The 53,993-nt window shown below is 72.8% G+C and carries 54 protein-coding genes and 1 pseudogene (2 of these 55 only partly in view); 27 read left to right on the plus strand and 28 right to left on the minus strand.

The genetic code is table 11. The annotated features are described in order from the left end of the window. The 3 genes from AC5JJ1_RS02930 to AC5JJ1_RS02940 form a co-directional block, all read left to right on the plus strand. Window positions 1-1,515: the 3' portion of a molybdopterin biosynthesis protein gene (locus tag AC5JJ1_RS02930; RefSeq protein WP_495783621.1), read on the plus strand. The gene continues 447 nt to the left of window position 1, outside the view; the window shows 1,515 of its 1,962 coding nt (coding positions 448-1,962); the start codon falls outside the window, past its left edge; its stop codon occupies window positions 1,513-1,515. Between the two features lie 90 nt (window positions 1,516-1,605). Further along, entirely contained in the window at window positions 1,606-2,658 is a 1,053-nt protein-coding gene (locus tag AC5JJ1_RS02935) for a catalase family peroxidase (RefSeq protein ID WP_495783622.1), read from the plus strand. Beyond that, window positions 2,655-3,197, plus strand: a complete 543-nt coding sequence (locus AC5JJ1_RS02940; protein WP_495783623.1) for a cytochrome b — start codon at window positions 2,655-2,657, stop codon at window positions 3,195-3,197. The genes AC5JJ1_RS02935 and AC5JJ1_RS02940 overlap by 4 nt, the downstream gene beginning before the upstream one ends. 7 nt (window positions 3,198-3,204) lie before the next feature. On the opposite strand, the gene AC5JJ1_RS02945 is transcribed toward AC5JJ1_RS02940, so the two are convergent. From AC5JJ1_RS02945 to AC5JJ1_RS02955, 3 genes are read right to left on the minus strand one after another with little or no spacing between them, the layout of a single operon-like run. Beyond that, window positions 3,205-3,765 carry a cob(I)yrinic acid a,c-diamide adenosyltransferase gene (locus tag AC5JJ1_RS02945; protein WP_495783624.1) on the minus strand — a complete coding sequence of 187 codons (561 nt, stop codon included), beginning with the start codon at window positions 3,763-3,765 and terminating at the stop codon, window positions 3,205-3,207. Window positions 3,766-3,776: 11 nt separating this feature from the next. Then, window positions 3,777-4,727: an energy transducer TonB gene (locus tag AC5JJ1_RS02950; RefSeq protein ID WP_495783625.1), complete on the minus strand. Its 951-nt coding sequence runs from the start codon at window positions 4,725-4,727 to the stop codon at window positions 3,777-3,779. Further along, a complete protein-coding gene (locus AC5JJ1_RS02955) occupies window positions 4,724-5,611 on the minus strand; it encodes a cation diffusion facilitator family transporter (RefSeq protein WP_495783626.1) in 888 nt (295 codons plus the stop codon). Before AC5JJ1_RS02955 ends, AC5JJ1_RS02950 begins: the two co-directional genes overlap by 4 nt. Before the next feature lie 185 nt (window positions 5,612-5,796). Here AC5JJ1_RS02955 and AC5JJ1_RS02960 point away from each other — a divergent pair, with 185 nt between their 5' ends. Beyond that, entirely contained in the window at window positions 5,797-6,390 is a 594-nt protein-coding gene (locus AC5JJ1_RS02960; protein WP_495783627.1) for a DUF2889 domain-containing protein, read from the plus strand. Window positions 6,391-6,531: 141 nt separating this feature from the next. Further along, a complete protein-coding gene (locus AC5JJ1_RS02965) occupies window positions 6,532-7,398 on the plus strand; it encodes a DMT family transporter (RefSeq protein WP_495783628.1) in 867 nt (288 codons plus the stop codon). Between the two features lie 368 nt (window positions 7,399-7,766). On the opposite strand, the gene AC5JJ1_RS02970 is transcribed toward AC5JJ1_RS02965, so the two are convergent. Next, window positions 7,767-8,072, minus strand: a complete 306-nt coding sequence (locus AC5JJ1_RS02970; RefSeq protein ID WP_495783629.1) for a hypothetical protein — start codon at window positions 8,070-8,072, stop codon at window positions 7,767-7,769. Window positions 8,073-8,232: 160 nt separating this feature from the next. Beyond that, entirely contained in the window at window positions 8,233-9,378 is a 1,146-nt protein-coding gene (locus tag AC5JJ1_RS02975) for an anhydro-N-acetylmuramic acid kinase (protein WP_495783693.1), read from the minus strand. Between the two features lie 48 nt (window positions 9,379-9,426). On the opposite strand from AC5JJ1_RS02975, the gene tyrS reads away from it, so the two are divergent. Next, window positions 9,427-10,677, plus strand: a complete 1,251-nt coding sequence (tyrS, locus tag AC5JJ1_RS02980) for a tyrosine--tRNA ligase (protein WP_495783630.1) — start codon at window positions 9,427-9,429, stop codon at window positions 10,675-10,677. Window positions 10,678-10,754: 77 nt separating this feature from the next. Next, window positions 10,755-12,296: a sensor domain-containing diguanylate cyclase gene (locus AC5JJ1_RS02985; RefSeq protein ID WP_495783631.1), complete on the plus strand. Its 1,542-nt coding sequence runs from the start codon at window positions 10,755-10,757 to the stop codon at window positions 12,294-12,296. Here AC5JJ1_RS02985 and AC5JJ1_RS02990 read toward each other — a convergent pair whose 3' ends face one another. After that, window positions 12,297-16,007, minus strand: a complete 3,711-nt coding sequence (locus AC5JJ1_RS02990) for a YhdP family protein (protein ID WP_495783632.1) — start codon at window positions 16,005-16,007, stop codon at window positions 12,297-12,299. A gap of 26 nt (window positions 16,008-16,033) precedes the next feature. Between AC5JJ1_RS02990 and AC5JJ1_RS02995 the strand changes: the two genes are divergently transcribed. Beyond that, on the plus strand, window positions 16,034-18,967 hold the full coding sequence (locus tag AC5JJ1_RS02995) for a bifunctional [glutamine synthetase] adenylyltransferase/[glutamine synthetase]-adenylyl-L-tyrosine phosphorylase (protein WP_495783633.1): 2,934 nt from the start codon (window positions 16,034-16,036) through the stop codon (window positions 18,965-18,967). Then, the gene (bcp, locus tag AC5JJ1_RS03000; protein ID WP_495783634.1) at window positions 18,964-19,437 is read left to right on the plus strand and encodes a thioredoxin-dependent thiol peroxidase; all 474 of its coding nucleotides are present in this window, start codon (window positions 18,964-18,966) and stop codon (window positions 19,435-19,437) included. Before AC5JJ1_RS02995 ends, bcp begins: the two co-directional genes overlap by 4 nt. Here the strand turns inward: bcp and AC5JJ1_RS03005 are convergent, their stop codons facing one another. The 3 genes from AC5JJ1_RS03005 to AC5JJ1_RS03015 are packed head-to-tail and all read right to left on the minus strand — an operon-like array spanning window position 19,438 to window position 20,298. Beyond that, the gene (locus tag AC5JJ1_RS03005; protein WP_495783635.1) at window positions 19,438-19,704 is read right to left on the minus strand and encodes a hypothetical protein; all 267 of its coding nucleotides are present in this window, start codon (window positions 19,702-19,704) and stop codon (window positions 19,438-19,440) included. It abuts the gene before it with no gap. A gap of 31 nt (window positions 19,705-19,735) precedes the next feature. After that, window positions 19,736-19,954: a DUF3126 family protein gene (locus AC5JJ1_RS03010; RefSeq protein WP_495783636.1), complete on the minus strand. Its 219-nt coding sequence runs from the start codon at window positions 19,952-19,954 to the stop codon at window positions 19,736-19,738. A gap of 59 nt (window positions 19,955-20,013) precedes the next feature. After that, the gene (locus AC5JJ1_RS03015) at window positions 20,014-20,298 is read right to left on the minus strand and encodes a BolA family protein (RefSeq protein ID WP_495783637.1); all 285 of its coding nucleotides are present in this window, start codon (window positions 20,296-20,298) and stop codon (window positions 20,014-20,016) included. Between the two features lie 86 nt (window positions 20,299-20,384). On the opposite strand from AC5JJ1_RS03015, the gene AC5JJ1_RS03020 reads away from it, so the two are divergent. The 4 genes from AC5JJ1_RS03020 (at window position 20,385) to AC5JJ1_RS03035 (ending at window position 25,082) form a co-directional block, all read left to right on the plus strand. Then, window positions 20,385-20,984, plus strand: a complete 600-nt coding sequence (locus AC5JJ1_RS03020; RefSeq protein ID WP_495783638.1) for a J domain-containing protein — start codon at window positions 20,385-20,387, stop codon at window positions 20,982-20,984. 141 nt (window positions 20,985-21,125) lie between these two features. Continuing rightward, the gene (cobS, locus tag AC5JJ1_RS03025) at window positions 21,126-22,136 is read left to right on the plus strand and encodes a cobaltochelatase subunit CobS (protein ID WP_495783694.1); all 1,011 of its coding nucleotides are present in this window, start codon (window positions 21,126-21,128) and stop codon (window positions 22,134-22,136) included. 53 nt (window positions 22,137-22,189) lie between these two features. Beyond that, complete coding sequence (gene cobT, locus AC5JJ1_RS03030) at window positions 22,190-24,058, plus strand: cobaltochelatase subunit CobT (protein WP_495783639.1); 1,869 nt, start codon at window positions 22,190-22,192, stop codon at window positions 24,056-24,058. A gap of 67 nt (window positions 24,059-24,125) precedes the next feature. Continuing rightward, window positions 24,126-25,082: an esterase-like activity of phytase family protein gene (locus AC5JJ1_RS03035; protein ID WP_495783640.1), complete on the plus strand. Its 957-nt coding sequence runs from the start codon at window positions 24,126-24,128 to the stop codon at window positions 25,080-25,082. 4 nt (window positions 25,083-25,086) lie between these two features. On the opposite strand, the gene AC5JJ1_RS03040 is transcribed toward AC5JJ1_RS03035, so the two are convergent. Next, window positions 25,087-26,277 (minus strand): BaiN/RdsA family NAD(P)/FAD-dependent oxidoreductase, encoded by a 1,191-nt coding sequence (locus tag AC5JJ1_RS03040; RefSeq protein ID WP_495783641.1) that lies wholly within the window; start codon window positions 26,275-26,277, stop codon window positions 25,087-25,089. 84 nt (window positions 26,278-26,361) lie between these two features. On the opposite strand from AC5JJ1_RS03040, the gene AC5JJ1_RS03045 reads away from it, so the two are divergent. The 3 genes from AC5JJ1_RS03045 to AC5JJ1_RS03055 all read left to right on the plus strand — a co-directional run bounded on the left by AC5JJ1_RS03045 (window position 26,362) and on the right by AC5JJ1_RS03055 (window position 29,609). Next, window positions 26,362-26,733 (plus strand): hypothetical protein, encoded by a 372-nt coding sequence (locus AC5JJ1_RS03045; protein ID WP_495783642.1) that lies wholly within the window; start codon window positions 26,362-26,364, stop codon window positions 26,731-26,733. Window positions 26,734-26,851: 118 nt separating this feature from the next. Beyond that, entirely contained in the window at window positions 26,852-29,035 is a 2,184-nt protein-coding gene (gene uvrB, locus AC5JJ1_RS03050; RefSeq protein ID WP_495783695.1) for an excinuclease ABC subunit UvrB, read from the plus strand. A 58-nt stretch (window positions 29,036-29,093) separates the two neighbouring features. Continuing rightward, window positions 29,094-29,609, plus strand: a complete 516-nt coding sequence (locus AC5JJ1_RS03055; RefSeq protein ID WP_495783643.1) for an SRPBCC family protein — start codon at window positions 29,094-29,096, stop codon at window positions 29,607-29,609. 179 nt (window positions 29,610-29,788) lie between these two features. Here AC5JJ1_RS03055 and AC5JJ1_RS03060 read toward each other — a convergent pair whose 3' ends face one another. From AC5JJ1_RS03060 to AC5JJ1_RS03075, 4 genes are all read right to left on the minus strand, one after another. After that, the gene (locus tag AC5JJ1_RS03060; RefSeq protein WP_495783644.1) at window positions 29,789-30,229 is read right to left on the minus strand and encodes a response regulator; all 441 of its coding nucleotides are present in this window, start codon (window positions 30,227-30,229) and stop codon (window positions 29,789-29,791) included. Window positions 30,230-30,317: 88 nt separating this feature from the next. Further along, window positions 30,318-31,037, minus strand: coding sequence for a Crp/Fnr family transcriptional regulator (locus AC5JJ1_RS03065; protein ID WP_495783645.1), 720 nt, complete (start codon window positions 31,035-31,037; stop codon window positions 30,318-30,320). A 131-nt stretch (window positions 31,038-31,168) separates the two neighbouring features. Beyond that, window positions 31,169-32,572: an ATP-binding protein gene (locus AC5JJ1_RS03070; RefSeq protein ID WP_495783646.1), complete on the minus strand. Its 1,404-nt coding sequence runs from the start codon at window positions 32,570-32,572 to the stop codon at window positions 31,169-31,171. Between the two features lie 6 nt (window positions 32,573-32,578). Next, entirely contained in the window at window positions 32,579-33,721 is a 1,143-nt protein-coding gene (locus AC5JJ1_RS03075) for a penicillin-binding protein activator (RefSeq protein ID WP_495783647.1), read from the minus strand. Here AC5JJ1_RS03075 and rsmI point away from each other — a divergent pair. Further along, window positions 33,706-34,608, plus strand: a complete 903-nt coding sequence (gene rsmI / locus AC5JJ1_RS03080) for a 16S rRNA (cytidine(1402)-2'-O)-methyltransferase (RefSeq protein WP_495783648.1) — start codon at window positions 33,706-33,708, stop codon at window positions 34,606-34,608. The genes AC5JJ1_RS03075 and rsmI overlap by 16 nt on opposite strands. Then, window positions 34,595-35,449: a hypothetical protein gene (locus AC5JJ1_RS03085; RefSeq protein ID WP_495783649.1), complete on the plus strand. Its 855-nt coding sequence runs from the start codon at window positions 34,595-34,597 to the stop codon at window positions 35,447-35,449. Before rsmI ends, AC5JJ1_RS03085 begins: the two co-directional genes overlap by 14 nt. A gap of 100 nt (window positions 35,450-35,549) precedes the next feature. On the opposite strand, the gene hemW is transcribed toward AC5JJ1_RS03085, so the two are convergent. Further along, on the minus strand, window positions 35,550-36,701 hold the full coding sequence (gene hemW, locus AC5JJ1_RS03090) for a radical SAM family heme chaperone HemW (RefSeq protein ID WP_495783696.1): 1,152 nt from the start codon (window positions 36,699-36,701) through the stop codon (window positions 35,550-35,552). Between the two features lie 65 nt (window positions 36,702-36,766). On the opposite strand from hemW, the gene AC5JJ1_RS03095 reads away from it, so the two are divergent. Genes AC5JJ1_RS03095 through AC5JJ1_RS03105 form a run of 3 tightly spaced genes read left to right on the plus strand, consistent with a single transcriptional unit; the run spans window position 36,767 to window position 38,522 of the window. Continuing rightward, complete coding sequence (locus AC5JJ1_RS03095; RefSeq protein WP_495783650.1) at window positions 36,767-37,174, plus strand: MAPEG family protein; 408 nt, start codon at window positions 36,767-36,769, stop codon at window positions 37,172-37,174. Window positions 37,175-37,204: 30 nt separating this feature from the next. Continuing rightward, a complete protein-coding gene (locus AC5JJ1_RS03100) occupies window positions 37,205-37,582 on the plus strand; it encodes a rhodanese-like domain-containing protein (protein WP_495783651.1) in 378 nt (125 codons plus the stop codon). A 4-nt stretch (window positions 37,583-37,586) separates the two neighbouring features. After that, the gene (locus AC5JJ1_RS03105; RefSeq protein ID WP_495783652.1) at window positions 37,587-38,522 is read left to right on the plus strand and encodes a 3-hydroxyacyl-CoA dehydrogenase NAD-binding domain-containing protein; all 936 of its coding nucleotides are present in this window, start codon (window positions 37,587-37,589) and stop codon (window positions 38,520-38,522) included. Here the strand turns inward: AC5JJ1_RS03105 and AC5JJ1_RS03110 are convergent. The 5 genes from AC5JJ1_RS03110 to AC5JJ1_RS03130 form a co-directional block, all read right to left on the minus strand. Next, a complete protein-coding gene (locus AC5JJ1_RS03110) occupies window positions 38,497-38,652 on the minus strand; it encodes a DUF3309 domain-containing protein (protein WP_043340543.1) in 156 nt (51 codons plus the stop codon). The two genes, AC5JJ1_RS03105 and AC5JJ1_RS03110, sit on opposite strands and share 26 nt — an antisense overlap. A gap of 71 nt (window positions 38,653-38,723) precedes the next feature. After that, on the minus strand, window positions 38,724-40,043 hold the full coding sequence (locus AC5JJ1_RS03115) for a TRAP transporter large permease (RefSeq protein ID WP_495783653.1): 1,320 nt from the start codon (window positions 40,041-40,043) through the stop codon (window positions 38,724-38,726). Beyond that, on the minus strand, window positions 40,043-40,564 hold the full coding sequence (locus AC5JJ1_RS03120) for a TRAP transporter small permease (RefSeq protein WP_495783654.1): 522 nt from the start codon (window positions 40,562-40,564) through the stop codon (window positions 40,043-40,045). Before AC5JJ1_RS03120 ends, AC5JJ1_RS03115 begins: the two co-directional genes overlap by 1 nt. Window positions 40,565-40,569: 5 nt before the next feature. After that, a complete protein-coding gene (locus tag AC5JJ1_RS03125) occupies window positions 40,570-41,562 on the minus strand; it encodes a TRAP transporter substrate-binding protein (RefSeq protein WP_495783655.1) in 993 nt (330 codons plus the stop codon). Between the two features lie 89 nt (window positions 41,563-41,651). Further along, the gene (locus AC5JJ1_RS03130; protein ID WP_495783656.1) at window positions 41,652-42,317 is read right to left on the minus strand and encodes a dienelactone hydrolase family protein; all 666 of its coding nucleotides are present in this window, start codon (window positions 42,315-42,317) and stop codon (window positions 41,652-41,654) included. Between the two features lie 44 nt (window positions 42,318-42,361). On the opposite strand from AC5JJ1_RS03130, the gene AC5JJ1_RS03135 reads away from it, so the two are divergent. Next, complete coding sequence (locus AC5JJ1_RS03135; protein WP_495783657.1) at window positions 42,362-42,556, plus strand: DUF4169 family protein; 195 nt, start codon at window positions 42,362-42,364, stop codon at window positions 42,554-42,556. A gap of 38 nt (window positions 42,557-42,594) precedes the next feature. Further along, window positions 42,595-43,032, plus strand: coding sequence for a hypothetical protein (locus AC5JJ1_RS03140; protein ID WP_495783658.1), 438 nt, complete (start codon window positions 42,595-42,597; stop codon window positions 43,030-43,032). A 12-nt stretch (window positions 43,033-43,044) separates the two neighbouring features. On the opposite strand, the gene ychF is transcribed toward AC5JJ1_RS03140, so the two are convergent. From ychF to AC5JJ1_RS03165, 5 genes are all read right to left on the minus strand, one after another. Next, window positions 43,045-44,139, minus strand: coding sequence for a redox-regulated ATPase YchF (gene ychF / locus AC5JJ1_RS03145; RefSeq protein ID WP_495783659.1), 1,095 nt, complete (start codon window positions 44,137-44,139; stop codon window positions 43,045-43,047). 9 nt (window positions 44,140-44,148) lie between these two features. Further along, window positions 44,149-44,598 carry a hypothetical protein gene (locus AC5JJ1_RS03150; RefSeq protein ID WP_495783660.1) on the minus strand — a complete coding sequence of 150 codons (450 nt, stop codon included), beginning with the start codon at window positions 44,596-44,598 and terminating at the stop codon, window positions 44,149-44,151. Then, a complete protein-coding gene (gene pth, locus AC5JJ1_RS03155; protein WP_495783661.1) occupies window positions 44,598-45,173 on the minus strand; it encodes an aminoacyl-tRNA hydrolase in 576 nt (191 codons plus the stop codon). The genes AC5JJ1_RS03150 and pth overlap by 1 nt, the downstream gene beginning before the upstream one ends. A 12-nt stretch (window positions 45,174-45,185) precedes the next feature. Continuing rightward, window positions 45,186-45,872 (minus strand): 50S ribosomal protein L25/general stress protein Ctc, encoded by a 687-nt coding sequence (locus tag AC5JJ1_RS03160; RefSeq protein ID WP_495783662.1) that lies wholly within the window; start codon window positions 45,870-45,872, stop codon window positions 45,186-45,188. A gap of 134 nt (window positions 45,873-46,006) precedes the next feature. Further along, window positions 46,007-46,492: a cupin domain-containing protein gene (locus tag AC5JJ1_RS03165; protein ID WP_495783663.1), complete on the minus strand. Its 486-nt coding sequence runs from the start codon at window positions 46,490-46,492 to the stop codon at window positions 46,007-46,009. 100 nt (window positions 46,493-46,592) lie between these two features. Between AC5JJ1_RS03165 and AC5JJ1_RS03170 the strand changes: the two genes are divergently transcribed. Further along, the gene (locus AC5JJ1_RS03170; RefSeq protein ID WP_495783664.1) at window positions 46,593-49,226 is read left to right on the plus strand and encodes a DUF2339 domain-containing protein; all 2,634 of its coding nucleotides are present in this window, start codon (window positions 46,593-46,595) and stop codon (window positions 49,224-49,226) included. Between the two features lie 135 nt (window positions 49,227-49,361). Here AC5JJ1_RS03170 and AC5JJ1_RS03175 read toward each other — a convergent pair whose 3' ends face one another. Both AC5JJ1_RS03175 and AC5JJ1_RS03180 read right to left on the minus strand, forming a co-directional pair. Then, the gene (locus tag AC5JJ1_RS03175; RefSeq protein WP_495783665.1) at window positions 49,362-49,955 is read right to left on the minus strand and encodes a histidine phosphatase family protein; all 594 of its coding nucleotides are present in this window, start codon (window positions 49,953-49,955) and stop codon (window positions 49,362-49,364) included. Window positions 49,956-49,957: 2 nt separating this feature from the next. Continuing rightward, entirely contained in the window at window positions 49,958-50,575 is a 618-nt protein-coding gene (locus tag AC5JJ1_RS03180; protein WP_495783666.1) for a glutathione S-transferase family protein, read from the minus strand. 141 nt (window positions 50,576-50,716) lie between these two features. On the opposite strand from AC5JJ1_RS03180, the gene AC5JJ1_RS03185 reads away from it, so the two are divergent. Both AC5JJ1_RS03185 and AC5JJ1_RS03190 read left to right on the plus strand, forming a co-directional pair. Beyond that, the gene (locus AC5JJ1_RS03185; RefSeq protein ID WP_495783667.1) at window positions 50,717-51,820 is read left to right on the plus strand and encodes a branched-chain amino acid aminotransferase; all 1,104 of its coding nucleotides are present in this window, start codon (window positions 50,717-50,719) and stop codon (window positions 51,818-51,820) included. 273 nt (window positions 51,821-52,093) lie between these two features. Further along, window positions 52,094-52,354: a hypothetical protein gene (locus AC5JJ1_RS03190; protein WP_495783668.1), complete on the plus strand. Its 261-nt coding sequence runs from the start codon at window positions 52,094-52,096 to the stop codon at window positions 52,352-52,354. A gap of 72 nt (window positions 52,355-52,426) precedes the next feature. Here the strand turns inward: AC5JJ1_RS03190 and AC5JJ1_RS03195 are convergent, their stop codons facing one another. Further along, a complete protein-coding gene (locus AC5JJ1_RS03195; RefSeq protein WP_495783697.1) occupies window positions 52,427-53,359 on the minus strand; it encodes a ribose-phosphate pyrophosphokinase in 933 nt (310 codons plus the stop codon). Window positions 53,360-53,712: 353 nt separating this feature from the next. Here AC5JJ1_RS03195 and fliF point away from each other — a divergent pair. Further along, window positions 53,713-53,993, plus strand: a pseudogene (fliF, locus tag AC5JJ1_RS03200) (flagellar basal-body MS-ring/collar protein FliF); it runs 1,212 nt beyond the window's last position.

Here is a 53,993-nt window from a genome sequence, read left to right on the forward strand (position 1 = left end):
CTCATCCGCAGGCCGGCGGTGTCGGGGCAGGCGATCGCCTTCGCGGGCAGCGACATCGCGCGCGGCGAGACGGTGCTGCGGGCCGGTGTCGCCATCACCAGCCGGGAGATCGGGGTGCTGGCGGCGGCCGGGCTCGCCACGGTGCCGGTGGTGCGGCGGCCGCGGGTCGCCATCCTCTCGACGGGGGATGAGCTGGTGGCGCCGGGGGAGGCGCTGCCGCCGGGCGGGATCTACGACAGCAACGCCGCGATCCTGGCCGCGGCGGTGGCCGAGAATGGCGGCGAGCCGGTGCCGCTCGGCATCTTCCGCGACGAGGAGCCAGAGCTGGAGGCGGCGGTGCGGCGGGCACTCGACCTTGCCGACATGGTGGTGATGTCGGGCGGGACCTCGAAGGGCGCGGGGGACGTGTCGCACCGCATCCTGGCGCGGCTGCCGGCGCCGGGCGTCCTTGTGCATGGGGTGGCGCTGAAGCCGGGGAAGCCGCTCTGCCTCGGCGCCGTCGGCGCCAAGCCGGTGGTGGTGCTGCCGGGCTTCCCGACGAGCGCGGTCTTCACCTTCCAGGAATTCGCCGTGCCGGTGATCCGGGCGATGGCGGGGCTGCCGCCCCGGGCCGAGGCGGTGGTAGAGGCCTCGCTCGCCGTCCGGATGCCGAGCGAGGCGGGGCGGGTCGAGTATGTGATGGCCTCGCTCGGCGAGGATCCGCACGGCCGGCTGCTGGCCTGGCCGCTGGGGAAGGGCTCGGGGAGCGTCACCGCCTTCTCGCAGGCGGATGGGTTCTTCGCCATCCCGGCGGAGGAGCAGGGGGCGGCGGCGGGGACGGTGCAGCGGGTGCGGCTGATCGGCGGCGCGCATCCGCTGCCCGACCTCGCCATCATCGGCAGCCATTGCACGGGGCTGGATGCGATCCTCGACCTGCTGGCGGCGAAGGGCATCCGGGGACGCAGCCTCGCCGTCGGCAGCCTCGGCGGGCTGGCGGCGGCGAGGCGCGCGGAGTGCGACCTGGCGCCGGCGCATCTGCTGGATGCGGCGACAGGGACCTACAACACGTCGTTCCTCGTCGAGGGGCTGCGGCTGGTGCCGGGCTGGCGGCGAGTTCAGGGGGTGGTCCACCGGCGCGGGGATGAGCGGTTCGAGGGGCTGGACGGGCCGGCGGCGGTCCGGCGCGGGGCGGGGGAGCCCGGGCTGCTGCTGGTCAACCGGAATGCGGGATCGGGGACGCGGATGCTGCTCGACGGGCAGCTCGGCGGGGCGCGGCCGGCGGGTTATGCCAACCAGCCGAGGTCGCACAATGCCGTCGCCGCGGCGGTGGCGCAGGGCCGGGCGGATTGGGGGGTGGCCATCCGCAGCGTCGCCGAGGCCTATGGGCTGGGCTTCGCGCCGCTCGCCGACGAGCATTATGACTTCTTCCTGCCCGAGGCGCGGGCGGGGCGGCGGGCGGTCGGGGCCTTCCTCGAGGTGCTGGGGAGCGAGGCGGGGCGGGCGCGGCTCCGGGCGCTGGGGTTCGAGCCGGGGTGACGCCCGCCGCGGGCGGGCCTTCCGGCCAGCCGTCGTTTCTGTGATCCTGCCGGGCAGCAACGGTTCCCGCCGCTACCGGAGGAGGTCAGGATGCAGCCACCGCATGGGCAGCGCGTCCCCTTGGGTGCCTTCGTCATCATAGCCGCCGTGCTGGGCGGGGGCGCGGCCGCCTTCGCCTATACCGCCGGCTGGCTCTCGCCGGAGCGGCTGTCGCGCGAGCGGGTGGTGGGCGCGCTGAGCCCGCCGGGGGGGCCGGCGCTCGGCCACCGGCGCAACCATGCAAAGGGCCTCTGCTTCACCGGCAGCTTCCAGGCGAACGGCGCCGGCGCCGCCCTCTCCCGCGCGCCGGTGCTGGCGGCGGGCGCCTATCCGGTGATCGGCCGCTTCAACCTAGCCTCCACCGAGCTGGCGGAGCCGGACGGCAAGGCGCGGGTGCGGGCCCTCAGCCTGCTCATTACTGGGCCGGACGGGTCGGAATGGCGGATGGGCATGCTCAGCGCGCCCTTCTTCCCGGTCGCCACGCCGGAGGAGTTCTACGCCATGCTCCGCGCGCTGGGGAGCAAGGAGCCGGGGGCGGTGCCGGCCTTCGCCGCCGCCCACCCGACCTTCGCCGCCTTCGGCGCCTGGGCGGGCCGCGCGCCTTGGACCGGCAGCTATGCGGAGGAGAGCTACCACGCGCTCAACGCCTTTCTCTTCACCGATGCCGAGGGCCAGGATCATGCGGTGCGCTGGTCGATGCTGCCGGAGGCGAAGCCGGTGCCGGTGCCGCCGGAACAGCTCGCCGGCCGGCCGCCGGACTTCCTCACCGACGAGATCAGGGCCCGCCTCGCCGCGGGGCCGGTGCGCTGGACCATGGCGGTGACGGTGGCCGAGCCGGGCGACCCGGTCGCCGACCCGACCAAGGCCTGGCCGGCGGAGCGCCGCACGGTCGAGGTCGGCACGCTGACCGTCCAGGCGCTGCAGGAGGAGCGGGACGGGCCCTGCCGCGACGTGGTCTACGACCCGACGGTGCTGCCGCCCGGCATGCGCGTCTCGGCCGATCCCTTCCCCGCCGCGCGCGCCTCCGCCTATGCGCTCTCCTATGAACGCCGCGCCGCCGAGGCCGCCCAGTACCCCCGCACCGCCCAGGGAGGCCGCCCATGAGCGCCACGCGCTTCAGCCCGCTGCAGCGGCTGCTCCACTGGGCGATGGCCGTCTGCATCCTGGCGATGCTGTTCATCGGCGTCGGCATGGTCTCGACGATCTCGACCCGCTACCTGGCGCTGGTCTCCATCCACAAGCCGCTCGGCATCGCCATCCTGTTGCTGGCGGTGCTGCGGCTGGCGCTCCGGCTCAGGCGAGGCGCGCCGCCGCTGCCGGCCGACCTGCCGGAGCCGATGCGGCTGGCGGCGCATCTCTCCCATGTCGGGCTCTATGCGCTGATGATCGCCATGCCGCTGCTGGGCTGGGGGATGCTCTCGGCCGAGGGCTACCCGGTCGTGCTGTGGGAGGGGCTGCGGCTGCCGCCGATCCTGCCGCAGGACCTCGGCCTCTATGCGCTGCTGCGGCAGGCGCATCGGGTTCTCGGCTACGCCTTCTTCGCGGTGATCCTGCTGCATGTCGGCGGCGCGCTCTTCCACGCGCTGGTGCGGCGCGACCGGGTGTTCGAGGCGATGGCGCCGCTGCCGGGCAAGGCGGAGTAGGGCTCGCTCAGCGCGTCGCGCCGGGGGCCCAGAGCACGTCGCCGGCCCCGTTGCCGTTCAGGCGGCGGGAGATGATGAAGAGCAGGTCGGAAAGGCGGTTGAGGTAGCGGATCGCCTCTGGGTTCACGGCCTCGGCCGTGGCGAGGGCAACGGTGACGCGCTCGGCGCGGCGGCTGACCGTGCGGGCGAGATGGGCCGCCGCGGCGCCCGGGGTGCCGCCAGGCAGGACGAAGCTCGTCAGCGGCGGGAGGAGGGCGTTCAGCGCCGCGGCCTCCTGCTCCAGCCGGGCGGTCTGCGCGGCGGCGAGGCGGAGGCGGCTGCCGGCCTCGCCGGGAACGCAGAGATCGGCGCCGAGGTCGAACAGGTCGTTCTGGATGCGGGCGAGGACCGGGTCGATCTCGCCATCGCCCGCGGTGTGGAGGCGGAGCAGGCCGAGCGTCGCATTCGTCTCGTCGACCGTGCCGATCGCCGCGATGCGGAGCGCATCCTTGCGGAGGCGGGTGCCGTCGCCGAGCGAGGTCTCGCCCAGATCGCCGCCGCGGGTGGTGATGACGTCGAGCTTGACCATGGCGGCGTTCCTCAGCGGTTCAGTTGGAAGTGGATGGCGGTGCGGATGCTGCCCGAGATGGGGATGCCGTCGCGCATCGCCGGGCGGAAGCGCCAGCGGCGCACGGCGCGCCTGGCGGAGTCGTCGAGGGCGGGGAAGCCCGAGCTGGCGGCGACCTGGACATCCTCGACGGTGCCGTTCGGCGTCACCCGGATGACGAGGCCGACGACGCCCTGCTCGCCGCGCTGGCGGGCTTCGTAGGGGTAATCGGGATCGGGGTTGCGGATGCCCTCGGCGAGGCCGGGGGGCGTGATGGCGCCGAGGGCGGGGGCGGCGCCGGTGGTCAGCGGCTGCGGGCTCGCCGGGCCGGCGGGCGGCGGGGCGACGGCCGAGGCGGCCGGGGCAAGTGCGGCCTGGCGCGATGGGGGGCTCGGGCGGGGGCGTGGCGCGGGCGGGGGCGGCGGCTCCGGCGGGGGCATGGGCAGGGGCTCAGCCTCGGCCTGCGGTTGCGGGGCGTCGGGCGGTGCCGGTGGGGGGTCTGCTCTTACCTCGGCCGGCGGCGGGGGCGGCGCGGGCGGGGATATGGCGGGGGCGGGCGGAGGGTGATCCTCGGGCGGCGGCGGGAGGGTGACGGCATCCGGCGTAGCAGCGGGGGGCAGCAGGGCGGCCAGCGGCGGCGGCGGGGGCGCGAGGCTCGGCGGCGGCGGGATGGCGGCGGCGGGCGGGGGCGGGGGTGGCGGCTCCGGCTGGGCGGGCGTGGCGGGCGGGGCAGGCTCGCCCTCCGCCGTGCCGGTCTGCTCCTGCCATACGACCTCGACCGACTGCTCGGCGGGTGCGCCGGGATGCTTCGGGCGGTTGAGGAGAAGGAGGATGGCCGCCAGCGCCGCGGCATGCAGCGCGAGGGAGGTCGCCGCCGCCCGGGGCAGGCCAGAAGACAGGCCAGAGGACAGGTCAGAAGGAGGGAGGCGGGCGGCCGCGCTCACAGCACCAGGACGCCGTGGTGCTTGGCCTTCCCCTCCGGCTCGACATGGATGGTGATGGTGGCGCCGTCGATCTCCGCCTTCAGCGCCGCCTCGATGCGATCGCAGATGGCATGCGCCGCATCGACGCTCATCGACCCGGGGACGACCAGGTGGAATTCGATGAAGGTCAGGCGGCCGGCGCTGCGGGTGCGGAGGTCATGCGCCTCGATCGCGCCCTCGGCATGGGTCGAGACGGCGCCGCGGATGCGGGCGAGGAGGCCGGGCTCCACCGCCTCGTCCATCAGCCCGCTGACGCTCTCGCGCACTAGGCGGCCGCCGGACCAGAGGATGTTGAGCGCGGTCAGCGCGGCGAGCAGCGGGTCGAGCCAGAGGATGCCGGTGACCGCCACCAGGGCGACACCCGCTAGGACGCCGAGAGAGGTGACGACATCGGCGACCAGGTGCCGGGCATCGGCGAGCAGCGCCGGCGAGCGGACCCGGCGGCCCTGGCGGAAGAGCAGGCTGGCCCAGCCGGCATTGATCGCGGTCGCCAGCGCCGAGACGGGGAGGCCGAGGCCGGGCTGCTCCGGCACGATGGGGCTGCGCCAGGCGCCCCAGGCCTCGTGCAGGATGGCGACGGCAGCGATGACGATCAGTGCGCCCTCGAGCACGGCGGAGAAATACTCTGCCTTGGTATGACCGTAGGGGTGGTTGGCATCCGCCGGCATCGACGCGTAATGGACGGCGACGAGCGCGGCGGTCGCGGCGGCGACGTTCACCACGCTCTCCAGCGCGTCGGCCAGCAGGGCGACGCTGCCGGTCAGCGCCCAGGCGCCGAGCTTCAGCGCCAGCACCAGGGCGGCGACGGCGACGCTGCCGATGGCGAAGCGGAGGGTGCGGCTCATCACGGGCAGGGTGGGCACCTATGGGCGGGGCTCTGGATCACGCGGGGCTCCGGGGTGGCCGGTGTTGTGGACCGCGGGGCGGCGGCGGGGCAAGGGGGTGCGGCGGGGCTTCCCCGAGCCGGCTCGCTTCTCCGGCCCGGCCGCTTCATGGCATGATGCCGCGCTGCACAACGGAACCGGTGCCCATGCCCCTCCCCTCCCCTGCTCCGCGCGAGCCGCTGCACCGGCGCGCGATCGACATCCGCGGCTACCGGCGGGAGGACGGGCTGTTCGACATCGAGGCGCATCTGGTCGACACGAAATCCTACCCCTTCCTCAACGACGACCGCGGCACGATCGAGCCGGGCGAGGCGCTGCACGGCATGTGGCTGCGGCTGACGGTGCGGGAGGACATGGAGATCGTCGCCTGCGAGGCGGCCTCCGACTTCACGCCCTACGCGGTCTGCCCGCAGGCGGCGCCGAATTTCGCCCGGCTGGCGGGGCTGCGGATCGGGCCGGGCTTCAACCGGGCGGTGAACGAGCAGGTCGGCGGCGTCGCGGGCTGCACCCATCTGCGGGAGCTGCTCGGGCAGATGGCGACGGTCGCCTTCCAGACGCTCTATCCGATCAGGGCCCGGCGCGAGCGGGAGGAGGCGGCGCGGATCCTGGCCGAGGGAGGCGCGGCGGGGCGGAAGCGGCCAGCGATGCTCGGGAGCTGCCTCGCCTATGCGCCGGACAGCCCGGTGGCGCTGGCGCGCTGGCCATGGCTGAAGGAGGAGGCGGGGCAAGGGCAGGACTGACCCGCCCAGGCCAGCGAGGGGCTTTGCAGCGGCGCGCCCCGTGGCTACTTGCTGCGGGGCGGCCCCGCCAAGCCGGGATGAACGGGCCGCGAGGGGTGGACCATCGCCATAACCGGATTCCTGCGCCTGGGCGCCGCGCCCGTGGGCGCCACCGGCGGCATCGCCATGATGCTGCTGGGCGTGCTGCTCTTCGCCGTCAACGACACGCTCGGCAAGTGGCTGGTCGGTGCCTATACGGTCGGGCAGCTCTTCCTCGTCCGCAGCATCGCCGGGCTCTGCTTCATGGCGCCCTTCATCTGGCGGACCGGGGCCGAGGCCTTCCTGCGGCCGCAGCGGCCCGGGCTGCAGCTGCTGCGCATCGCCTTCTCGACGCTCGAGGGCTCGCTCTTCTTCTGGGCGCTGACGGAGCTGCCGCTGGCGGAGGTCATGACCTACTACATGGCCGGGCCGATCTACGTCACCGCGCTGTCGCCCTTCCTGCTCGGCGAGCGGGTGGGCTGGCGGCGCTGGACGGCGGTTGCGGTCGGCTTCGGCGGGGTGGTGCTGGCGCTCGGGCCCTCGCCCGGCTCCTTCTCGGCCGGGGCCGCCTGCGCGCTGGTGGGCAGCTTCAGCTATGCCTGCTTCATGGTCGCCACGCGCAAGCTGGCGGGCACGCCGGGGACGGTGCTGATGACGGCGCAGCTGCTGGCGGCGCTGGCCTTCGGCGCGGTGCTGGTGCTGGTGCAGGGCTGGACGCCGCCCGGGGCGCTCGACCTCGTGCTGATGCTCTGCCTCGGGCTCGGCTCGCTGAGCGGCAATCTCTGCGTGAACCAGGCGCTGCGGATGGCGCCGGCCTCGGTGGTGGTACCCTACCAGTACACGCTGATCCTCTGGGGGATGCTGTTCGGCTACCTCTTCTTCGGCGAGGTGATCGGGCCGATGACCATGGCGGGGGCGGCGGTCATCATCGGGGCGGGGTTGTTCATCTTCATGCGGGAGCAGCAGTTGCGGGGGCGGACGGGGCTTTAGGACGCGCCCTGGACGGGACGCACCATGCGCGGGGAGAAAAGCAGAATTCGCAGTGGCTCCGGAACGGCTGCAATGGGCGGGAAGCGGCCATCCAGCCCATGCGGGCATCGCCCGATGCGCGGCCCGCCCGGGGGCCGGCACCCAGGCGGCAGGTCGCTTGCTCCGGTGTCGGCGCTGGCCGAGCAGCGTCCGGTCTTCGGGGCGGCGCTGGGATGCGTTCCTGCTCCGTCTCGGGCTTGTGCCCCTCCGCAGCGCGCTGCGCGGCGCGGAGTCTCCCCGCAGGGCCGCGGTCCGTCGCCTGCGGCGCAGGCTGAAGGACCGCTTCGGACCGCCTGCCGCGGCAGGCCCCTGGCAGGGCGGTGAGATGCCTATCCTGTGCCTTGCGCCTTGCGCACCGCGTCAAGCACCGCCTCATGCGTCGCCAGTATCCGCCGCAGCGTGGGCTTCCCCTTGTCGCTCGCCTCGGCGATGCCCTCATGCATCTCCTCGATGCCCGCCGTCATCTGCTCGGCCAGGCCGGATAGCCGCTCCTGTAGCTGCTCGCCGTCGTCCTTGAGCTCGGCCGTCCAGATCGCCAGGACGCGAGAGAATTCGGCGGCGGCGCGGGCGGGTGGGACGCCCGCTTGCAGAAGTTTGATGAGCGGGGCCAGGTCGGCATTGGGGGAGCGGGGCATGGTCGGGAAGGTAGGGAAGCGGACCCTGGGTGGCTAGACGATGAGGGTTGCTCTGGGTCGGCAACGGCCATCCCGGCATCCCCCAAAGCGACTCCCAGGTCACGCGATCGGATTCCAGGCGAAAGACGCTTCCGCGAGCCCAGCCATGCGGGAACCGCCTTCAAGGCTCCACCACCTTCCCTCCCGCCATCGGCCCCGCCACCCCCGTGGTGCCGGGGAAAGTGATCGGCAGGCCGCGCCGCACCCGCGCCGCGAGCACTCCGAAGGCTTGGGCCTCCAGCGCGTCGCCGTTCCAGCCGGCGACCTCGACGGGGCGGACCGGGACATCAAGCGCGCCTGAGAGCGCCCGCATGATCGCCGGGTTGCGCCGCCCGCCGCCGCCGACCAGCCACTGCAGCGGCGGCGCCGGGAAGTGGCGGCCGGCCGCGGTAACGCAGAGGGCGCAGAAGGTGGCGAGCGTCGAGGCGCCGTCCTGCGGCGAGAGGCGGTCGGCGCCGGCCTCCTGCAGGGCGCGGCTGAAATCGAGCCGGTCGAGCGACTTGGGCGGCGGCGCTTCCAGGTAGGGATGCGCCATGAGGCGGCCGAGGACGGCGGCGTCGGGCTCGCCGGCCAGCGCCAAGCGGCCGTCCTGGTCGTAGTCGCTGCCCGTGGACTTGCGGGCCCAGTCGTCAAGCGGGCCGTTGGCGGGGCCGGTGTCGAAGGCGATCAGCGCGCCATCCTCCCCGATCCAGGTGACGTTGCCGACGCCGCCCAGGTTCAGCACGGCGAGCGGCTTGGGGAGAGCGGCGGCCATCGCCGCATGAAAGACGGGGACGAGGGGCGCGCCCTGGCCGCCGGCGGCGACATCGGCGGAGCGGAAGTCATGGGCGACGGGGAGGTTGGTCAGGCGCGCGAGCAGCGCGGCATCGCCGACCTGCCAGGTGAAGCCGGGCTCGCGCAGCGCCTCGGCCGCGGTCGCGGCGTTGCGGCCGGGGCGGCTGGCGGGCGGGCGGTGCAGGATGGTCTGGCCGTGGAAGCCGATCAGGTCGGCGCCCTCGCGGAAGCTCTCCCAGGCGAGCTCGCGGATGCGCTCGACGGCATCGGCATGACGGTCGGTCAGGCGGCGGATGCAGTCGGCGAGGAAGGGGTCGTCCGGCGGCAGGGTCGGGGCGAGGTCGAGCAGGCGGCGGAGGTCGCGGCGGAGTGCGGGCTCGTAGGGGAGCGTGACGGTGGGGCCGATGCGGCCGATCGCCTCGCCATCCGTCTCCACCCAGGCGGCGTCCACGCCGTCGAGGGAGGTGCCGCTCATCAGCCCGATCGTTCTCAGCATCCGGATCGTGTGCTACGGGGGCGGCCCCCTCCACAAGACCAGAATATGACGCAAAGCCTCATGACCGGCCCAGACAGCGACTTCCTCCACGAGGCGCGCGAGCGCGGCTTCATCCACCAGGTGACCGATGCGGACGCGCTCTCGGCGCGGCTGCGGGCGGGGGTGGTCTCGGGCTATATCGGCTTCGACTGCACCGCCGACAGCCTGCATGTCGGCAGCCTGATGCAGATCATGCTGCTGCGGCTGATGCAGCGCTCGGGCCACCGGCCGGTGGTGCTGATGGGCGGCGGGACCACCAAGGTGGGCGACCCCTCCTTCCGCGACGAGGCGCGGCCGCTGCTGGACGACGCGGCGATCGAGCGGAACAAGGCGGGCATCCGCCGCGTCTTCGACAGGTTCCTCCGCTTCGGCGATGGGCCGGCGGATGCGGTGATGCTCGACAATGCCGAATGGCTCGACGGGCTGCGCTACATCCCCTTCCTGCGCGAGGTCGGTCGGCATTTCAGCGTCAACCGGATGCTGACCATGGACAGCGTGCGGCTGCGGCTGGACCGGGAGCAGAACCTCAGCTTCCTCGAGTTCAACTACATGCTGCTGCAGAGCTACGACTTCGCCGAGCTCCGGCGGCGGCATGGCGTTACCGTGCAGATGGGCGGCTCCGACCAGTGGGGCAACATCGTCATGGGGGTGGAGCTCTGCCGGCGGATGGATGGCGCGGAAGCCTTCGGGGTGACGACGCCGCTGCTGACGACCTCCTCCGGCGCCAAGATGGGCAAGACTGCCGCCGGCGCCGTCTGGCTGAATGCGGAGCGGGTTTCGCCTTACGACTATTGGCAGTTCTGGCGGAACACCGAGGATGCGGATGTCGGGCGCTTCCTCGCCCTCTTCACCGAGCTGCCGATGGCGGAGGTGCGGCGGCTCGGGGCGCTGGCGGGCGCCGAGGTGAACGAGGCGAAGAAGATGCTGGCGACCGAGGCCTGCGCCCTGCTGCATGGGCGGGAGGCGGCGGAGGCGGCGGCGGAGACCGCCCGCCGCGCCTTCGAGCAGGGCGAGGCGGCGGAGACGCTGCCCTCCGTCACCGCCGCGTTGCCGGCGGGGCTGCTCGACCTGCTGCTGGCGGCCGACTTCGTGAAGAGCAGGGGCGAGGGGCGGCGGCTCGTCGCCCAGGCGGGCATCCGGCTGAACGATTCCGTGGTCGAGGACCCGCTGCTCGTGGTGACGCCAGGGGACCTGCGCGAAGGGACGGCGAAGCTCTCGCTCGGGCGGAAGCGGCACGTCCTGGTGCGGCCCGGCTGAGCCATTCGCTTGAGCGGCAGCGGCGTTTGCCGTAACCTCACATTGGTGTGATCCCTGGTGGTGGTGCGGCAGCGTCGATGTCCCTCGCTCAATCTGCTGCGGCTCCCGGCTATGGCGTGCCGGCCGAGGAGAAGGCTGCCTCCAATCCCTGGCTCCTGCCCTGGCTGGCGCGGGGCGGGGCGGGGCGGTGGGCCGTCGGGAACCTCATCGTGGCCTTGCTCTATGCCGGGCTCGGCACCGTGGTCGGGCGGTTCTTCGGGGCCTATGGGCTGTTCCCGGCGCCGATCTGGCTGCCGGCGGGCCTCGCCTGCGTCGCCGCCATGGTCGGCGGACCGGGGCTGCTGCCGGGCATCTTTCTCGGCTCCTGCCTGGTCAACGGCCTGGTCTTCGGCACCGGGGCGTGGCTGACGCTCGCCGTCTCGGCGGGGAACACGCTCGGGCCCTGGGCGGGGATGCTGCTGACGCGGGCGATGCGGCCGGCGACCGGGCTCTTCACCCGCTTCGTCGGCGTGCTCGGCTTCATCCTCGGGGGCGTGCTGCTGCATGCGGCGGTGACCGCGGCCATCGGCACGCTGGCGCTCTCGCTGGTTGGGCCGATGTCGGCGGCGAAGGCCTATGCCGTCTTCTCCGCCTGGTGGCTCTGCGACAGCGGCGGGACCTTCTTCTTCGCGCCCGCCCTGCTGCTCTGGCTCGGGGCGGAGCGGCGGGCGGCGCCGACGGACCGGCCGCCGGGGCTGGTGGACCAGCTCGTCCTCGCCGGGACGGTGGGGGCGGTGGCGGCGCTCTTCGCGGTGCCGGGGGTCGGGCTGCTGGTGCGGCCCGATGCGGTCTTCCTGCTGACGGTGCCGCTGTCCTGGATCACGCTGCGGATCTCGCTGCGCGCGGCCTATACCTTGCTGACGGCGATCTGCATCGCGGCCACGGTCGGCACGGTGATAGGCCAGGGGCCCTTCCAGGGCCATGGCGTCGCCAACCCGCTGCAATCGGTCGGGCTGATGACGGTGCTTTTCGCCATGGATGCGCTGACCCTGATCGCGCTGACCAGCGAGGGGCGGGAGGCGCGGGCGCGGCTGGCCGAGGCGCGGGGGACGCTGGCGCGCAGCATGGCGCGGACCGAGACCCTGGCGCGCGAGGCGCTGACCGACCCGCTGACCGGCGCCGGCAACCGGCGGCATTTCGACCATGCGGGCGGCGCGGCGCTCTTCCGGGCACGGCAGCGGGGGGAGGCCTTCTCCATGGTCCTTCTCGACCTCGACCATTTCAAGGCGCTGAACGACCGCGCCGGCCATGAGGCGGGGGATGCGGCGCTGCGCGGCGTCGTCCGCGCCTGTCGGGCGGCGCTGCCGGGGGCGCCGCTCCTCTTCCGCATGGGAGGCGAGGAGTTCGCCGTGCTGCTGCCGGGGGTGGCGCTGGCCGAGGCAGCGGCGGTGGCGGAGCGGCTGCGGCTCGCCATCCGCGACATGCCCTGGGATGGCGGGGCGACCCGGCTGAGCGCCAGCTTCGGCGTGGCCGAGGCGGGGCTGGCCGACCGCTCGCTCGAGGCGCTGATGCGGCGGGCGGATGCCGCGGTCTATGCGGCGAAGGAGCGGGGGCGGGACCGGGTCGAGCTCGCCGCCTGATCACCGCGGCGGCGGGCCGCGGCCGTCCCAGGGCGGCTCCGGCGGGGCGCCGCCGTTGCGGGTGGTCTCCTCCCGGCCGTACTCGAAGAGGCCGAAGAGGCCGCGGAGGAAGCCCGGCGTCAGCGCCGCCAGCGGATTCACCGTGACCGCGGGGTCGGTCAACGGGCCCTGGATGCGGTAGGTCGCGGCGAAGACCCCTCCCCCGGCCTCGGGGCTGAACAGCCGGCCGACCAGGGGGATGTTGCCGAGCAGCGTGTTGAAGACATAGGCCGGGACGATGGTGCCCTCGATCTCGGCCACCGCGCGCTCGCGGAGGATGCGGCCCTTGGCGGTGACGCCGAGCGAGGCGGAGAAGGCGCGGGCATCGGTGAGCACCAGCGCCTCGGGCGTCAGGGTGAAGGGGGCGACGAGGCGGCTGAAGACCAGCCCGCCATTGCCGCGGGCCGCATCCACCACGCCGTAGAGCGTCATCGCCTGGAGGAGCTTCGCCGCGGCCGGCGCGTCGCGCAGGACGAAGCCGGTGAGCTCCGCCGTGCCTATGAGCGGGGCGCTGGGGCGCGCCTCCGGATAGAGGCCGGTGACGGCAAGGCGGCCGCCCTGGATCTCGTTCACCAGGTCGAGGGCGTTGAGCAGCCCGCCGCCATCCTCGGCGGTGAGGCTGAGCAGGCGCTGCCCGCCGCGCGGGGTGAGCGAGGCCTCGAAGGCGCCGGGCTGGGCGCGGCCCGCGGTGGGGCCGAGGCCGCGCGGGGCGGTGCGGCCGCTGGCGCGGGCCTCGCGGACCACGCCGCGGGAATCGGTGCGGGCGCGGGCCTGGACGCCGAGCAGGTTGCGGCCCTCGCCCATCGTCACCCGGTCGAAGCGGAGGTCGAGCAGGAGGGGCGGGCCGGCCGCCTCGTCCGCGGGCTGGGCCGGATGGGCGGCGGGGTCGGGCGGGCCGAGCACGGTGCGGAGGTCGAGCACCGGGCCGCGCAGCGCGATGGTCCAGGGGTCCCCGTTCCGTTCGGGCGGCAGCACCTCGCCGGTGAGGCGGGAGCCGGTGAAGAGGCTCTCGGTGATCTCCACCCGCTGCAGGCGGGACTGGGCGGCGAAGCGAACGGCGCCGCGAAGCGAGAGGCCCCTCGTCTCGACGCGGAAGCTGTCGACGGCAGCGAGCGAGTCGCCTTGGAGGCGGAGCGTGGCATCCGCCGTGCCGGGGGTGCCGGGGGGCTTGGCCCAGTTCAGCGCCTCGATGCCGAGGCGGGCCTCGGCGAGGTCGCCATGCACCACCGCCTGGCCCTGGCCGTTGCGGCGGCGCTCGGTGCGGGCCTCGAGGGCGACGGGGCCGGTGAGGATGGGGATGGCGTCGAAGCCGAGGGTGGCGATCTGCCGGGCGTCCAGCCGGCCCGTCAGCGTCGCGCGTTCCGTCACCCCGGTCGGCGGGCCGCGGCGGAAGTCGAGCTCGGCCGAGACCTTCACCGGCGCGCCGAGCAGGCTGCCCTGGCCGCTGGCGCGGAGGCCGTCGGTGTCGACGGCGATCTCGATCGTGGCGCGGTCGAGGTCCTGGTCGAGGATCAGGCCGGGCAGGCGCGCATCGGTGATGCGGGCAGTGGCCTTGATCTTCAGCATGTCGACGGGGAGGTCGTCGAGCAGGGGAAAGGCGATGTCCACCCGGGCCTCGGCGGTGCCGCCGGCGACCTGGAGCTTGAGGGGCTGGCGCTCGAAGAGCTTGAGGCGAGGGTGCTTCAGCAGCACCAGCGCATCGGCAAGGCTGCCCGCGACCTGGAGGCCGATCTCGGCATTGCCCGGCTCGGTGTCGAGGTTGAGGAAGCGGACGGTGCCGCCGCGGAGGTCGAGGCCGGCGCGGCTGCCCTCGGCGATGCCCTGGCGGCCGGCGCGGGCGCGCAGCGTGATCTCGCTGAGCGAGAATTCGGCGGTGCCGGCCACGCCCGTCGCGGGCGGGATCGGGCGGAGCCAGTGGACGGTGGCGTCGCTCGCCTCCGCCGTGCCGGAGAGGGCGGTGATGCGGAGGTCGTCCGGCGCGCCGGCCGGGGCCTCGGCCTCGACATGCCAGTGGCCGTTGCGGACCTCGCCGGCGGTGATGTTCTGGGTGATCCAGTCGCGCTCGCCGCCCTTCGGGCTGCCGAGGCCGCGCGGCCAGTAGCCGGGAAGGTCGGCGAAGGCGAGGCGGTCGAGGGCGAGGTCGAGGGCGCCGCGCCAGAGGCCGGCGGCGCGGGTGGCGGCGCCGCTCGCCTGCAAGACCGGCGCCGGGCCGCCGCGCGGCAGGCGGGGCAGGCGCAGCCTGGCGCGGTCGAGGCGGAGATGGTCGGGGGAGCCGGAAAGGGCGACCTCGGCGGCCTCCGCGCTGATGCGGCGGCCGCGGCCGAGATCGACGACGGCATTGCTGATGGCCAGCGCCAGCTGGGCATCCTCCAGCATCAGGTCGTCCATCGCCTCGGGGAGGCGGAAGCGGGCCTGCAGGCGGGCCTCGTGCAGCAGGCCGGCGGGGAGGGCGGCGAGGGTCGCGGCGCGGGCCTCGGGCGAGAGGCCGGCGGGCCAGTAGCGTGGCAGGTCGGCCGCCTGGATCGGCTCGGCGGCGAGGTCGAGCGCCGCGTTCCAGGCGCCGTCGCGGTTCAGCAGCTCGCCGCGGGCGGAGAGCGAGGGGCCGGAGCGGCCGGGGGCGGGGCCCGGCAGCGTCAGGCGGGCGGTCTCGAGGCGGAGGGCACGGCCGGTGCCGCCGGCCGCCACGGCGAGGCCGGCGAAGGGCAGGCGGCGGGGCGTGCCGTCCGGGCCGGGGCCAAAGTCGAAGGCGCCGGCGCCGGCGCCGAGGGCCGCGCGCAGGCGCTGCGGCCTGCCCTCGGCGTCGAATTCGGCATGGGCGGTGAGGCTGACCAGGGCATCGACCAGGCCGAGCGGGGCCAGCGGCGGCCAGAGGCCGGCCAGCGCGGCGGGGTGGAGGGCGGGCAGGCTGATGCCGGCGCTGAGCCGCATCGGCTCGCCCTCGGCGCGGGCCTCGAGGCGGACCTGGACGGAGGCGCCGCCGGATTCGAGGCGGGCGGCCCCCTCCCCGGCCAGGCCGCCGGCGACACCGCGGCGGAGGTCGAGCTGCGGGTTGGCCAGGGTCCAGCGGCGGCCGCTGGCGGGGTCGCGCAGGGAGAGGCTGCCGCCATGGATGCGCAGCCGCCGGACCGAGGCCATGGCGCTGCGGTCGGAGGCCGGGCGCATCAGGCCGCGCAGCGGGGCGAGCGGGTCGCCGCCGGCCGCCCCCGCCTCGCCGGGCGGGCCGATGGCGATGCTGCCGTCGGGGGCGAGGGTGGCCTCCAGCCGCGGGTTCAGCAGGGTGATGCTGGCGGGGGCGAGGACGCCGTGGAGCAGGGCGCGAAGGGACAGGGTGGCGGCGGCATCCGGCAGCTCGACGACGGGGGCGCCGGCGTGGCCGTGCAGGCGGACATCGGCGAGGCGGAAGTCGAGCGGGGCGGAGAAGCCGTTGCGGAAGCCCTCCCAGGCGATGGCGGCGCGGCCGATCTCGAGGCGGAGGCCATCGCTGCGGTCATTGACGCTGTCCTCGATCTGGCGGGCGAGGAAGGGAATCTCGAGCGGCCGCTCGCCGAGGCGCCAGGCGAGCACGCCGAGGGCAAGGGCCAGCAGCAGGACGGCGGCGAGCACGAGGTTGCAGGCGGGGCCGAGCCAGCGCCAGCCGATGCGACGCGGCGCTTGACCTGCGGGGGCGCTCACGCCTTCCCTCGGGGGTGATGCTGCAGATGGATCGCCTCCCCCGTCCCTTCGACCCCGAGGCCGCCGCGCGGCTGGCGGAACGCTTCGGCGAGCGGGACGCCGCCTGCCGGGCCTTCGCCGCCGGCGCCGAGGGGGCGGCGCTGCTGGCCGCGCTCGGCGGGCACAGCCCCTATCTCTCCGACCTCGCGGTCCGGGAGGCCCCTGCCCTGCTGCGGCTGGTCGAGCGCGGGGCGGACGAGGCCTTCGCCCTTGCCCTCGACCCGCTGGGCCGGGCCGACCCTGCGGCGGCGCGGGAGGCGGTCGGCGTGCTGCTGCGCCAGGTGAAGCGGCAGGCGGCGCTGATCGCGGCGGCGGCCGACATCGGGGGCCTCTGGACGCTCGACCAGGTGACCGGGGCGCTCTCCACCGTCGCCGAGCAGGTGATCGACTTCGCCTGCACCCACCTGCTGCTGGCCGCGGCCGGGCGGGGGGAGCTGCGCATCGCGGGCAAGAACCCGGCCTCGGGCAGCGGCCTCATCCTGCTCGGCATGGGGAAGCTCGGCGGGCGGGAGCTGAACTACTCCTCTGATGTCGACCTCATGGTGCTCTATGACCCGGAGGCGGCAGCCTATCACAGCGATCGGGCCAGCGCCTCCTACGTCCGGCTGGCGCGCGACCTGGTGCGGCTGCTCGAGGACCGGACGGCGGAGGGCTACGTCTTCCGCACCGACCTGCGGCTCCGGCCCGACCCAGCGGCGACGCCGCTCGCCGTCTCGCTCGAGGCGGCCATTACTTATTACGAGAGCATGGGCCAGAACTGGGAGCGGGCGGCCATGATCAAGGCCCGGCCGGTCGCCGGGGACCGGGCGCTCGGTGAGCAGTTCCTGCGCGAGATCAGGCCTTTCGTCTGGCGGCGGCACCTCGACTTCGCCGCCGTCGCCGACATCCACTCGATCAAGCGGCAGATCCATGCCCACAAGGCGTCGAAGGGGGCGGGGGCGACCATTGCCCTCGCCGGCCATGACGTGAAGCTCGGGCGGGGCGGCATCCGCGAGATCGAGTTCACCGCGCAGGTGCTGCAGCTGATCTGGGGCGGGCGCGACCCGGGGCTGCGCGACCCGACGACGCTCGGGGCGCTGGCGGCGCTGGCCGGGGCCGGGCGGATCGACCGGCGGGCGGCCGCCGACCTCGCCGATGCCTATGTCTTCCTGCGCAATCTCGAGCACAGGTTGCAGATGGTGGCGGACCGGCAGACTCACAGGTTGCCGGAGGACGAGGCGGGCCTCGCCCGCATCGCCTCCTTCATGGGCTATCCGTCGCTGGCCGAGTTCTCGGCGGCCTTCATGGGTCATCTGGAGCGGGTCGAGCGGCACTACGGCAATTTCTTCGAGACCACCCCGTCCGTCTCGCTCCCCGGCGGGGAGGCGCAGCAGGGCGACCTGGTCTTCACCGGGGTGGAGGACGACCCGCGGACGGCGGCCACGCTGAAGCGGATGGGGTTCGGCGACCCGGCCTCGGTCTCGGCCATGATCCGGGCCTGGCACCATGGCCGGCCGCGGGCGACGCGGAGCGAGCGGGCGCGGGAGCTGCTGACCGAGCTGATGCCGGCGCTGCTCACGGCCTTCGCCAGGCAGTCGCATCCCGACCAGGCGCTGGCACGGTTCGACCGGGTCCTGGCGCGGCTGCCGGCGGGGGTGCAGGTGCTGAGCCTGTTCCGGCGCAATCCGGCGCTGCTGGATCGGGTGGCGGGTTTGCTCGGCGCGGCGCCACAGCTGGCGGATCATCTGGCCCACAACGCGGCGGCGCTGGATGGGCTGCTGGCGGGCAGCCTCTCGCCGGCCGGAGCGGATCCGGCGGCCAGCCTGCCGGCGCTGGTCAAGGATGCGCGGCACCTCGAGGAGGCGCTGGAGGCGGCGCGGCGGCTGGCGACGGAGCGGAAATTCGAGATCGATGCGGCGGAGCTCGAAGGGCAGCTCTCGGCCGATGCGGCGGGGGAGCTGCGGGCGGACCTGGCGGATTCGGCCATCTCGGCGCTGCTGCCGCGGGTCTCGGCCGATTTCGCCGAGCGCTACGGGCGGGTGCCGGGCGGGGCGCTGGCGGTCGTCGCCTTCGGCAAGCTCGGAGGGCGGGAGATGCTGCCGGGCTCCGACCTCGACCTGGTGCTGCTCTACGACCATGACGCGGAGGCGAGCGAGAGCATCGGCGGGCGCAAGGCGCTGGCGCCCTCGGAGTACTTCATCCGCCTCGCGCCGCAGGTGGTCGGCGCCATCACCGCGCCGGGGGCCGAGGGGCGGCTCTGGGAGGTCGACATGCGGCTGCGGCCCTCCGGCAACAAGGGGCCGGTGGCGATCCGGCTGGTGGGGCTCGAGCATTATCACCGGGAGAATGCCTGGACCTGGGAGCGGATGGCGCTGACCCGGGCGCGGCCGGTGGCGGGGCCGCCGGCGCTCAAGCGGCGCATCCACGAGGTGCTGCGGGCGGCGATGATGAAGCCGGGTGCGGCGGAAGTGGCGCTGGCGGATGCGACGGCGATGCGGGCGCGGCTGCTGCGCGAGCTGCCAGCGGAGGGGCCATGGGACGTGAAGGCGATGCCGGGGGGCTTGATCGAGGTGGAATTCATCGCCCAGGCCCTGCAGCTCGCCCATGCGCCGGTCGAGCCGCGGGTGCTGGCGACGACGACGCGGACGGCGCTCGCCCGGCTCGGCCAGCATGGGGTGCTGCCGGCGGCGGAGGCCGAGTTGCTGATCGCGGCGGACCGGCTGTGGCGGACCGTGCTCGGGCTGGTGCGGCTGACCATCGGCAAGTCGCGCGAGGTAGCGCTGCCGGCGCCGGCGGAAGCGGCGCTGCTGCGGGCGGTGGGGCCGCTGCTCGATCCACGGCCGGTTGACCTTGCCGCGCTCCGCGCTCAGATGCAGGACATGGCCGGAACGGTCCGCTCGATCTTCGAGCGGCGGGTCGGCAAGCTGGAGAATGCGGGATGAGCGAGGCGGGACCGGTGGAGGGGCAGGCGGCCCCGGATTTCAGCATGCCGGCGAGCGGGGGTCGGACGGTCAGCCTAGAGGGGCTGAAGGGCGAGCCCTTCCTGCTCTACTTCTACCCGAAGGCGGATACGCCGGGCTGCACCAAGCAGGCCTGCGGCATCCAGGAGGCGCTGCCGCAGCTCGGCAGGATCGGGCTGACGGTGATCGGGGTGAGCCCGGACAAGCTCTCGCCCATCGAGAAATTTGCGAAAAAGTTCGGCCTCGAATTTCCGCTGGCCTCGGACGAGGACCACAAGGTGGCCGAGGCCTACGGGACCTGGGTCGAGAAGTCCATGTACGGCAAGACCTACATGGGGATGGAGCGGAGCAGCTTCCTCGTCGGCGCCGACGGCAAGGTCGCCCGCGTGTGGCGGAAGGTGAAGCCGGAGGCGCATGCGGCGGAGGTGCTGAAGGCCGCCGCCGCGCTCTGACTACATCTGCTTGTAGTCCTCGGTCGCCACATCGGTGCCGAACTGGCCGCGGTCCTCGGGCAGGGGGCCGGGCTCGGCGGCATGGCCGGTGTCCATCGGCGCGCCGAGCATCGGGCCGCCCTCGCCGAGGGGGAGGGCGCGCTCGGCCGTGCAGGAGCAGACCGTGCTGCCGTCGGCGAGGAGGTTCGGCATCGTCACCTCCTCGCAATGCGGGCATTGCACGGCGTCGAGCCGCGGGGAGGCGGGCGGGGGTGCGCTGTCGCTCATGGCCCCCTCAATGCGCGAGGCGGGGCGGGGTTCAGTTGATCTGGGAGAGGTCCTCGGCGAGGACGACGATCTGGATGGCGTAGGAGACCTCGCCATCCTCCATGTCGCGGTGGACGGTGCCGACGAATTCCGAGCCGACGAAGAGCTCCACCGAGGCGTTCTTGCGCTGCGGAGTGGTGAGCTTGATGCGGTCGTTGCCCAGCAGCCGGCGGAGATGCGCCTGCACCGCGGCGAGTTCGGCTGGGGTCATTCTGGCTAATCCTGACAAAGACGGGAGCGCGGAGGCATAGACCCAGCCGCGGCCGGCGGCTACCCCTTTGATCCGGCCTCCTCCGGCGTCAGCAGGCGCAGCGAGAGGGCGTGCAGGCCGCCCGAGAACTCGGCCTCCAGCGCGGCATGGACGGCGCGCGACCGGGCGAGGCGGCCGAGGCCCGAGAAGCGGTCGCTCACCACCTGCAGGCTGTAATGGGTCTCGCCGCCGGGGCGGGCGCCGGCATGGCCGGCATGGCGGTGGCTGTCATCCTCGACCGTGACCGAGGCGCCGGGGAAGGCGGCCTGGATGGCGGTTTCGATGCGGCTGGCGCGGGTCTGCATGGGTGGGTTCTCCCGCCTTTCGGGCGAAGGGGCAAGCGGGGCCGGCTCGGCTTGCAGAGGCAGGGGTGGGCGCCCATAAATCACCGATGCCCCCCCGACGCGGCGCCAAGCCCGAGCCCCTGAGCCCGCCCCGCCCCTGCGACATGCCGGGCTGCGAGGCCGCGGGCGAGTTCCGGGCGCCGAAATCCCGCACCAGCCTCAACGAGTACCGCTGGTTCTGCCTGCCGCATGTGCGCGAGTACAATGCCTCCTGGGACTATTACAAAGGCATGGGGCCGAACGAGATCGAGGCCAATCTCCGCCATGACACCGCCTGGCAGCGGCCGACCTGGCCGCTCGGGCGGCTCGGCGGCAGCCACCGGCGGCTCAGCCCGGAATTCCTCCGCGACCCGCTCGGCCTGCTCTACGCGACGCCGCTGCATGCCAAGCGGACGAAACAGCCCGAACGGCCGCAGGCGCCGCCCGAACTGCGGGCCGCGCTCGACGTTCTCGGGTTGGAGTGGCCGCTCGACCAGCCGAGGCTGCGCGCCCGCTACCATGAGCTCGCCAAGCAGCTGCACCCGGATGCCAATGGCGGCGACCGCGGCGCAGAGGACCGCCTGAAGGATGTCAACCGCGCCTACAGCCTGCTGCGCCAGCGCGCCGGGGCCGGCCGCTTCGAGGCGGCGCCGGCCGAGGCGCGCTAGTGTCCGGCCCGCGAGGCCTGTGGGTTCACCCACGGGCGTGGCGGACCAGCGGGCCGTCCGCCGTGCCGAAATCGCCCCGAGCCGGGTAGCCTCCCGGACGTCCCTGCCCTAGACTTTCCTCAAGAACCTGAGCGGATGCCGATGACCAAGGTCGCCAACCTCGCCGAAATCCGTCCCACCTCGGCGATCGAAGCCCCGGACACCAGCGTGAACGCGCGCGAGGCCTTCGGCCTTGACCTCGACATGCAAGTGCCCGCCTTCTCGCAGCGCACCGAGCACGTGCCGGAGGTGGACGACACCTACCGCTTCGACCGCGAGACGACGCTCGCCATCGTCGCCGGCTTCGCCAGCAATCGCCGCGTGATGATCCAGGGCTACCACGGCACCGGCAAGTCCACCCATATCGAGCAGGTGGCGGCGCGGCTGAACTGGCCCTGCATCCGCGTCAACCTCGACAGCCACATCAGCCGCATCGACCTGATCGGGAAGGACGCGATCGTCCTGAAGGACGGCAAGCAGGTGACGGAGTTCCGCGAGGGCATCCTGCCCTGGGCGCTCCAGCACCCCTGCGCGCTGGTCTTCGACGAGTACGACGCGGGCCGGCCGGACGTGATGTTCGTCATCCAGCGGGTGCTCGAGGTCGAGGGCAAGCTGACCTTGCTCGACCAGAACCGGGTGATCCGGCCGAACCCCTATTTCCGCCTCTTCGCCACGGCGAACACGGTGGGCCTCGGCGACACGACGGGCCTCTACCACGGCACGCAGCAGATCAACCAGGGCCAGATGGACCGCTGGAACATCGTCGCCACGCTGAACTACCTGCCGCATGCGCAGGAGACGCAGATCGTGATGGCGAAGCTCGGCATCGACCCGTCCGACGCGAAGATGAAGAAGCGCGTCGAGGCGATGGTGGCGCTGGCCGACCTGACCCGCGCGGGCTTCATCGCCGGCGACATCTCGACCGTGATGTCGCCGCGGACGGTCATCACCTGGGCCGAGAACACCCGCATCTTCGGCGATGTCGGCTTCGCCTTCCGCCTCACCTTCCTCAACAAGTGCGACGAGGCGGAGCGCAGCACGGTGGCTGAGTACTACCAGCGCTGCTTCAACGAGGACCTGCCGAGCACGGGGCTGCTGAAGAAGGCGGGGTGAGCCCCGCCCTCTCAGCCACCAGCGGCCGGGACTGAAGCGGAAGCCATAGAACCATGTCGAAGCAGGACCTGACCCGCCAGGAAGAGTTCAAGCGCGCCACCGCGGGCACGCTGCGCGCCATCGCCCATGCCAATGCGGAGGTCCAGGTGGCTTTCCAGCCAGGGCCGGGGGGCGTCTCGGGCAAGCGCGTGCGGCTGCCGCTGCCGACCCGCGCCCTGCCGCCGGCGGAGATGGCGAAGCTGCGCGGTGCGGCGGACGCGGCGGCGCTCAAGCTGCGGCATCATTCGGAGGCCGTGCATGCGGCGCGGGTGCCGCAGCGGCGCGAGGCGCGCGAGGTCTATGACGCGCTCGAGGATGTCCGCGTCGAGGCGGTCGGCAGCAAGCACATGGCCGGCGTCGCCGCCAATCTCCGGGCGCGGCTGAACGACCTCTGCGAGACCGAGGGCTACGACCGGATGACCCGGAAGGACCAGCTGCCGCTGCCGGCGGCGCTGTCCCTCCTGGCGCGCGAGCGCATCTTCGGCGAGCCGGCGCCGCAGGCGGCGCATCGCGTGCTCGACCTCTGGCGGGAGACGCTCGGCGAGGGCGCCGATGCGGCGCTTGGGGAGATGGCGCGCTCGACCGACGACCAGGACGCCTTCGCCCGCGCCGCCCGCAAGCTGCTGACCGCCCTTGACCTGGCCGAGGCCGAGGTGGAGAGCGAGGCCGAGGAGCAGGAGGACGGCGAGGAGAGCGGCGAGCAGTCCAGCCAGCAGGACCAGTCCGGCGAGGGCGAGGCCCAGGCGCAGGACCAGGAGAGCATGCTCGGCGCCCAGCCCGAGACCATGCAGGGCGAGGCGGCCGAGGAGGAGGCGCAGGAGACCGAGGACGAGGGCGCCGCCGCCGAGGGCGACGACAAGCCCGGCGGGCCTCAGCAGCGCCGCGAGGTGCCGCAGACCGACGACGCCAGCCGCTACCACCCCTTCACCACCAATTTCGACGAGATCACCGAGGCGGAGGAGCTCTGCGACCCGGAGGAGCTGGGGCGGCTGCGCCAGCAGCTCGACCAGCAGCTCAGCCACCTGCAGGGCGTCGTCTCCAAGCTCGCCAACCGGCTGCAGCGGCGGCTGCTGGCGCAGCAGCAGCGGGCCTGGGAGTTCGACCTCGAGGAGGGGACGCTGGATGCGGCGCGGCTCGCCCGCATCGTCGCCAACCCGATGCTGTCGCTCTCCTACAAGCGCGAGCGCGAGGCGGATTTCCGCGACACCGTCGTCTCGCTGCTGATCGACAATTCGGGCTCCATGCGCGGGCGGCCGATCACGGTCGCGGCCATGTGCTCCGACATCCTGGCCCGCACCCTCGAGCGCTGCGCGGTCAAGACCGAGATCCTCGGCTTCACCACGCGGGCCTGGAAGGGCGGGCAGAGCCGGGAGCGCTGGGTGCAGGAGGGCAAGCCGCGCAATCCGGGGCGGCTGAACGACCTCCGCCATGTCGTCTACAAGTCCGCCGACGCCCCCTGGCGCCGCGCCCGCAAGAATCTCGGCCTGATGCTGCGCGAGGGGCTGCTCAAGGAGAACATCGACGGCGAGGCGCTGGAATGGGCCTACAAGCGCCTGCGCGGCCGGCCCGAGCACCGGCGCATCCTGATGGTGATCTCGGACGGGGCGCCGGTGGACGACAGCACGCTCTCCGTGAACCCCGGCAACTACCTCGAGCGGCATCTGCGGAAGGTCATCGCCGATATCGAGGGGCGGGGCGATGTGGAGCTCATCGCCATCGGCATCGGCCATGACGTGACGCGCTACTACCGCCGGGCCGTGACCATCGTCGATGCCGAGGAGCTGGGCGGGACGATGATGAAGAAGCTGGCCGAGCTCTTCGACGAGGATGCGGCGGAGGCCTGGCAGCGGGCCTCGGCGGAGCGCTCCGCCGTTCTTGTGTGACACGGGGCGGGTTTTCGCCCTATTGGCTAGGCCTTGTTGAAGGCTGATCGGCAAGGACCGGGTTTTTATGCGCTCGCGGGCTCCGTACCGCCTGTCCCGCCGGGCGATGCTGGCGGCGCTCGCCCTCGCCGGCTGCTCCCGCGGCGGGGCGCAGTCCGTGGCGCGGCCGCTGGCGCTCGACCCGCTCCCGGCGGGGAGCCGGCTGGAGGCGCTGGGCGGCTTGCAGCTCAGCGACGAGGTGCTGGGCTTCGGCGGGCTCTCGGCGCTGCATATCGACGATGACCTGCGGCTGACGGCGATCAGCGATGTCGGCCATTGGGTGACGGCGCGGCTGGTGCTGCGCGAGGAGCGGCCGCAGGGGCTGGCCGAGCTGCGGACCGGGCCGTTGCGCGACGGCAGCGGGGTTCCCTTGCGGCGGGGCTATGGCGGGGATGCCGAATCCCTCGCCCGGCTGCCGGATGGGGGGTGGCTGGTCGGGTTCGAGCGCTGGCAGCGGATCCGGCGGTACCGCGACATCGACGGGCCGGGCGAGTATGTGGAAGCGCCGCCGGGGCTGGAATTCGCGCCGAGGAATGGCGGGCTGGAATCCCTCGCTGTGCTGCGGGACGGGCGCTGGTTGGCGATCACCGAAAAATTCTACCCGAGGGGGAACGAGGCGCTGCGGCGGGCCTGGATCGGCGGGCCGGGCAACTGGCGGCGCATCGCCTATCGGCCGGAGGAGGGGTTCGACCCGGCGGATGCGGCGGCGCTGCCCGAGGGTGGGGCGCTGGTGCTGGAGCGCAGCTTCTCGATCTTCGCCGGCTTCGGCGGGCGGGTGGTGCGGCTCTCCGCGGCGCAGCTGGACGGCGCGGTGCTGGAGGGGGAGGAGGTCCTCCGCCTCGACGGGCCGGTGCCGCGGGACAATTTCGAGGGCATAACCGTCTTCCGCGCCGGCGGGCGGACGCTGGTGGCGCTCGTCTCCGACGACAACGAGAACATGCTGCAGCGGAGCCTGCTGCTGCTCTTCGCCGTGCTGGACGAGTAGCGGCTCAGCCGCGGAGGCGGCGGAGGATGCCCTGCGCCGCCGCGACGCCGGTGCTGAAGCAGGCCTGCAGCAGGTAGCCGCCGGTCGGCGCCTCCCAGTCCAGCATCTCCCCGGCGACGAAGGTGCCGGGCCGGCTGCGGAGCATGAAATGCTCGTCCACCGCATCCCAGCGCAGGCCGCCGGCGGTGGAGATGGCACGCTCGATCGGGGCGGTGCCGGTCAGGCGGAGGGGCAGCGCCTTCACCAGGCGGGAGAGGGGCTGGGTGGCCCCGGCATGCAGCGCCTCCTGCACCAGGCCGATGGCGACGGGGGCGAGGCCGGCGCGGCGGAGGTGGTTCGCCCGCGAGACGCCGCCACGCGGGCCGTCGAGCCGGGCGGCCAGCGCCTCGGGCGGGTCGTCGGGGCGGAGGTCGAGGCTCGGGGTGGCCTGGCCCTCGGCGGCGATCGCCTCGCGCAGGGGAGCCGAGAGGGCGTAGAGGGCGCCGCCTTCGAGGCCGGTCGCCGTCACCAGCGCCTCCCCCCGCACCCGCTGGCCGCGGAAGTCGAGGGCGATGCGCTTCAGCGGCTGGCCCTCGAAGCGGCGGAGGAAGACCTCGGACCAGGCGCAGAGGAAGCCGCAATTGGCGGGGCGGAGGGCGGAGACGGCGCCGGGGAAGAGGCGCGTCCAGGCACCGTCGGAGCCGAGGCGGGGCCAGGAGGCGCCGCCGAGCGCCAGCAGCGTCGCGGCGGGGCGGAGCGCCAGCGGACCACTGGGGGTGGCGACGCGGAGGGCGCCGGCCTCGTCCCACCCCTCCCACTGATGGCGGAAGCGGAAGGTGACCCCCTGCCCCGCCAGCCGTGCCAGCCAGGCGCGCAGCAGGGGCGAGGCCTTCAGCGCGCGCGGGAAGACGCGGCCGCTGGTGCCGGTGAAGAGGGGCTGGCCGAGGGCTTCCGCCCAGGCCACCAGCGCCGCGGGTGGAAAGGCGCGGAGCGCAGGCTCAAGGCGCGCGCGGGTCGGGCCGTAGCGGGGGAGGAAGCGGTCCAGCGGTTCCGAATGGGTGAGGTTCAGCCCGCCGCGGCCGGCGATCAGCAGCTTGCGGCCGGGGCTCGGCATGCGGTCATGGATGGTGACGGGAAGGCCGGCCAGGGCGAGCGTCTCGGCCGCCATCAGCCCGGCGGGGCCGGCGCCGATGATGGCCACGTCATTGGGGGTCATGGCGGCTTGTAACGCCGCAGGCATGGGCGGTGAACCCGGGGCAGTGCGGGCCGTTAGGGGGCGGAACCGAAATGGAGAGAACAGATGGCCGATGGTTTCCTGTCCAGCCTCCGCTCCCGCGCCGATGACATGCGCGGGGATGCGGAGCGCTATGGCCGCCGCGCCTCGAGCGACCTGCGCGACGCCGGCAGCTCACTGCGCGAGCGGGGCGACGATGCGCGGGGCGAGCTGGCGCGGCTCTGGGGGCAGCTCGAGGACCTGGTCGAGCGGCGGCTCGGGCCGGCGGCGAACGACGTCGCCGAGCGGGCCGGCAGCTATGCGCGCGACGGGCGCGAGGTTGCCTATGACGTGGCCGACCAGCTCCGCGAAGTGACGCGCTCGCGGCCGCTGCTGGCCATCGGCGTGGCGGTGGCGGCGACCTGGGTCATCAGCACCATGCTGCGCAGCCGGCGGTAGGGCCGAAGGGGGGGCTTCGCGGCCCCCCAGCTCCCGCCTTCGGCCCCTGAGTTTGAACTGGATTCAGGCGCCCCGAAGGCCAAAATAGGGGGCAATGAACCAGATCCTCCCGCCCGTGATGTTCTACCCGCCGAAGCGGCCGGCGCCGCCGCCGGAGCGGCGGCTGAAGGTCGTTTCGCCCTTCGAGCCCAATGGCGACCAGCCCGAGGCCATCCGCCAGCTCGTCTCCGGCCTCAAGGCCGGGGAGCGGGACCAGGTGCTGCTCGGCGTCACCGGCTCGGGCAAGACCTTTACCATGGCGAAGGTGATCGAGCAGCTGCAGCGGCCGACGCTGATCCTCGCGCCGAACAAGACGCTGGCCGCGCAGCTCTACGGGGAGATGAAGAGCTTCTTCCCGGAGAACGCGGTCGAGTATTTCGTCTCCTACTACGACTACTACCAGCCCGAGGCCTATGTGCCGCGGACGGACACCTATATCGAGAAGGATGCGCAGATCAACGAGCAGATCGACCGCATGCGCCACTCCGCGACCCAGAGCCTGCTGGAGCGGAACGACGTGGTGATCGTCGCCTCGGTCTCCTGCATCTATGGCATCGGCTCGGTCGAGACCTATTCGCGGATGGTGGTGAAGCTCGAGACCGGCGGGCGCATCGACCGCGACACGCTGATCAAGGGGCTGGTCGAGCAGCAGTACCGCCGCAACGACAGCTTTTTCGCGCGCGGCACCTTCCGCATCCGCGGCGAGACGGTGGACATCTGGCCGGCCCAGCTGGAGGACCGCGCCTGGCGCGTCAGCCTGTTCGGCGACGAGATCGACGCGCTGAAGGAATTCGACCCGCTGACCGGCGAGATCACCGGCGAGATGGCGCGCGTCAGCATCTACGCCAACAGCCACTACGTCACGCCACGGCCGACGCTGCAGCAGGCGATCATCTCCATCAAGGCGGAGCTGAAGCAGCGCCTCGCCGAGCTGCACGAGGCCGGGCGGCTGCTGGAGGCGCAGCGGCTGGAGCAGCGCACGCAATTCGACATCGAGATGCTGGAGACCACCGGCTCCTGCAAGGGGATCGAGAATTACAGCCGCTACCTGACGGGCCGGAAGCCCGGCGAGCCGCCGCCGACGCTCTTCGAGTACCTGCCGGAGAATGCGCTGCTGGTCGTCGACGAGAGCCATGTGACGATCGGCCAGTTGGGCGGGATGTACCGGGGCGACTTCGCGCGGAAGAGCGTGCTCAATGAGTTCGGCTTCCGCCTGCCCTCCTGCACCGACAACCGCCCGCTGAAATTCGAGGAGTGGGAGGCCTACCGGCCCGAGACCGTCTTCGTCAGCGCGACGCCCGGGCCGTGGGAGATGGAGAAGACGGGCGGCGTCTTCGCCGAGCAGGTCATCCGCCCGACCGGGCTGATCGACCCGGTGACGGAGATCCGCCCGGTCGAGGGGCAGGTGGACGACCTGCTCGCCGAATGCCGCGACCAGATTGCCAAGGGCGGCCGCGTGCTGGTGACGACGCTTACCAAGCGCATGGCGGAGGACCTGACCGAGTACATGACGGAGGCGGGCATCAGGGTCCGCTACCTGCACTCCGACGTCGACACGCTGGAGCGGATCGAGATCATCCGCGACCTCCGCCGCGGCGTCTTCGACGTGCTGGTCGGCATCAACCTGCTGCGCGAGGGGCTCGACATCCCCGAATGCACGCTGGTCGCCATCCTCGATGCCGACAAGGAGGGCTTCCTCCGCTCCGCCACCTCGCTGATCCAGACCATCGGCCGCGCCGCGCGCAATGCCGAGGGGCGGGTCGTGCTCTATGCCGACCGGATGACCGACAGCCTGCGCCGCGCCCTAGAGGAGACCGAGCGGCGGCGGACCAAGCAGATGGCCTGGAATGCCGAGCACGGCATCACGCCGACCACCATCAAGCGGCAGATCGCCGATGTCATGCAGTCGGTCTACGAGCAGGACTACGTGACGGTCGAGGCGGTGGAGGGCGACGCCAGCGCGCAGTTCATCGGCAGCAACCTGCGGGCCACTATCGCCGACCTGGAGAAGCGGATGCGCGCCGCCGCGGCCGACCTCGAATTCGAGGAGGCGGCCAGGCTGCGCGACGAGATCAAGCGCATGGAGGCGCTCGATCTCGGGCTGGAGCCGAACCTCGCCGGGCGCAGCCTGCAGGAGAGCGCGCCGAAGGCGCCGGCCAAGGGGCCGGGGCGGCCCAAGGCGGACTGGAAGCCGAAGCCGCTCGGCCCGGGCGGCGGCGGCTACGACCCGGAGAAGCGGCGGGGCGGCCGGCGCCGGGCCTGAGCGGGGAACACCCCGCCCCTCACCCGCGTTGCCTCGGCAGGGCGCAGAGGAGGCGGATATGGGCGAGTTCACCGGCAGGATCACGATCGACCGCTCTGCGGCCGAGGTTTTCGCCTTTCTCTCTGACCCCACCGCCATGCCGCGCTACCTCCAGACCGTCCGGCGGGTGGAGCAGACCGGCCCCGGGCGCATCGCCATGGAGGGCGAGGCGCATGGGCATGACTACCGCGACGAGGGCTGGATCCAGGTCGAGCCCGAGGCGCGGCGGATGCGCTGGGGCTCCGACCGGATGAAGGATTACGGTGGCGAGCTTGAGGTGCGCGAGGCGGGCGGCGGGGCCGAGGTCTCGATCCAGCTCAGCATCACGCCGGAGCCGGCAGTGGCCAAGCGGATGGAGCAGGAGAACGGCGCCGTCGACCATGCCATGCGGCTGGCGATGGAGCGGACGCTCGGCGCCATCAAGGTGGCCTGCGAGGGCAGCGGCGACCCGGCGCCGGATGCACCGCGCAGCGCGGACGACCTGCGGGACAGCCGGGCCTTCGGCGGCAGCGCGACCCTGAACCCCGACATCTAGAGCTAACTCCGATCGGGTGGAAACACCTGATCGGAGTAGTTCGTCTGGCCAGACAATAGGTTAGAGCGGCTTCCGTGAGCCAGTGCGAACGGAAACCGCTCTGGCACGGCTCCCGTCCGCCTCGACGCGCCAAGGCAGGCTCAAGGCCTTCCCTAGCCGGACAGATGGCGCCGCCTGGATCAAACCGCCTGGTCGGCGCTTGCCTCGGCAGCGGGGGCCAGGGGCTGGCGGAGTGCCGCCTGCCACAGCACATGGACCAGGTTTTTCGGGTCGAAGGGCTTGCGCACGACCGGGACGTCGGTATGGCAGCCCCGGCCGAGATCGTCGCCATAGCCCGTCAGGAAGACGAAGGGCACGGCGAGCCGGGCCAGCCGGTCCGCCACCGGCAGGGCGCTGCGGCCGCCGAGATTGAGGTCGAGCAGGCAGGCGTCGAGCCCGTCATCGGCGCAGGCCGCATCGATCCGGTAGAGCGCATCCTCGACGGAGGCGGAGGTGCCGAGAATCGTGGCGCCGGCCTCGGCCAGTTCGTCCTCGATGAGCATCGCCACCAGCGCCTCATCCTCGACGACAAGGAGGCGAAGCGACTTTAACCTGATTGGTACGTCTTCCGGACGCGTCACGGACATCATGAACCCCCCCGGGGGCGATGGCGGGCAGGAAAGCGCCATCCGGCAGCATTCGTCTGTACGTTTGAGGACCGCCGCAGCGTCAGCGGCTGCCGCGCCCGGCCAGCCTCTCGGCTTCCTGCAGGACGGCGGCGTAGCACTCGCAGGAGGCGGCCTCGAGGCCCTGGCGGTTGGTGATCTCGAGCTGGCCACGCTCGTAGCGGATGAAGCCGGCGCGCTGCAGGCTGCCCGCCGCCACCGTGACGCCGGCGCGCCGCACGCCGAGCATCATCGAAAGCAGCTCATGAGTGATGGTGAAGCGGTCGCCGGCGGCGCGGTCATGCGCCATCAGCAGCCAGCGGGCCAGGCGCTGCTCGGTATGGTGGCGGCCGTTGCAGGCGGCGGTGCGGGCCACCTGCTGGTGATGCGCCATGGCGTAGAGCAGCACCTGGCGGCGCAGGGCGGGGCTCCACTCCAGCGCCTCGGTGAAGGCTTCGGCCTCGAGCTGCAGGGCGACGCCGCCATGCTGGACCATGCCCTCGATGTCGGAGCGGTCGGTCCCGTAGACCAGCGGCAGGCCAAGCACCCCCTCGGAGCCGACCAGCCCGACCTCGGCGCCGTCGCCATCCTCGAGGGTGATGATCATGGAGACGAAGCCGGATTCGATGAAGTGCGCGGCGGCGATGGGGCCGCCCGGTGTCTGGATGCTTTGGCGGAAGGGCAGCTCGACGGGCTTCAGGTCGGGCCAGAGGCGGTGCAGGTCGGCGGGCGGCAGGGCGTCGAGGATTCGGTTCGACGGGGCAGGACATCCGGATTCGCTCAATGACCGCTCCTCGCCGGGTTCGGGCGAGAGCCCGGTTCTCGCAGCCGCCCGCGCGGCGCGACGGCGCGGGGGGCCAGACAGTAATGAACGATCCTCGTCATGTCGGTACGGTTTCAACGCCCTGGCATCGGTCAGCCGGCGGGGCCGGATGGCAGCCAGACCTTGAAGCAGGCGCCGCTGCCCGGCTCGCTTTCGATCAGCAGCAGGCCGCGATGGCGGTTGACGATGTGCTTGACGATGGCGAGCCCAAGCCCCGTGCCGCCGGCGCTGCGCGAGCGGCCGCGGTCGACGCGGTAGAAGCGCTCGGTGAGGCGGGGAATGTGCTCGGGCGGGATGCCGGGGCCGTCGTCCTGGACGGAGAGGAGGACGCCGGGGCGGCTCGGCAGGCGCGGGCCGCCGGTGCAGCGGGCGACGCCCAGGCGAACGGCGCCGCCCTCGCGGCCGTGGCGGATGGCGTTCTCCAGCAGGTTGCGCAGCACCTGGGCGAGCTGCTCGGCATCGGCGGGGGCGGCGGTGGCGCCCGGATCGATCTCGGCCGAGAGGCTCACGCGGCGGGCGCGGAACAGCGGCTCCAGCGCATCGGCCTCGGCCCGGGCGATGGCGGCGAGGTCGGCCTGGCCGGTCGGCGGCTGGTGCTCGGTCAGCTCGATGCGGGACAGGCCGAGCAGGTCGTCGATCAGCCGCCGCATGCGCTCCGACTGCTCGGCCATGATGCCGAGGAAGCGCTGGCGGGCGGCGGGGTCGTCCTCCGCCGGGCCGCGCAGCGTCTCGATGAAGCCGATGAGGCTGGCGAGCGGGGTGCGCAGCTCGTGGCTGGCATTGGCGACGAAGTCGGCGCGCATGCGCTCCACCGCGCGCTCGCGGGAGCGGTCGGAGAGGAGGATGACGATGCGGCCGCCATCGGCCAGCGCCGGCTCCATCGGGATGACCTGGGCGGCGATCTCCCGCGTCACCCGCACGGGGAGGGCGATGTCGGCGGTCTGCGGCCGGCCCTCGGCAAGCGCGCGGTCGACGGCATCGGCGAGCATGGGGTGGCGGAGCAGGGCGGCGACGTCGCCGTCGCGCGGCGCGCCCTGGCCGGCGGCGCCGAAGAGTGCGCGGGCGGCGGCATTGGCGCGGAGCGGGCGGCGCTCCGGCGAGAGGACGAGGAGCGGGTCGGGCAGGCGCTCGACGATCGCCTCGTCGGCGCGGCGGAGGCGGCCCACCAGCTCGCCCTGGTCGGCCAGCGTGCGGGCGAGGCGCCCGACGCCCTCGGCGATCTCGGCGACGGCGGGCAGCAGGGGTGTGCCGTTGGGCGGGACGAGGCGTCCGTCGGCGGCGGCGGCGCGGCGCAGCGCCTCGGCCAAGCGGGCGAGGTTGCCGATCCAGAGCTGGGCGACGGCCAGCGCCCCGAGGATGCAGGCGGCGAGGGCGAGCAGGCCGGGGCCGAGGGCGAGCTCCCCCTCGGCCAGCAGCAGCAGCAGGACGAGGACCGGCACGGCGCCGATCAGCCCCGCCGCGGCGACGACCCGGCCGGGCGGCGGTCGGGTGGCCATGGCGCGCTAGCTGGCGCCGGGGATCGGGGCGGGCTGCACGAGGCGGGGCTCGCCGGAGGGGTCGACCGCGAAGACGGCAAGGCCGTGCTGGGCGATGCCGTCCGGGCCGAGGCGGACCGGGCCGTCGGCGCCGAGCATGGCCTCGCCGACCGGGGCCATGCCGCTGCGGGCGGCGCGGCTGGCGAGCGCGGCCGCGTCATAGGCGACGCCGGCGAGGCGGGGCGGGCGCTCGCCGAAGGCCTGCTGGTAGCGCTGGTCGAAGCCGGCGCGGGTCGCCGGGTCGGGGCCGGGGAACCAGGCCTCGGCGAGGGCGGGCTCCTGGGCGACAACCGGGTCCTGCGCCCAGAGCACGGTGCCGAGCAGGCGGGGCTTGGCGGGGAGCGCGGCGGACAGGGTCTGGGCGGCGGCCCGGGCGCGCTCGCCGCCGAGGCCGAGCAGGACGGCATCCAGCCCTTCCGGTCCGGCCTGAGCGACGAGGTCGCGGGCGGCGGCGGCGCTGTCGCCGAGGCGGGCCTGCAGCACCACGATCGGCGCGGGGAGGCCGAGGGCGGGCAGGCGGGTGCGCAACGCCGTGGCGAGGCGGCGGCCAAACTCGTCCTCCGGCGCGATGAGGCCGAAGCGGCGGGCGCCGGCCTCGGCGGCGGCGGCGGCGACGCGCTCGGCCTGCTCGGCGGGCGTGGTGCCCAGCACCCAGACCCCGCTGCCGGCCTGGGCGGCATCGCTGGTGAAGGCCATCACCGGGACGCCGGCGGCGCGGGCCCGGGCGCCGACGACGGCGGTCTCGGTCAGGGTCAGCGGTCCGGCGAGCGCCCGGGCCCCCTCCCCCAGCGCCGATTGCGCGGCCTGGGCGGCGCCGGCGGGGCTGCTGGCGGTGTCGCGGGGCAGGAATTCGACCGAGGGGTCGTTCTGGTCGAAGAGGGCGAGTTGGGCGGCGTTGAGCATCGCCTGGCCAAGCGGGCGGTTGGAGCCGGAGAGCGGCAGCAGCAGGCCGACGCGGGTGCGCGGGATCTCGGGCAGCGGCGCGGCCTGGGGCAGGTTGCCGGGCGTGCCGTAGGAGGGCGGGGCTTGCGCGACGCAGGCTGCGAGGGGAAAGAGCAAGGCGAGCCGCAGCAGGTGGCGAAGCGGGGTGCGGCGTGACGGAACCGGCAATCGAACCTCCTGACCCTTCCCCCGATGGGCCGCTGCCGGGGCTGACCCTGGTGGCGACGCCGATCGGCAATCTCGGCGATCTCTCGCCCCGCGCGCTGGCCACGCTGCGCGGCGCCGATGCCGTGCTCTGCGAGGATACCAGGGTAACCGGCGCCATGCTGGCACGGCATGGTGTTTCGGTGACCCTGCTTCCTCTGCACGAGCACAACGAGGATGACCAGACCCCACGGGTGCTCGATCGGCTGCGGGCGGGGGCGCGGATCGCTCTCGTTTCCGATGCGGGGACGCCGCTGGTCTCCGATCCCGGCTACCGGCTGGTGCGGGCGGCGATCGCGGCGGGGCTGAAGGTCGGCGCGGTGCCCGGGCCGAATGCGGCGGTGATGGCGCTGACGCTCTCCGGCCTGCCGCCGCATCCCTTCCTCTTCCAGGGGTTCCTGCCGTCGAAGTCCGGGCCGCGGGCGGCGGAGATCGCGCGGCTGCGGGCGGCGGAACGGGCGGGGCTCAGCGCCAGCCTCGTGCTCTACGAGGCGCCGCACCGGCTCGCGGAGACGCTGGCGGCGCTGGCGGATGGGCTCGGCGCGGACCGTGCGGCGGCGGTGGCGCGGGAGATGACGAAGCGCTTCGAGGAGGTCAGGCGCGGCAGCCTCGCCGCGCTGGCGGCGCATTATGCCGCCGAGGCGGCGCGGGGCGAGATCGCGATCGTGATCGGGCCGGCGCCGGAGGAAGCCACCGGCGAGGCGGAGCTCGACCGGGCGCTCCGCGATGCGCAGGCGGCCGGGATGAGCCTCCGCGATGCCGCGGCGGCGGCGGCGGCGGCGACGGGGCTGCCGCGGAAGCAGGTTTATCGGCGGGCGCTGGAGCTGGGAGGCGGCGATGGCGAGGGCTGAGGGCGGCAAGGCAGCCGCGGCGGCGCAGGAGCGGCGGGTGCGGCGGGTGCTGGAGGCCAGCGCCGAGGAGACCGACCATCAGGTGAACGCCGCCCAGCTCATCGCCTTCGATGCCATGGAGGCCAAGGGGAAGGAGCGTCTCGCCCTGGCCGGCAAGGCGCTGCAGGCGAGCCCGCTCTGCGTCGATGCCTGGGGCATCCTGGCGAGCGAGGCGCCGGAGGGCGCGCCCCTCACCCTCGATCTCTGGCGCCAGGCGGTGGCGGCGGGCGAGGTGATGCTCGGCCCCTGGCGGATGGCAGCCTGGCGGGGCGAGTTCTGGTCCGTCACGGAAACCCGGCCCTATATGCGGGCGCGCCAGGGCCTCGCCTTCGAGCTGCGCCGCCAGGGGCAGGTGGCGGAGGCGAACGACACGCTGCGCGGCACGCTGGCGCTGAACCCGAACGACAACATGGGCGCGCGCTACATCCTGCTCGACTGGCTGCTGGAGGCCGGGGCGGTCCCCGAGGCGTCGGCCCTGCACGCGGCCTATGGCGAGGACGACAGCGCCGCCTGGGCCTATGCCGCCGTGCTGATCGGCTTCCTCCAGGGCGGCGAGGCAGGGGCGGCGGCGGCGCTGCCCGCGGCGCTCGGGACCAACCCGCATGTGCCGGGGCTGCTGCTCGGCCGCCTGCCGATGCCGGCGGTGCCGGAATTCTACAGCCCCGGCGATGCGGATGAAGCGGCAGTCTATTGCGACACCGCGGCGGCGGGCTGGCGGGCCGCGCCGGGCGCGCTGGACTGGCTGGCGCGGGCGGCGCCGGATGACCCGCCGCCCGCGCGCCGGCCGCGGGCCGGGGCTTAGGACGGTTTCCGTTCGCGCCGGTTCACCGAACCCGCTCCAGCCCGTTCATTGGCCGGGCGAAGACCTCCGGTCGGGTGAGTCCATCCGATCGGAGGCTGGTCTAGCGCAGCAGCACGGGCAGCATGGCATCGAGGCGCATGCGGCCCTCCTCGGTGGCGCGGAGGCGGCCGGCCCCGGTCCATTCGAGGTAGCCCTCCTCGATGCAGGCCAGCAGCATGGCCGGGTCGAGCGCCTCGGCGAGCGGCAGGCTGCTGCGGGCCTCGATGCGGGCGGGGTCGATGCCCTCGGCAAGGCGGAGGCCCATCAGCAGCGCCTCGCGGGCGCGGTCGGCGGGGGCCAGCGCTTCCTCCTCCGCGGTGCCGTGGCCCTGGCGGGTGACGCGGGCGAGCCATTCCTCCGGCGCGCGGTGGCGGCGGGTGGCGATCATCGTGCCGTCGAGCAGCAGGCGCTGGTGGGCGCCGGGGCCGATGCCGAGATAGTCGCCGTAGCGCCAGTAGGCGAGGTTGTGGCGGCTCTCGGCGCCCGGCTTCGCGTAGTTGGAGATCTCGTAGGGGGCGAGGGAGAAGCGGGCGGCTTCTTCCACCGTCGCCCAGTAGAGGCGGGCGGCCTCCTCGGGATCGGGCAGGGCGAAGGCGCCGCGGGCATGTTCGGTGGCGAAGCGCGTGCCGGGCTCGATGGTGAGCTGGTAGAGCGAGAGGTGGTCGGCGGCCAGCGTCAGGGCCTGGCGGAGCTCGGCGCGCCAGGCGGCCTCCGGCTGGCCGGGGCGGGCATAGATCAGGTCGAAGCTGAGGCGGGGAAAGATGGCGCGGCCGGTCTCGAGCGCCGCCACCGCCTCCGCCGCGCTGTGCTCGCGGCCGAGGAAGCGGAGCGCGGCGGGGTCGAGCGCCTGGATGCCCAAGGAAAGGCGGTTGACGCCGGCGGCGCGGATCTCGGCGAGGCGGGCAGCCTCGACGCTGGTGGGGTTGGCCTCCAGCGTCACCTCGAGCTCAGGCGGTGCGGCAAACAGGCGCCGCGCCTCCCCGATCAACGCGGCGACGGTGGCGGGCGGCATGAGGCTCGGCGTGCCGCCGCCGAAGAAGATGCTGGCGAGCGGGCGGGGGCCGAGGCGCGCGGCCTCATGCCGCAGCTCGCGGAGCAGGGCCTCGCGCCAGGCCCCCTGGTCGATTCCCTCGCGGACATGGCTGTTGAAATCGCAATAGGGGCATTTGCGCAGGCAGAACGGCCAGTGGATGTAGAGCGCGAGGGGTTCCATGATGCGCCCGATATGGCGATGCGCGGCCGGCTTGTCGAACGCCGGGCCAGGCGGGGACCTCATCCATGGCACTTCCGGTCACGGCGCTCTATGCCGCGCTGCTCGGCCTGCTCCATGCGGCGCTGACCCTCCTGGTGGTGCTTGGGCGGGGGCGCAGCGGCGTCATGCTCGGCACCGAGGAGGACAAGGGCCTCTTCCGCGCGGTCCGGGCGCATGCGAATTTCGCGGAGTACGTGCCGCTGATCCTGCTGCTCATGGGCCTCGGTGAGGGGCTGAAACTCTCCGCCCTGCTGCTGCACATGGCGGGAGCGGGGCTGGTGCTCGGGCGCGTGCTGCATGCCGTCGGCATCAGCCGGGAGCCGGATCTCGGCGCGGCACGGGTCGGCGGCACCGTGCTGACGGTGTCCGTGCTGATCGTTGCCAGCCTCGCCGTGCTGGGACGGGCGCTTACGGCGATGGCGGTCCTGGGTTAGCCTTCGCCCTCCAACAGGGAGGGACGCAGGATGCCGAAGACCGTGAAGGAGATGGTCGCCGCCGCCAATGCCGCGGTGCCGCGGATCAGCGCCGCCGAGGCGCAGGCGCTGCATGCGAAGGGCGAGGCGGTCTTCATCGACCTGCGCGAGGCGTCGGAGATCGCCGCCTCGGGCAAGGTGCCGGGGGCGCTGCCCATCCCGCGCGGCCTGCTCGAATTCCGCGTCGATCCGGAGAGCCCGGCGCGCGACCCGGCGCTCGGCAAGCCCGTCGTCATCACCTATTGCGCCTCGGGCGGGCGGGCGGCGCTGGCCGGGCAAATGATGCAGGAACTCGGCTACGGCGACGTGCGCAACCTCGGCGGGTTCAAGGACTGGGTCGAGGGCGGCGGTGCCGTGGAGAAGGGCTGAGGCGGTGCGGCCGGTTCGTCGCATCGCGGTCATCGGCGCCGGGACGATCGGCGCGAGCTGGGCCGCCTGGTTCCTCAGCCGCGGGCTGGAAGTGGTGGCGAGCGACCCCTCGCCGGGGGCGCCGGAGCTGATCCGGCGCATGGTGGAGGGGGCTTGGCCGGTGCTGCAGCAGCTCGGCGCGGCGCCCGGTGCCGATCCGGCGCGCTGGTCCTTCGAGCCGGACCCGGTGAAGGCGGTCGCGGGATGCGACGCCGTGCAGGAAAGCGCGCCGGAGCGCTACGAGGTGAAGCAGCCCCTGCTGCGCGCCATCAGCGCGGCGCTGCCGGAGGATGCGCTGATCCTCTGCTCCTCCTCCGGGCTGCTGGCGAGCCGGCTGTCAGAGGGGTGCACGCATCCGGGGCGGGTGGTGATCGGGCATCCCTTCAACCCGCCGCACCTGATCCCGCTGGTCGAGGTGGTGGGCGGCGCATCGGCGAGCGCGAAGGCGGTTCAGGCCGCGGTCGAGTTCTACCGCGGCATCGGCAAGCACCCGATCGTGCTGCACAAGGAGGTGCCGGGGCACCTGGCGAACCGGCTGCAGGCGGCGCTCTGGCGCGAGGCGGTGCATATGGTCGCGGAGGGCGTCGCCAGCGTCGCCGATGTGGATGCGGCGATCGCCCAAGGGCCCGGGTTGCGCTGGGCGCTGATGGGTCCGCATGCCACCTTCCACCTCGCGGGTGGCGAGGGCGGCTACCAGCACTTCATGCATCACCTGATGCCGGCGGTGACGAGTTGGTGGGAGAGCCTCGGCAATCCGGTGCTGACGCCCGCCCTGCAACGCGCGCTGATCGAAGGCGTCGCGCAGGAGACCGGCGGCAAGCCGATCCCCGCGCTGGCGGCCGAGCGCGACGCGGCGCTGGTGCGGCTGCTCGCCGCTAAAGCCGGCCCGTCAAGGCCATGACGAGCAGCACCACGACGATGATGCCGAGGATGCCGCTTGGGTAGTAGCCCCAGCCGCTGCTGTAGGGCCAGGTCGGCAGGACACCCAGCAGCACCACGATCAGGATGATCAACAGGATCGTCGAGTTCATCGCTTGCCCTCCGTCCGGCACCGTGCCGGTGCGAAGGGCGAACGTTGGCAACCTGTCGGGGTTCGATCACGTCAACGCAAAAACTCCGGCGAGACGAGGTTCGGCAGCGCCAGCACGATCGCAGGGAAGAGGATGATCAGGGCGAGGACGCCGAGCATCGGCAGCAGCATGATCATCGTGTCCTTCAGCGCATCGCCTATGCGTATGCCGGCGACGGAACAGGCGATCATCAAACACAGCCCATAAGGCGGCGTCACCAGGCCGAAAGCCAGCGAGACGATGCCGATCATGGCGAAATGCACCGGATCCATGCCCACGCTCTGGGTCAGCGGCTGGAGGATGGCGCCGACGATGATGATGGCCGGGATGGCGTCGAGGAAGCAGCCGACCACGAGGAAGACGGCGGCGATGAAGAATCCCGTGCCGATCCGCCCCATCCCCCAGGCCTGCACGCCGGAAAGCAGGTATTCCGGGATCTGGTAGAAGGCGAGCAGCCAGCCGAAGGCGCTGGCGGTGCCGACGCAGAACAGGGTGACGCCGGCGAGCCTTCCGGTATCGCCGAGCGCGTTCACAAGGCCCCGCCAGTCCATCTCGCGGTAGACCAGCAGCGAGAGGAAGCCGGCATAGAGCACGGCGATGCAGGCGCTCTCCGTCGCGGTGAACCAGCCGAAGATCTTGCCGCCGATGATGATCAGCGGCGTCAGCAGCGCCGGGATGGAGACGAGGAAGGCCCGGCCGATCTGGCCGAGGGTCGCGCGGGCATAGGTCGGGTAGCCGCGCCGCTTCGCATAGGCATGGACGGTCGCCATCTGCACGCCGGCGATCAGTGCGCCGGGGACGACGCCGGCGAGGAAGAGGGCGCCGATCGAGACGGTCAGCACGCCGCCCCAGACGATCATCAGGATGGAGGGCGGGATGATGACGGCGAGCACTGCGGAGACGGCAGTGATGGCGACGGAGAAGCTGTCGTCATAGCCCTCCTTCCGCTGCGCCTCGATGAAGATCTTCGACTGGGAGGCGGCGTCCGCCGTGCTGCTGCCGGAGATGCCGGCGAAGAAGAAGGAGAGCACCACGTTGATCTGGGCGAGGCCGCCGGGGAAGTGTCCGACCAGGGTGCGCGAGAGGGTCATCAGCCGGTCGGTGATGCCGCCGATGTTCATCAGGTTGGCGGTCAGCAGGAAGAAGGGGACGGCCAGCAGGATGAAGGAGTTGTAGGCGTTGAAGGTCTCCTGCGCGAGCATCATGGGCGAGAGCCGCGGCTCCACCAGCAGGATCGGCAGGCAGGCGAGGCCGAGCGAGACGGCGACGGGCACGCGCAGCACCAGCAGCGTGAAGAAGATGCCAAAGAGGATGGCGGCCGCGCTGCCGGCATCGAGGACATTGCCGCCCATCAGCCGTGGCTCTCCCCTTTGGCCCGCAGCACCGCGAGCGCGTTCAGCATCCGCTCCGCCTCGAAGAGCAGCCAGACGGCGCCCGCGACGGGCCAGGCGAGGTGGATGATCCAGAGCGGCAGCTCCGCCAGCTCGCTGATGCGGTAGATGGCAAATTCGGTGAATTCCCAGCCCCACCAGAGGAAGACGAAGGCGAAGACGAGGACGAAGCTGCCGGCCAGCAGCTCGACCCGCGCCTCGCCGACGGGCGAGAGCCGGGGGAAGACGTCGACGACGAAATGCGTCCCCTCCCGGACGGCCAGCATGGCGCCGAGCATCACCGCATAGACTAGGCAGAAGCGCGCTAGCTCCTCGGTCCAGATATAGGCGGGGATGAGGGGCGTGTAGCGCGAGATGATCTGCAGCGTCACCGGGATGACGAGGATGGCGACGCTGAGGATCAGCAGGAAGGCGATGAGGCCGGCGAGCGCGCCGTTGACGCGGCGCAGCAGCGCCGGCGCGCCGGGAGGGGTATCGGGCATGAGGCTCAGGCGGTCAGCGCGTTGATTCGGTTGAGGATGCCCTCGGCCTCGATCTCGCGCGCATAGCCGGCCATCACCGGGTCGACCAGGCGCTTCATCTCGGCGCGGTCGGTGAACTCGACCCGGTGCAGGCGGCCGGCCTTCTCCAGCGTCTCGAGGATCTGGCTGTCGGCGCCGGCCTCCGCCTCGCGGTGGAAGGCGCTGGCCTCCTTGCCCGCCCGCCGGATCGCGGCCTGCAGGTCGTTCGGCAGGCGGTTCATCACCTGGACCGAGACGCAGAGCGGCCGGATGGTGATGGCGTGCTGCGTCATCGAGAGCTGGGGCGCCACTTCGTAGAAGCGCATCTGCTCGACGCCGGCCGCCTCGTTCTCGCCGCCGTCGATGACGTTGTTCTGGATGGCGTTGTAGATCTCGTTGTAGGCGATGACGGTCGGCGACATGCCGATGGCCGAGAAGGTGCGCGACCAGATGGGCGCGCCCTGCACGCGGACCTTGAGGCCTTTCAGCCCGGCGAGGTTGGTCACACGCTTGTTGAAGAAGATGTTGCGCACGCCGCCGCCGCCATAGCCGATCATGGCGACGCGGGCGCGCTTCTCGACCTCCTCGGCCACCGGCTTGAACATGTCCTGGTCGAGCACCGCATTCCAATGCGCGATGTCGCGGAACAGGAAGGGCGCGTCGACGAAGGGCGCGGCCTTGGAGAAAGTGGACATGTGGGCGGGCGAGACGATGGCGTAGTCCACCGCCCTGCCTTGCGCCATGTACTCGAAATACTGCTTCTCGAGGCCGAGTGACGAGTTCTTGTGCAGCACGAAGTTGATCGGCTTGCCGTAATACTGCTTCACCAACTCCTCGAAGCGGACGAGCGCCTTGGTGTAGGGGTGCTCGTCGCCGAATTGCGAGGCGCCGTTCAGCGTGATGGCGCCCTGGGCGCGGACCGGGATAGCGAGGAGGGCGGGCGCGGCGAGGGTCGCGCCAAGCAAGGATCTGCGGTGCATCTTTCTCTCCCTTGAAAGGCCGGCTTGGCGCCGGACTGTGACGGGAGGTTAGCCGCAAACCATCCGGGGTGGGAACAGGCCCCGGCGGCTCAGCCGAGATGCCGGGCGAAGAAGGCGAGCGTGCGCTCCTGCGCCTTCGCCGCATCGTCCGGGACGTAGCTGCCGCGCTCCTCGCAGCCGAAGCCATGGCCGGCACCGGGGTAGACGAAGACCTCGACGCCGGGCTGGGCGGCGCGAAGCGCCTCCACATCCGCGAGCGGGATGGAGGCGTCGGTCTCGCCGAAATGCAGCTGGACGGGGCAGGTCGGCTGCTCCGCCTTCGCCGCGGCGATGCCGCCACCATACCAGCCGACGCCCGCGGCAAAGGCGCTGCTGCGGGTCGCCCCGTGCCAGGCGACGGTGCCGCCCCAGCAATAGCCGACGATGCCGCGCCTGGCCCCGCGCGGTAGGGCGGCGGCGGCGGCGAGGATGTCGAGTAGCGTCTTGCCGGCATCGATGGTGCCGCGCAGCTCGCGGCCGCGGGCGACATCGGCGCCCTCATAGCCGAGCTCGACGCCGCGCTGGGTGCGGTCGAAGAGGGCGGGGCAGACCACGGCATAGCCCTCCTTCGCGAAGTCGTCGCAGACCCGGCGCATGTGGCGGTTCACGCCGAAGATCTCCTGGACGACGACCAGGGCGCGCGGCGCATCGGCGGGGCCGGCGGCATAGGCGGACAGGACATGGCCGTCGGCGGCGGTGAGCTCGATGGTCGGCATGGAAAACCCCTCCCCTTCCGGGTTGCGGGGCCTATGCTGCGGAGATGGGCGAGATCGTCAACCTGAAGCAGGCGAGGAAGCGGCAAGCCCGTGAGCAGGCGGCGGCCGAGGCGGCGGCGAACCGCGCGAAGCACGGGCGCAGGGCGGCCGAGAAGGCCAATGACCGGCGGGCGGAGGCGCGGCGGCAGGCGCTGCTCGACGGCGCGCGGCGGGAGGAGCCTTGCCAGGAGGAGGGTTGAGGGTTTTCCTCGCGCAACGCCACCGCCTGGGGATCCGCATGCGTCACCTCCTTCCCGCCATGGGCCTGCTGCTGGCCGCCTGCGCCAACGAGACCGCGCTGCCGGAGGCCGGCTCCGTCCAGGCGCGCAATTCCAACGCCCCGGCGCGGCCGGCCGCGCCGCCGCCGAAGGTGAAGGATTTCGACGGGCGCTGGGTCGGCACCGTCACCCTGCAGCCGGACCGGACGCGGGAATGCCCGCGCGCGCCCTCGGCCGAGCGGGAGATCAATGTCACGGAAGGGCGGGCGGTCTTCGCGCTCAACCCGCAGATCCGCCAGAGCCAAAGCGGCTTTGTCGGCGCCGACGGGTCGGTCCGCATGGTCGATTCTCTCGACCGGAACATCGCCACCACGGGGCTCTTCGCCGACGGGCTGTTCCAGGGCGAGTACCGGAACGGGCTCTGCGCCTATGCGGTACGGATGGTGAAGCGGGGGTGAGCCCCCGCGCGGCTAGACGTTGAAGCGGAAGAGCAGGACGTCGCCGTCCTTCACCACGTATTCCTTGCCCTCGACGCGCATCTTGCCGGCTTCCTTGGCGCCCTGCTCGCCGTTGAGGGCGATGTAGTCGTCATAGGCGATGGTCTCGCAGGCGATGAAGCCGCGCTCGAAATCGCCATGGATGACGCCGGCGGCCTGCGGCGCCTTCATCCCCCGCGTGATGGTCCAGGCCCGCGTCTCCTTCGGCCCCACGGTGAAGTAGGTGAGCAGGCCGAGCAGCGCGTAGCCGGCACGGATGACGCGGTCGAGCCCGCCCTCTTGGAGGCCAAGGCTTTCCAAAAAGTCGCCGCGGTCCTCCTGCGCCATCTGGCTGATCTCGGCCTCGATGGCGGCGGAGACGATGACGGCGCAGGCGCCCTCGGCCTCGGCGCGGGCGAAGACGCGGGCAGAATGCGCATTGCCCGTCGCGGCCGAGGCTTCCTCGACGTTGCAGACATAGAGGACGGGCTTGGTGGTGAGGAGCTGGAGGCGCTTGGCCGCCTCCTCCTCGCCCTTCGGGATGGCGGTGCGGGCGGGCTTGCCATTCTGCAGGGCGGCGAGGATGGGCTCGATCAGGGTGAGCTGCGCGGCGCTTTCCTTGTCGCCGCCGCGGGCACGCTTCTGCAGGCCGACGACGCGCTTCTCGAGGCCCTCGAGATCGGCGAGCATCAGCTCGGTCTCGACCGTCTCGGCGTCGCGTACCGGGTCGACGCTGCCCTCGACATGGGTGATGTCGCCATCCTCGAAGCAGCGCAGGACATGGACGATGGCGTCCACCTCGCGGATGTTGGCGAGGAACTGGTTGCCGAGGCCCTCGCCCTTGGAGGCGCCGCGGACTAGGCCGGCGATGTCGACGAACTCCAGCGTGGTCGGGACGATCTTCTGGCTCTTGCCGATCTTCGCCAGGGCCTGCAGCCGCGGGTCGGGCACGCCGACGCGGCCGACATTCGGCTCGATGGTGCAGAAGGGGTAGTTCGCCGCCTGGGCGGCGGCGGTCTCGGTGAGGGCGTTGAAGAGGGTCGACTTGCCGACATTGGGCAGGCCGACGATGCCGCAGTTGAAACCCATGGGAGACTCCTAAGCGAGGGCCTGTGCCAGCGCCTCGGCGATGGTGGCGGCGGCGATGCGGGCGGCGCCGTCATCGGTGGCGAGAGAGAGGGCGCCGGCGCGCAGCGGGGGCACCAGCAGGGCGGGCGAGACGCCGGCGCGGCGGGCGGCGGCGGCGATGGCCTCGGCCGGGGTGCCGCCGGGGGCGATGAGCTCGGCGGCTTCCAGCAGCAGGGCCGCCTTCAGCGCGGCCTCGCCGGCGGCGGCCATGGCCAGGCGCTGGCGGCGGATGTCGGAGAGCGGGCCGCCCATCGGGTCGCCCGGCGTCACCGTGGCGGCGGCGCGGAGCGAGGCGGCAGCCGAGGCTAGGGCGCCGGCCTCCCGCACCAGGGCGGCGGCCAGGGCCGCGGCGCCATTGGCGAAATCCTCGGGTCCGGGTCCGCCCATCATCTGGGCGGCGATTTCGGCCTCGTCCTGCATCAGCGCGTCTCCTGGGTCAACAGGGCGATGCGGGTCATTGCCTCCTCCGGCTTGCCGGTGGCGAGGAGGGGCGCGATGTCCGCGACCGCATCCAGCAGCGGCTCGAGCCAGGTGTCGACCTTGGCGAAATTGCCCAGCACATGGCCGGTGACGCGGTCCTTGTGGCCGGGATGGCCGATGCCGAGGCGGACGCGCCAGAAATCCGGCGTGCCGAGGGCGCGCTGCATGTCGCGCAGGCCGTTGTGGCCGGCCGCACCGCCGCCGCGCTTCACCCGCACCTTGCCGGGGGCGAGGTCGAGCTCGTCATGGAAGGCCCAGATGTCGCCGGCCGGGATCTTGTGGAAGCCGGCGGCGGGCTGCACCGCATCGCCGGAGCCGTTCATGTAGGTCTGCGGCTTGAGGGCGAGGACCTTCACCCCCGCGATGCTGCCCTCGGCGGCCAGCCCCTTGAAGCGGCTGCGCCAGGGCGAGAAGCCATGGCGCCGGGCGATCGCGTCCAGCGCCATGAAGCCGATATTGTGGCGATGCCGCGCCTGGGAGGGCTCGGGATTGCCCAGGCCAACCCAGAGCAGCATCGCCTACAATTCCTACTTCTTCTTCGCGGGCGCCTTGGCGGCGGCCGGGGCGGCAGCGGCGCCACCCTTGGCGGCCTTGCCCTTCGGCGCCGTCTCGGTCGCCGGGGCGGCGGCCGGGGCGACCTCCTCCACCACGGTCGGGGCGGCGATGGTCGCCACCACGAAGTCGCGGTCGAGCACGGCCTTGGTGCCGAACTGGTCCTTCACCACCGACCAGCGCAGGCTGTCGCCGATGCCGGCCTCGGCCAGGTCGATCTGGAAGGCCTCCGGCACGGCGTCCGGGTCGGCCAGCACCTCGATCTGGCGGCGGACGAGGTTCAGCACGCCGCCGGCCTTGAGGCCCGGGCAGGTGTCCTCGTTGAGGAAGGCGACGGGGACACGGACGCGGATGCGCTGGCCGGCCGCGAGGCGCTGGAAGTCCACATGGATCGGGCGGTCGGTGACCGGGTGGAACTGGATGTCGCGCATCAGCGTGCGCTCGGTCCCGCCGCCCTTGACCGCGACCTCGTACAGGTGGCTCTGCCAGCCGCCCTTGTGCAATTCCTTCATCACGTCGCGCGGGTCGAGGGCGATCAGCGTCGCCTCCTGCTTCGCGCCGTAGATGACTGCGGGGACAAGTCCCCCTCTCCGAGTTGCGCGCGCCGCCCCCTTACCGGCCTGCTCACGCGCCTCGGCCTCGATCCGGATGGTTTGGACCATGGTCGGTGCTCCGTATGCTCAGGATATGGACCCGGCGCGGGGCCGATCGCCCAACGCCGAGCGCGCGGGCCTCCAGGGGTGCCCGCGACGGAGGGGGCCTTAGCGGATCGGGGGAGCGGGCGCAACAGCAGCCGTCAGTAGGGCGTGCCGTCCTTGCGGGTGTAGAGCCAGCTGCCGTCGGGGGCCTGGGTGGCCCGCAGGTCGTCGCGCGGATAGGTGCCCTCGTCGCCGGGGGTGCGGTCGCCGATCTCGAGATAGACCACGTCGCGCTCGGTGCGGTTGACCAGTTGATGGGCGAGGCCGCCGGCCGGGAAGCCGGCGCAGAGGCCGGGGGAGAGCGGCACCTCGCCCGCCTCGGTGACCAGGGTCGGCTCGCCCTCGAGGATGTAGACGAACTCGTCCTGGCGGCTGTGGCGGTGCAGCAGGGCGGACTCGCCGCCAGGGGCGAGGCGGGTCAGGTTCACGCCGAAACTGCGGAGGCCGAAGAGGTCGCCGAGCGGGCGCTTCTCCCGCTTCGCCATGCGGCTGAAGAAGGGCTCCGGGTAGCCGGAGGGCTTGCGGCGCGGCGGGGCCGAGGCGGCGGGAATGGCGATCGGCGGCGGGGCAGCACGGTCGGGCATGATGGCGGAGCGTGCCACCGCTTCGGCTTCGTGAAAACCGGGACGCGGGCGCAACAGGCTGTGGCTTGACCTGCTTGGTCCGCGCATGGAGCGTTCCGGCATGGAAGGCTTCCTGATTCTGCTCGTGCTCGGCTTCTTCCTGGGCTGGGCGCTGGGCATCGCTGGCTATCGCAAGGCGAGCGCGTTGCAGCGCCGGGTGCAGGCGCTGGAGGAGGCGGTGAGGACCGGGGCGCCGCTCGCCGCGCCGGCGCCGCCTCCGCCCTCGCCCTGGAGCCAGCCGGCGGAGGCGCCGCAGCCGGTGGCGGAGGCCGAGCCCGCTCCCGAGCCCGTGGCGGAGCCGGAGCCGGTCATGGCTGCGGCACCGGCCGAGCCTGCCCCGCCGCCAGCGCCGCGGCCTGGCATCGAGGAGCTGCTGACGCTCCGCTGGGGCGTCTGGCTCGGCTCGGCGGCGCTGCTGCTGGCGGGCGTCTTCCTGGTGCGGACGGCGGTGGAGGAGGGCTGGCTCGGCCCGGGGCCGCGCTGCGTGCTGGCCGGCTTGCTCGGCCTCGCGCTGGTCGGCGGCGCGGCCTGGCTGCGGCGGCGGCCGGCGGAGGAGCGGCCGGGCATCCCCTGGCCGGACCAGGCGCCGGCGGCGTTGGCGGCGGGCGGACTCGCCATCCTCTTCGGCGCGGCCTATGCGGCGGGGCCGATGTACGGGCTGGTGCCGCCGCTGCTCGGCTTCGGGCTGCTGGCCGCGGTCGCGCTCGGGGGCATCGCGCTCGCCCTGGTCTTCGGGCCGGTGGTGGCGGCGATCGGCATCGCCGGCGCCTATGGTACGCCGGCGCTGGTGGAGACGCAGGATCCGTCGCTGCCGGGGCTCTTCCTGTATCTGCTGGCGGTGACGGCGGCGGCGCTCGGCGTGCTGCGCCAGGTCGGCGCGACCTGGCTCGGCTGGTGCGCGGCGGGCGCTTCGGCAGCCTGGGTCCTGGTCGGCGGGGTGATCGGCGAGGGGACGAGCGCGGTCTGGGCCCCTGCCCTGTATGCCCCGGCGGCAGCGGCGCTGCATGTCGGGCTGCTGCCGGGGGCGGTGCTGGAGGGCGCAGTCGGGCGGCGGCTCGCGCTCCTGCCCTTCGCGCTGCTGGCCGCGGCGGCGGTGCTGCTGGTGCCGGGCGCCACGGTCCCCGGGCCGGCCATGGGCGTGCTGCTCTTCTCCGTGGTCGGGCTGGCAGCGGCGGCGCGGGAGGGGCGGCTGATGCCCCTGCCCTTGCTCGCCGCTTTGGCCGGACTGCTGATGCTGCTCGGCTGGACCATCCCCGATTGGCTGATGCCGGAGGAGGCGGTCACCATCGACGGCGTGGTGCAGGCGCTGCTGCCGATCCGGCCCTGGCCGCCGGAGGCCTTGCTGCCCTTCCTCGGCACGGCGCTGGCGCTGGGCGCGATGCATGCGCTGACGGGCGCCTGGCGGGAGCGGCGGGGCGTCAGGCCCGTCGCCTGGGCGGCGCTGCCGGCGGCGGTGCCGGTGCTGGTGCTGCTGGTCGCCTATGCGCGGGTGCGGGGCTTCGCGCTCGACGCGCGCTGGGCGCTGGCGGCGCTCGCCCTGGCGGCGGGCTCGACCGGTCTTGCCGGACTGGCGGCGCGCGAGGGCGCAGTGCAGCGGGCCGGCGCCCATGCGGCGGGGGCGATGGCGGCGCTGGCGCTCGGGGCGGCGATGGTGCTCTCCGACCAGTGGCTGACCTTGGCCGTTGCGCTCTTCCTGCCGCCGCTTGCCTGGGTGGAGGCGCGGAGCGCGCTCGACCCGCTGCGCCGGGTGGCGCTGGCCGTCGCGGGCGTGGTGCTGGTGCGGCTGCTGCTGAATTGGAGTGTCGTCGACTACGCCTTCGGGGCGACGCCGGTGCTGAACGGGCTGCTGCCGGCCTATGGCGTGCCGGCGGCCTGCTTCGCGCTGGCGGCGGCGATGTTCCGCAGGCGCCGCGACGACCTGCTGGTCGGGGTGCTGGAGGCGGGGGCGCTCGCCTTCCTCACCGTGCTCGTGCTGCTCGAGATCCGGCATGCGATGACGGGCGGGGACTGGGCCGGGAGCGAGACCTGGGGCCTCGCCGAGGCGGGGCTGCAGCTCAGCGCGCTGGCGCTGCTGGCGAGCCTCACCCGCTGGCTGGACCGGCGGCTCGGCGGGCGGCAGGTGCTTGGCTGGGGGTGGCGGCTGCTCTTCCTCGGCGTCGTCGGGTTCGGCACCGGGCTGGTGCTGGACAACCCGGCCTTCGATAACTGGGGCGAGCTGCTGCCGACGCCGGTCTTCAACGAGCTGGCCCTTGCCTATGCGGTGCCGGCTGGGCTGGCGGGGCTTGCCCTGCGCGGGCTCGCGCCACGGTGGATGGCGCGGTTGCTGGCGCTCTATGCGCTGGTGGCGGGCTTCACCTGGGTGACGCTCGAGGTGCGGCACCGCTTCCATCCGGAGGCGATGCCGCTCTGGCTCGGCGATGTCGGCGGGTCGGAGCTCTATGCCTACAGCATCGCCTGGCTCTGCTTCGGGGCGGCGCTGCTGGCGCTCGGCATCCGGCAGGGGGCGGCGGCGCTGCGGCTGGCGGCGCTCGGGGTGATCGGGCTGACCATCCTCAAGGCCTTCTTCATCGACATGGCCGAGCTCGAAGGGCTGTGGCGGGTGCTGAGCTTCCTCGGGCTCGGCCTGGCGCTGATCGCGCTGGGCGCCGTCTACCGGCGCTTCGTCGTGACGCCCGGGCCGGCAGCGGCCCGGTGATGAGCCGCCGGGAGATTTTTCGCGTCGGCCAGGGCGACGGCGCGGCCGATGCCGGTTGCATCGGCAAGCCGGCCGACGCCGCCGGGGCGGAAGGGATGCGGCGGATCGCGCCGCAGCCCCTGCCGGCCCGGGCGCCTACTCCGGCGCCAGCTCCGCCGGGGTGACGACCCAGACATTGCTGCCATCCGCCGGCGGCTCGCAGCGGATGGGCAGCGCGTTCGGCGTCCGCACATTCGGCTCATGGCCGAAGGCGAGACGCAGCGCGCGGAACAGCGCGCCATGGGCGACGACCAGCACCGGCCCCGGCCGCGCCGTCGCCCGGTTGACGGCGGCGACCGCGCGGGCCAGCAGCTCGGCAAAGCGCTCGCCCTCCGCCGGGGTGTAGTGGCCGGCGATCCAGTCGTCGTACCAATTGCCCATCGGCTGGCCTTCCTGCTCGCCGAAATTGACCTCCTGCAGCCCCTCGTCGAACTCGACCGGCAGGTCGAGCGCCTCGGCCGCGATCTCGGCCGTGACCCGGGCGCGGATCAGGGGCGAGGCGACGATGGTGGCGATGCCGCCGATCCCCGCCAGCGTCTTCGCCGCGCGCCGGGCCTGGGCCAGGCCGACGCTGTTCAGCGGGATGTCGGTGCGGCCCTGGGACCGCCCTTCCGCATTCCAGTCCGTCTCCCCATGGCGGAGGAACCAGAAGGGAATGCGGTTGAGGCTCCCCGCCGTGTCCCCTGGCATTCTCAGGCGAAGCCTTCGGCGGCCATGGTGCGCTGGACCGAGGGGCGGGCCTTCATCCGCTCGTAATGCGCGGCGACGTTGGGCGGCAGGGTCTTGTTCAGCCGCGCCGCCCACCAGAAGGAGACGTAGAAGAGCGCGCTGTCGGCGAAGGAGAACTCGCCGAGCAGGTAGTCCTTGCCGGCCAGCGCCTTGTCGAAGAGGCCGAGGCCCTTCTCGAAGATCTCGGCGCCACGCGCCTTCACCGCCTCGTGGTCCGCCTCGTTGGGGGCGAAATTGGAGGGGCGGAAGATGCGGGAGAAGCCCTGCATGTGCAGCGTCGCCACCGCGTAGTCGGTGTATTCCAGCGCCTTGGCGAGGCCCTCGGCATCCTTCGGCAGCAGCTTCGCCTCGGGGAAGGTGCTGGCGAGCCAGAGGGCGATGGCGGGGTATTCGGTCAGAACCGAGCCGTCGTCCCTGACCAGGGTCGGCACCTTGGACTTCGGGTTGATGCTGGTGAACTCGGGCTTGAACTGGGCGCCCTCCTTGGTGTTCAGCGCCACCGGCTCATAGGGCTTGCCGATCTCCTCGAGGAGGACATGGATGCCGATGGAGCAGGCGCCGGGCGCGTAATAGAGCTTCATGGAGGTCCCTCCGCATTCGTGTCGCGGGCAGATGAGCCGAGGCGCGGGCGGCCGGCAAGGGGGATTCGGGGAGGGTTCAGGCGCCCTGGGTGTTACGCTATGGTGGCAGGCGAGACCCAGTCACGACGGAAACGGGCGCCAATGCCATCCTCCCCTGAGACCACCATCAGCGTCACCCGCACCCGGGCGCCGCAGCCGCGGCCGGCGGATGCCTCGCTCTCCTTCGGCAAGGTCTTCACCGACCACATGTTCCTGATGGAGTACGAGGAGGGGCGCGGCTGGCACAGCCCGCGCGTGATGCCCTATGGCGCGCTGACCATGGACCCGGCCACCTCCGTCCTGCATTACGGCCAGGCGGTGTTCGACGGGCTGAAGGCCTTCCGCGGCGCCGATGGCCAGGTGCGGCTGTTCCGCGCGGGGCGCCATGCGGAGCGGCTCAACCGCTCCTGCGCCGCGCTCTGCATCCCGGAGATGGATGCGGGCCTCATCCGCCGGAGCTTCGAGGCGATCGTCGCCGCCGACCACGATTGGGCGCCGCGCAGCCCGGGCACCTCGCTCTACATCCGCCCGACGGTAGTGGCGACGGAGGTGATGCTCGGCGTGCATCCGGCGCATCGCTATACCTATTTCATCATCTGCTCGCCGGTCGGCTCCTACTACAAGGAGGGGGTAAAGCCGGTGCGCATCCTGGCGACGGATAAGTATGTCCGCGCCGTGCAGGGCGGCCTCGGCGAGGCGAAGACGGCGGCGAACTACGCCGCCTCGCTCTCGGCGCAGCGCGATGCGGAACGGCAGGGCTATACCCAGGTGCTCTGGCTGGATGCGATCGAGCGGCGCTGGATCGACGAGGTCGGCACCATGAACATCATGCTGCGCATCGGCGACGAGGTGATCACGCCCCCGCTCGGCGGCACCATCCTCGATGGGGTGACGCGGAACTCGGCGCTGACCCTGATGCGCGACTGGGGCCTCCGCGTCTCCGAGCGCCGCATCTCCATCGAGGAGGTGATGCGGGCCGGGCAGGACGGCTCGCTGCGGGAGATGTGGGGCACGGGCACCGCGGCGGTGGTCTCGCCGGTGGGCGAGCTCGGCTACAAGGACCAGCGGATCGTCATCGGCGGCGGGCAGACGGGCGAGCTGACCCAGCGGCTCTACGACGCCATCACCGCCATCCAGTATGGCCGCGCGCCGGACCCGCATGGCTGGACCAGCGTGGTGGAGGCGGCGGCGCCCCTCCCAGCCTGAGCCGACACGAGGCATTTCCGTCCGGGCCGGCAAGCACCAGGCGCGGCGCAGTGCCGGAGGCTGGCCTGCGAACCGGATGCGCGATTCGACGAGCGGCATCGGCGTGGCGGCTTCGCCGCATCGCCCATCGGCGCGACTGGCGAGCTGAGGCCAGGCTGGCGGCAACCCCGGTCGGGACCGGGAGGCCGCATGATTAAATCGATTTAATCATGATCTCGTGGATTGTTCAAGAAATGAGATACCTCGAAAATAGGAGCCGGACCGGAGGCCGAGATGTCGATCCTGGCGCAGGCTTTGACGTATGTAGTCGTGGTGTACGCGATATCCCTGCCCGTCTCGCACGCCTTCTGCGCCCTGAAGGACCGGCGCCGCCAGGTCGGGCGGAACGCCTATCTCGCCAGGCCTCATCGCAGCCGCGATGAGAAGGTCCCGGCCTCAGGGCGACGCGCCGCTCATCGCGGCAGCCGGTTTCCAAGGATGCAGGTTCTCGACCGGGCGCTTTCACCGGTCCGGCCTGCCGCGATTTCTAAATAGGCCCAAGGCTTAGCGTCGAGCCAACATGGAACGACACGGCATCCGCACACGAGCGAGGCTCGTGTCCGGGGCCTAGTTGAAGAGGGAGGAGACCGAGCTCTCCTCCGAGATGCGCCGCATCGCCTCGGCCAGCAGCGGGGCGATGGTCACCTGCCGGATGTTGGAGGAGACGCGCACCGCCTCGGTTGCCAGGATGCTGTCCGTCACCGTCATGTTCTCGATCGGCGAGGCGCCGACCCGCGCCACGGCGCCGCCCGAGAACACGCCATGGGTGACGTAGACCGAGACGCCGGAGGCACCGTTCTTGATCAGCGCCTCGGCCGCATTGCAGAGCGTGCCGCCCGAATCGACGATGTCGTCGACCAGGATGCAGTGCCGCCCCTCGACCTCGCCGATCACGTTCATCACCTCGGAGACGCCGGCGCGGGGGCGGCGCTTGTCGATGATGGCGAGGTCGGTGTTGAGGCGCGACGCCATGGCGCGGGCGCGAACCACGCCGCCCACATCGGGAGAGACGACCATCAGGTCGCGGCCCTTGTAGCGCTCCATGATGTCGCGGGAGAAGAGCGGCGCCGAGAAGAGGTTGTCGACCGGGATGTCGAAGAAGCCCTGGATCTGCGCGGCATGCAGATCCATCGTCAGCACCCGGTGGGCGCCGGCGGCGGTGATGACGTTGGCGACCAATTTGGCGGAGATCGGCGTGCGGGAGCCCGACTTCCGGTCCTGCCGGGCATAGCCGAAATAGGGGACCACGGCGGTGACGCGGCGGGCGCTGGCGCGGCGCAGCGCGTCGAGCGTGATCAGCAGCTCCATCAGGTTGTCGTTCGCCGGGTAGCTGGTGCTCTGCACCACGAAGACGTCCTCGCCGCGGACATTCTCGTTGATCTCGACGAAGACCTCCATGTCGGCGAAGCGGCGGATGGAGGCGCTGGTGAGCGGCAGGCCGAGCGAGGCGGCCACCGCCTCGGCGAGCGGGCGGTTGCTGTTGCAGGCGACGATCTTCATGCCCGGCCGGACCCCTGTCTGTGTGCCGCCCGTGCCCTTGCGGCGGGCGGGCGGGAGATACCAAGCGGGAGGGGGCGTGTAAATCGCCATGGCCTGCCCGCGTGACATGGCGGGGACGCTTTCATGACGGTCCTCCGGCATGAACCGGCTGCGATCTTAACCGGCCGGTAAGGCGGCATCCGGCAAATTCTGCCCATCGGCAAAAGGCTGGTCGGGGAATGAGCGATGCATCGGCCACAGGCGGCTGGGCGGGACCGGTGAACGGGGTCATCGAAGGGCTGAGGGGCCTCGGCCGCGGGCGGCTGCTGGCGCTCGGGGCGGTCGCCGCCGTGATCCTGACCCTCCTCGCCGTCATGGCCCTCCGCGCCCGGGAGGTGCCGATGAGCCCGCTCTTCGGCGAGTTCGAGGGGCGGGAGGCGGCCGCCGTCGTCGCCGTGCTGGAGCGGCAGCGGGTGCCCTATCGCCTGGCCGCCGGCGGCACGCAGGTGCTGGCGCCGAGCGAGCAGGTGGCGCGCCTCCGTCTCATGCTGGCGAAGGAAGGCCTGCCCTCCGGCGGCGGGGTCGGCTGGGAGATCTTCGACCGCTCCGAGAGCCTGACCACCAGCCCCTTCCAGCAGGACGTGAACCGGCTGCG

This window comes from Belnapia sp. (assembly GCF_059504005.1).

Coding starts and splice junctions, on each gene's coding strand:
- AC5JJ1_RS02935 (WP_495783622.1), top strand. CDS start 1,606: ATGCAGCCACCGCATGGGCAGCGCGTCCCCTTGGGTGCCTTCGTCATC.
- AC5JJ1_RS03125 (WP_495783655.1), bottom strand. CDS start 41,562: ATGCACCGCAGATCCTTGCTTGGCGCGACCCTCGCCGCGCCCGCCCTC.
- ychF (WP_495783659.1), bottom strand. CDS start 44,139: ATGGGTTTCAACTGCGGCATCGTCGGCCTGCCCAATGTCGGCAAGTCG.
- AC5JJ1_RS03070 (WP_495783646.1), bottom strand. CDS start 32,572: ATGGCCACCCGACCGCCGCCCGGCCGGGTCGTCGCCGCGGCGGGGCTG.
- AC5JJ1_RS02945 (WP_495783624.1), bottom strand. CDS start 3,765: ATGGTCAAGCTCGACGTCATCACCACCCGCGGCGGCGATCTGGGCGAG.
- cobS (WP_495783694.1), top strand. CDS start 21,126: ATGACCAAGGTCGCCAACCTCGCCGAAATCCGTCCCACCTCGGCGATC.
- AC5JJ1_RS03120 (WP_495783654.1), bottom strand. CDS start 40,564: ATGCCCGATACCCCTCCCGGCGCGCCGGCGCTGCTGCGCCGCGTCAAC.
- AC5JJ1_RS03175 (WP_495783665.1), bottom strand. CDS start 49,955: ATGCCAGGGGACACGGCGGGGAGCCTCAACCGCATTCCCTTCTGGTTC.
- AC5JJ1_RS03100 (WP_495783651.1), top strand. CDS start 37,205: ATGCCGAAGACCGTGAAGGAGATGGTCGCCGCCGCCAATGCCGCGGTG.
- AC5JJ1_RS03010 (WP_495783636.1), bottom strand. CDS start 19,954: ATGACCCCAGCCGAACTCGCCGCGGTGCAGGCGCATCTCCGCCGGCTG.
- AC5JJ1_RS02955 (WP_495783626.1), bottom strand. CDS start 5,611: ATGAGCCGCACCCTCCGCTTCGCCATCGGCAGCGTCGCCGTCGCCGCC.
- AC5JJ1_RS03095 (WP_495783650.1), top strand. CDS start 36,767: ATGGCACTTCCGGTCACGGCGCTCTATGCCGCGCTGCTCGGCCTGCTC.
- AC5JJ1_RS03170 (WP_495783664.1), top strand. CDS start 46,593: ATGGAAGGCTTCCTGATTCTGCTCGTGCTCGGCTTCTTCCTGGGCTGG.
- AC5JJ1_RS03040 (WP_495783641.1), bottom strand. CDS start 26,277: ATGACCCCCAATGACGTGGCCATCATCGGCGCCGGCCCCGCCGGGCTG.
- AC5JJ1_RS03045 (WP_495783642.1), top strand. CDS start 26,362: ATGGCCGATGGTTTCCTGTCCAGCCTCCGCTCCCGCGCCGATGACATG.
- AC5JJ1_RS03115 (WP_495783653.1), bottom strand. CDS start 40,043: ATGGGCGGCAATGTCCTCGATGCCGGCAGCGCGGCCGCCATCCTCTTT.
- AC5JJ1_RS03110 (WP_043340543.1), bottom strand. CDS start 38,652: ATGAACTCGACGATCCTGTTGATCATCCTGATCGTGGTGCTGCTGGGT.
- AC5JJ1_RS02970 (WP_495783629.1), bottom strand. CDS start 8,072: ATGCCCCGCTCCCCCAATGCCGACCTGGCCCCGCTCATCAAACTTCTG.
- AC5JJ1_RS03140 (WP_495783658.1), top strand. CDS start 42,595: ATGCGTCACCTCCTTCCCGCCATGGGCCTGCTGCTGGCCGCCTGCGCC.
- AC5JJ1_RS03190 (WP_495783668.1), top strand. CDS start 52,094: ATGTCGATCCTGGCGCAGGCTTTGACGTATGTAGTCGTGGTGTACGCG.
- AC5JJ1_RS02940 (WP_495783623.1), top strand. CDS start 2,655: ATGAGCGCCACGCGCTTCAGCCCGCTGCAGCGGCTGCTCCACTGGGCG.
- AC5JJ1_RS03085 (WP_495783649.1), top strand. CDS start 34,595: ATGGCGAGGGCTGAGGGCGGCAAGGCAGCCGCGGCGGCGCAGGAGCGG.
- AC5JJ1_RS03160 (WP_495783662.1), bottom strand. CDS start 45,872: ATGGTCCAAACCATCCGGATCGAGGCCGAGGCGCGTGAGCAGGCCGGT.
- AC5JJ1_RS02960 (WP_495783627.1), top strand. CDS start 5,797: ATGCCCCTCCCCTCCCCTGCTCCGCGCGAGCCGCTGCACCGGCGCGCG.
- AC5JJ1_RS03020 (WP_495783638.1), top strand. CDS start 20,385: ATGCCCCCCCGACGCGGCGCCAAGCCCGAGCCCCTGAGCCCGCCCCGC.
- tyrS (WP_495783630.1), top strand. CDS start 9,427: ATGACGCAAAGCCTCATGACCGGCCCAGACAGCGACTTCCTCCACGAG.
- AC5JJ1_RS03035 (WP_495783640.1), top strand. CDS start 24,126: ATGCGCTCGCGGGCTCCGTACCGCCTGTCCCGCCGGGCGATGCTGGCG.
- AC5JJ1_RS03055 (WP_495783643.1), top strand. CDS start 29,094: ATGGGCGAGTTCACCGGCAGGATCACGATCGACCGCTCTGCGGCCGAG.
- AC5JJ1_RS02995 (WP_495783633.1), top strand. CDS start 16,034: ATGGATCGCCTCCCCCGTCCCTTCGACCCCGAGGCCGCCGCGCGGCTG.
- cobT (WP_495783639.1), top strand. CDS start 22,190: ATGTCGAAGCAGGACCTGACCCGCCAGGAAGAGTTCAAGCGCGCCACC.
- AC5JJ1_RS03195 (WP_495783697.1), bottom strand. CDS start 53,359: ATGAAGATCGTCGCCTGCAACAGCAACCGCCCGCTCGCCGAGGCGGTG.
- bcp (WP_495783634.1), top strand. CDS start 18,964: ATGAGCGAGGCGGGACCGGTGGAGGGGCAGGCGGCCCCGGATTTCAGC.
- AC5JJ1_RS03180 (WP_495783666.1), bottom strand. CDS start 50,575: ATGAAGCTCTATTACGCGCCCGGCGCCTGCTCCATCGGCATCCATGTC.
- AC5JJ1_RS03150 (WP_495783660.1), bottom strand. CDS start 44,598: ATGCAGGACGAGGCCGAAATCGCCGCCCAGATGATGGGCGGACCCGGA.
- AC5JJ1_RS03185 (WP_495783667.1), top strand. CDS start 50,717: ATGCCATCCTCCCCTGAGACCACCATCAGCGTCACCCGCACCCGGGCG.
- AC5JJ1_RS03015 (WP_495783637.1), bottom strand. CDS start 20,298: ATGCAGACCCGCGCCAGCCGCATCGAAACCGCCATCCAGGCCGCCTTC.
- AC5JJ1_RS03135 (WP_495783657.1), top strand. CDS start 42,362: ATGGGCGAGATCGTCAACCTGAAGCAGGCGAGGAAGCGGCAAGCCCGT.
- AC5JJ1_RS03130 (WP_495783656.1), bottom strand. CDS start 42,317: ATGCCGACCATCGAGCTCACCGCCGCCGACGGCCATGTCCTGTCCGCC.
- AC5JJ1_RS03165 (WP_495783663.1), bottom strand. CDS start 46,492: ATGCCCGACCGTGCTGCCCCGCCGCCGATCGCCATTCCCGCCGCCTCG.
- pth (WP_495783661.1), bottom strand. CDS start 45,173: ATGCTGCTCTGGGTTGGCCTGGGCAATCCCGAGCCCTCCCAGGCGCGG.
- hemW (WP_495783696.1), bottom strand. CDS start 36,701: ATGGAACCCCTCGCGCTCTACATCCACTGGCCGTTCTGCCTGCGCAAA.
- AC5JJ1_RS02985 (WP_495783631.1), top strand. CDS start 10,755: ATGTCCCTCGCTCAATCTGCTGCGGCTCCCGGCTATGGCGTGCCGGCC.
- uvrB (WP_495783695.1), top strand. CDS start 26,852: ATGTTCTACCCGCCGAAGCGGCCGGCGCCGCCGCCGGAGCGGCGGCTG.
- AC5JJ1_RS03005 (WP_495783635.1), bottom strand. CDS start 19,704: ATGAGCGACAGCGCACCCCCGCCCGCCTCCCCGCGGCTCGACGCCGTG.